Source organism: Novosphingobium sp., assembly GCF_027486195.1.
GTDB lineage: Bacteria > Pseudomonadota > Alphaproteobacteria > Sphingomonadales > Sphingomonadaceae > Novosphingobium.
In genome coordinates this window covers 170,340-228,010 of record NZ_JAIXPP010000020.1, presented here as the reverse complement: position 1 = coordinate 228,010, position 57,671 = coordinate 170,340, and the positions used below count along the sequence as shown (strand labels likewise).

The following is a 57,671-nucleotide window of genomic DNA, read 5'->3' as shown; positions in this document are numbered from 1 at the left end:
ACCGAAAGCAGCGCGCCGGGCACGCCCCAGATCCACGAAAAATAGCTGATCGCGACGAGGATCGAGACCGGACTGACCGTGAGGCGGGCGCCGAGGATCGCCGGTGTCACGAAGTTTGCCTCAACCGCGTGGAGGGCGAGGAAGGCCAGCACAGGGACCACGCCGACCGCGACCGAGCTGGCCGTGCCGAGCCCGACGAGAGCCAGCAGCGCCATCATGGCGAGCGGGCCGAGGTAGGGCAGGAAATTGAACACGAAGGCAAGGCCGCCCCACATGATCGGCGCGCTGAGGCCGAAGGCCCAGGCTCCGCCCGCGACGATCACGCCGACACCGAGGTTGATCAGCGCGACCGTGAGCAGATAGCCCGCCACGCGGTCCTGCACATCGCGCATCACCCGGGCGATGCGCACCGAAGCATTGGCGCTGTGGCTGCTCTGCGCGAGGCGGCGTTGCACGCGCAGGCGCGTCTCGATCATGAAGAAGGTCATCAGCAGCGTGACGAGGATTTCCAGCACGACGCTGGGGGTGGCAAAGGCGACCTGTTCGATCACCGAAGGGCTGGCGAGCACGACTTCGCGCGGGCTGTGGCCCATCAGCCGGGCAAGCTGGCGGTTGAAATCGTTGATCCAGGCAAGGTTGCCGCGCAGTTCGGCAAAGCGCCGGCTGACGACGGCGAGCATGTCCGGCACCTGATCGACCATCGCGAAGGCCGGCTGGAGGATCAGGCCGAGCGCGGCGACGATCACGCCGGCCATGGTCAGGATTGCCAGAAGCGAAGCGAGCATCCCCGGCAGACCGATCCGGCTCAGCCGATCGGCCAAAGGAGCCAGGACGATGGTGATGACAAGCGCGGTGACCGGCGGCAGGAACACCACCGCACCGATCGATAGCACGAAGGGCAGCGCAAGGAACAGGCCGACCATCAGGAGCAGCACGATCGCCGATTGCAGCCGCGCGCGCGCATCACCCGCCCATTCGTCGGGCAGGCCGTGCACAGCAGTGCCAGCTTCAAGTTCGGGATCGGGCATGTCGGCCATTGCGGGCTATAATCTGGACCGCGCATGTGGCGGGATCAAGGCCGGAACAGAGGATTGCCAGTTGTTCTGGCGCGCCTGTGCGCCGTCTTATCCCGCCAATTCCTTGCCGTAGATCACGTATTCCTTGTTGACCTTGCTGTCGATCGCATCGGCGATGGCGACCATTCCCTGATTGTCATCGAGGATCCAGCCGATCTCCCCGCGCGTGGAGCCATAGCGCGTCACCGAATTGCGGCGGATATACTCGATCATCATGAAGGCGAGCTGGCTGGCGAGGCGCGAGGCCTGCAGCTTCTTGCGCACGCCCATCAAGGGCACGCGCATGGTGCGCACGCGCGGATTGCGCAGCCACAGCAGCAGCTTGGCCCAGTTGAACGGAAACAGCGAACCGCCCATGGGTTTGAGCACTTCGTTGAGATCGGGCAGCGTCATCATGAAGGCCACCGGCTCGCCGTCGTACTCAGCGACCATGATCAGGTCCTCGCGCACGATCGGTTTGAACTTCTTGCCGGCGTAGGCGATCTCGGTGTCGGTGAAGGGAACGAAGCCCCAGTTGTCCGACCAGGCATCGTTGAGGATGTCGAGGATCAGCTTGGCTTCGGCATCGAACTTGCTCTTGTCCACCCCGCGGATGCGGATGCGCGGGTTCTTCTCGCCCGAGGCGACGATACGCTGGATCAGCGGGGGGAATTCTTTCGTGATATCGAGCTCGTAGGTGAGCAGCGACTTGGCCGGGGTGTAGCCCAGTGCCTCGATATAGGGCGGATAGCGCTTGCTCTGGTGGCCCATCATCACCGTGGGCGATTGCTCGAACCCGCGCACGAGCTGGCCCGGCTCCTCCCAGATCGACATCGAGATCGGGGCGAGCACGCGGTTCATGCCCTTCTCGCGCAGCCAGTCCTCGGCGCGGGTGATCAGCGCGCGGGCCACCGCTTCATCTTCCGCCTCGAGCAGGCCCCAGTTGCCGGTGCCCGGACCCATGCCCTGCACCGGGTCCATCGCAACAGCGAGATGATCGATATGCGCCGAGATGCGCCCGACGACGCTTCCGCCGCGGCGGGCGAGGAACAGCTGGACATCGGCATGTTCGAAGAACGGGTTCTTGCCCGGCGTCACGAGTTCCACCGCTTCCATGCGCAGTGGCGGGACCCAGGCGGGATCACTGGCGTTGATGCGGTAGGCCACGTCCACAAAGGCAGTGCGGTCGGCCTTGCCGGAAACCGGGGTGATGCTTACTTCGCCTTTGGTGTCTGGGGTACCGGCCACGATATTGCCTTTGTTTGTAGGTATCGGAAAATACGAAGGGCTTGCCTGCGTTGGCCCGGGCCGGATTGTCAAGCCGGACGCAGCGCTGGCAGGGCCCCGGATGAACGCATCGGGTCAATCAGGAATCATCGCATGCTTGCCTCTCCGTCTCTCGATACGCCGCCGATGCTGGAGCCCCAGCCCGCCGGTGCCGCGCCCCGAGAGGCCGCGATCCTCGCCCGCACGCCGGACGACAAGGCGATGCTGCGCGCGGCGGTCGAGCTGACGCGTGATCTGGGCGAAGCGAAGCCGGCGGTGTTCTGGCCCGATATGCTGGCCTCGGCGCTGACGGGTTATGCGGCGCTGGCGGGCGCGATCCTCGCCGGAAACGTGTGGGTCGCCGCCGCTTGCGGGGTGCTTTCGGCGCTGGCGTTCTACCGCGCGCTGCTGTTCATCCACGAGCTTTCGCACATCCACCGCAATGCGCTGCCGGGCTTCCGCTTCGCGTGGAACCTCATCGTCGGCATCCCGATGCTCACGCCTTCGTTCATGTATGAAGGCGTGCACCCGCTGCACCATGCCCGCACCCGCTATGGCACGGCAGAGGATCCGGAATACCTGCCGCTCGCGCTGATGAAGCCGTGGTCGCTGCCGGTGTTCCTGCTCACCGCCATTCTGCTGCCGGTGGCGCTGCTGGTTCGTTCGGCGGTGCTGGTGCCGTTGGGTGTGGTCATTCCGCCGCTGCGCCGGCTGGTCTGGGCGCGCGCCTCGGCGCTCGCGATCAACCCGGCCTTCCGCCGCCGCCCGCCCGAGGGCGACTTTGCGCGGATGGTGTTCTGGCAGGAACTCGGCGCCTCGGTCTGGGCATGGTTCCTGCTCGGCTGGTCGGCCACGCATGGCTGGCGGCCGCTGCTGATCGGCATTGCGGTGATCGCGCTCGGCGCCGTGCTCAATCAGGCGCGCACGCTGGTCGCACACCTCTGGGAGAACGAGGGCGAGACGATGACGGTGACGGGGCAGTACCTCGATTCGGTCAACGTGCCGCCGCCGGGCTGGGCCACCGCGCTGTGGGCGCCGGTCGGCCTGCGCTATCACGCGCTGCACCACCTGCTGCCGAGCGTGCCCTATCACGCCTTGGGGGAGGCGCATCGCCGCCTGACGGCCGAACTGGGTCTGGCGTCGACCTATACCCGTTCGAGCTACTCCGGGCTGTTCCCGCTGCTCGGCCGGCTGGTGCGCAGCACGATGGCGGCGCGCTAGCTCAGCGCGACATAGGCGCCGACTGCGATCACCAGCGCGGCAAAGCCCTTTTCGACCATGCCGCGATGGCTGGCGAGCGCCGCGGTGCCCTTGATGCCGAGGGCAGCACCGGCGGCACCGCCAATGGCCAGAACGCCCACGAGCGGCCAGTCGACATAGCCTGAGAGCGCGTAGGACGTGGCGGTCGTCGCGCCCAGCGCCGCGACGATGACCAGCGAAGTGCCCGAGGCAAAGCGCATCGGCATCGCGGTCGCTGCAATCAGCCCCGGCACGATCAGGAAGCCGCCGCCGATCCCGAAGAAGCCCGCCAGCAGACCCGTACCCAGCCCGATGGGGAGCAAGCGCGGCAGGAGCTGGCTTGCGCTCGTCATGGTGAGCCGCACGTCGGCGCGTTCCTCGCTGCGGCGCGGGCGGAGCATGGCAAGGCCAACACCGATCATCAGCAGGCCGAACAACATGAGCAGCCGCTTGCCATCCAGCGCCTTGCCCAGCTCCGCGCCAAGGCCCGCCCCGATGACGCCCGCTGCCGCAAACACTCCGGCGCAGCGCCATTTGACCGTGCCCGCGCGGGCATGTCCGGCCAGCCCGACCAGTGCGTTGAGCGTAACGGCGACAGCACTCGTGCCCACCGCGGCGTGCGCGGACGAAACGCCCACGGCATAGACCAGCAGCGGCGTCATCAGGATCGATCCACCCGCACCGAGCCCGGCGAGGATCAGGCCGATCGCTGCGCCCGAACCCAATGCGGCAAGGATCATCGCCAGTGGCATGGCATCAGGCCGCCGCGCGCCGGTTCCACGGCATCGCCGCGAGGAGCTTGGCCATACCGCACCAGCCTGTCGTGCCGGCAAACATGAGGCCCGCGCCGACAAAGGCGGAGAGGCCGAGGAAGATCGGGCTGAACAGGCAGCCCAGCACCACGCCGAGCACGACCAGCGCGCCTGCGGTGATCTGCACCTGCCGCATGATCTCGAGCGGAGCCTTGCGGTTTTCCGCCACCGGCAGCCCGGCCGTGCGCCAGGCGTCGAGTCCGCCTTCGAGCAGGTAGGCCGGGCAATCGCTGGCCGCCGCGAGCAGCTCCGCGTTGGCGGCGGTGCGCATGCCGCTGCGGCAGTGATAGACCACGGCCGGCGCATCTCCGACGCGGCCGATCGCGTCGATCGGGCGGTTCTCGGAGCCGGGAATGCGCGCGCGGGCAAATTCGTCCGGCGAGCGGATATCGATCAGGCGCGCACCGCTGGCCATCAACCGGCGGGTTTCGGTGGGGGTGATCCGGGGCAAGGTCATTGTGTCAGTCCTCAGCGCAATAGAGTTGGTAGAGCGTGGCGAGCAGCGCCTCGACCCGTGCATCGGCGATCCGGTAGCGCAGCACCTGCGCCTCGCGCGTGAAGGCCACGAGACCCACTTCGCGGAGACGCGCGAGGTGCTGCGAAAGCGCGGACTGCGAGAGCCCGACGCGCTCGGCAATATCGCCCACCTTCATCTCACCCGCTTCGGCCAGCGAGCAGAGCACCATCAGTCGGTGCGGATTGGCGAGTTCGCGCAGAATGCCCGCGACCATCGTGGCGTTGGCTTCGAACGTCGCTGTATCGAGGGGAGGGTGGATCGTCATGGAGCCTATATATAAGAACTTGCTAATTTAGCAAGAACTAATATAGAGAGGTCTCGAAAGGACCCTGCCATGGACGTTGCGCCTGCGATTCTCGCCTTTTTCGACGAGCCGACCTTCACCGTGACCTATCTCGTCGCCGATCCTGCCACGGGCACAGCGGCGGTGATCGATCCGGTGCTCGATTTCGATCAGGCCGCCGCGCGGATCGGCTCGGCTTCGGTCGAGGCCGTGCTGGCAGCTGCCTCGGCGCGGGGCTGGCGGATCGAGATGGTGCTCGAAACCCACGCCCACGCCGATCACCTGAGCGGGGCGAAGCTGATTGCCGCACGCACCGGGGCATGGATCGGCATCGGCGCGCATATCACGCAGGTGCAGGCCACCTTTGCGCCGATGTTCGGTGCGGATGATCTGCTGCCCGAAGGCCGCGATTTCGACTGGCTGCTCCATGATGGCGAGACGGTCCCCCTCGGCAATCTGGCCTTCACCGTGATGCACACGCCGGGGCATACCGCCGCCTGCATCAGCTTTCGCATCGATGACGCGGTCTTCGTCGGCGATACGCTGTTCATGCCCGACTACGGCACCGCGCGGTGCGATTTTCCGGGCGGTGATGCCCATGCGCTCTATGCTTCGATCCGCCGACTGCTGGCGCTGCCGGACGAGACCCGGATGTTCCTCTGCCACGATTACAAGGGGCCTGAGCGCACCGGGTTTGCATGGGAAACCACGGTTGGCGAGCAGCGGCGGGCCAACGTGCAAGCGCATGACGGTATCGACGAGGCTGCGTTTGTCGCGCTGCGGCAGGCGCGCGATGCAACGCTGGCACCGCCGCGCCTGCTGCTGCCTTCGATCCAGGTCAACATTCGCGCCGGGCGATTGCCGCCCGCCGATGCGCAAGGGGTGCAGGCGCTGCGCTTGCCGCTGCGCGCGGGCGATGCGGTGGCGGCTACTCTTCTGTCCTGATCAGCACGGTTTCGCCGATCAGCAGGAACAGGAAGAACGGCGCCCAGGCGGCAAGGAGCGGCGGATAGCCCCCGAAATTGCCCATCGCGAGCGCGGCGTTATCGACCACGAAGTAGGCGAAGCCCAAGGCCATGCCGATCACCGCACGCACGAACAGCATGCCCGAGCGCGCGAGCCCGAACGCAGCCACCGCGCCAAGCAGAGGCATCAGCAAGGCTGAAAGCGGGCCAGAAAGCTTGTGCCACCATTTGCCCTCGAGCTCGCTGGTGCGATAGCCGGCACTGCGGATCGCATCGATCGATTGCGAGAGCTGATCGATCGATTCGCCATCGGCATCGGCCTTGCGGATGACCACCTGCGCCGGGTCGACGCTTTTCGCGAAGACTTGACCCGAAGGATAAGTGATGCGGCGCGCGCTCTGCACGTCAAAGCCGGTGGGACGGCTCAAATGCCAGCCGGGCCCGGCATAAGTCGCTTCGGGCGAGCGCACGATCTCGGTCACCATTCCGGCCGGATCGCGGCGATACCAGCTCACGTCGGTCATGCGGGTCTGCTTGCCGATGCCAGTGACCGCGCGGGCGAACAGCAGGTTGACCCCATCCTGCAGCCACACGTTGGATTTGACCGCACTGTCACGCGGGATCGGGCCGTAATCGACCGCCTGCCAGGCCTTGAGCGTGGCGGAAGAGCGCACGACCACCCGCTCGTTGAAGCCCAGGGTAACCAAGGATGTCAGCGCCGCGACGAGGAACAGCGGCGCGAGCACCTGATGGGCGGACAGGCCGGCTGCCTTGAGCGCGATTACCTCGCTGTTCTGGTTGAGCGTCATCAGCGTGATGATCGTGGCGAGCAGCACCGAATAAGGCAGGAACCGGCTGATCAACTGCGGGACGCGCAAGCCAACATACGTCAGCAGTTCGCCTTGCCCGTTGCCGGGCGCAGCCAGGATCCGGCCGCTCTCGCTCAGCAGGTCGAGCATCTGCAGCACCAGCACGAGCATCAGCAGCACGGCGATGATGCGCACCGCGAACAGGCGGCCGATGTAGAGCGTGATCGTGCGCGAAGGGAAAAACTCAAGATGCATCGACAGCTCCCGATGCAACAGCCCGATCAGGCTTGCGCGCGGCGAACAGCTTTACCACCGAGCTTGAGATCTTGGCAAAGCCGGTTTCAAGCCCACCGATCGGCTGGCCGCCGGGCACATAGGCAAGGCGCCAGTACATCGAGACGATGAGCGCCGCGAAGAGCACGAACGGCCCCCACAGCGCCAGCGTCGGGTCGATCCGGCCGAGGCTTGCCACGTCCTGCCCGTATTCATTCACCTTGTGGTACGCGACTACCATCACGATCGAGACGAACACGCCCAGCGCCGAGCTCGACCGCTTGGGCGGCACCGCCAGCGAGACTGCCAGCAGCGGCAGCAGGAACATCATCGCCACCTCGACAAGCCGGTAGTTGAGGCTCGCGATGCTCTGGTAGCGCGCGGCCTGGCTTGAATCCTTGCTCCAGCCGATGCGCAGCAGTTCGGGCAGGAAATACTCGCGGTCGCGCTCACCGCGGCTGCGGAATTGTTCGATCTTGGGAAGGTCGATCGGCAGATCATGCGTCGCGAACGTGAGCACGCGCGGAGAGGTGATGCCCGGCCCGTCCTGCACGATCTGGCCTTCGGACAGGCGTAGGATCACCGTGTCCGGGTTTTCCTTGTTGGCGAAGAACTGGCCCTCGCGCGCGGAGATCACGAGGACCTGCCCATCCTTGGTGGCAATCCGCGCGAAGATTCCGCGCAGGTCGCGTCCCTCGTCGCGGCTGGAATCGACGCGCAGCGCGGTGCGGTCCTGCAGCGTGTTGAACTCGCCCACCTTGATCGAGGCGCCAAGCGCGCCGGAGCGCAGATCGAATTGCAGCTGTTCGTAGTAGTAGCGCGAAAGCGGCTGGAGATAGCCCACGATCAGCAGATTGAGCGCGGCGAGTACCACGGTGAAAAGATAGGGCACCCGCAGCAGCCGCGTGTACGACAATCCGACCGCACGCATCACGTCGAGCTCCGACGAGGTGGCAAGGCGGCGGAACGCCAAGAGGATGCCGAGCATCAGGCCGAGCGGAATCGCAAGGCTCGCGTATTCGGGCAGCAGGTTGGCCAGCATCTTGAACACGACGCTGACCGGCCCGCCTTCCGTCGCCACGAAGTCGAACAGCTTGAGCATTTTGTCGAGCACGAGCAGCGACGCCGCGATCACGAAAACCGCGCACATCGGCACGAAGACGAGCCGGGCGATGTATCGGTCAGTGGCGGTAAGCAAAGGCAAGGGCGGGGCAGCTCGCTGGACCGGGTGAACGGTTCCGGTTAGCCGGGTTCAGAGGCCGGCGGAAGGCGAAAATGCTGGGAGCGCCAAGCGTCCTGTCGACCGTGGCGGTCAGTCAGGCGCGAATCACGCCTTCTCGAGCGTGCACTGCAGCGGGTGCTGGTTCTGCCGGGCGAAATCCATCACCTGATTCACCTTGGTTTCAGCGATCTCGTAAGGGAAGATCCCGCAGACGCCGACGCCCTTCTGGTGAACATGAAGCATGACCCGCGTCGCCTGTTCGAGGTCCATGTTGAAGAAGCGCTTGAGGCACATCACGACGAATTCCATCGGCGTGTAATCGTCGTTCAGCATCAGCACCTTGAACATGCTGGGCTTCTTGGGCCGCGTGCGCGTCTTGGTGGCGATGCCGATCTGATCATCACCGCCGCCGTTGTCGGAGCCACCGGGGCCCTTGGGTTCGTCATCGGCCGCGCGCAAGGGCATGCACACCGCATATGCGGCAGAGCCTTCGGGGGCGCCGGGATGGGATGTCATGCTCATAGCGTAGGGGGAATATCGCATTGCAGGCCCCCGCGTACAAGAGGCGGGTGAACACTTGGCCTTAAAGTCCAGCATCTGGGCCACATTTTCCGCCAGCAAACGAAAACGGGCCGGAGGGAAATCCCGTCCGGCCCGCTTCGTGGTCAAAGCCCGCCTGCGCCGCAGCGCAGGCGTAGCGCACCGATCAGGCGGCGTGCTTGATCTTCTCGACCGCGAGGCTGACGCGGTTCGAGATCGGCTGGAAAGCCTCGCTGGCGAGCTTGAGCATCGCTTCGCTGTTCTTCGAGGTCGCGGCCATCGCGGCATCGAACTGCTTGCGGAGCATCGCGTTCTGCTTCTCGAAGAATTCGGCCGGCGACTTCACGGCGGCGAGTTCCTTCATTTCGGCCTGCATCGTCTCGACCACGGTCTTGGTCTCGGCGGCGTAGCTCTTGCCCATTTCCTGCAGACCCGAAGCGAGGATCTTGGTGGATTCGACGACCGCTTCGACGTTGCCCTTGGTGAAGGTGCCCATGTCGCCCAGCGCGGCCTGGCTCTTTTCGAGCGCGGCCTTTGCCTTGTCGGCGGCTTCCTTCATCGCGGTCTGGATGGTCGCGGTCATTTCGGTGGGGATGGCGTTCATGATGGTAAAGTCCTTCTGCTTGGTAGCCGCGCTCTTCATGGAGACGGCTTCTTTCTTGTTGGTCTTGACGAGGTTCGTGCTGATTTTCGCGGCAGGCTTCGGTTCGGGCTTTGCAGCCTTGGCCTTGACCGTCCGGACCGGCTTCACAGCCGGCGCCACCGGCGCTTCGACAACCTTTGCGGGGGCAGACACGGCGACCTTGCGGGGACGACCGGGCTTGCCCTTGGGCTTGGGAGCCTGCTTGGCAGCGACCACCGGGGCGGCCTCCGCTGCAAGCACTTCCGGCTGTACGAGCGGCTGGGCCGGGGCGATTTCGGCCTCGGCACTCGGCGCGGCAATTGCTGCGCTTGCGATGTCCTTGACGTCGTCTTCCATGACCTGACTGCTCCTGCGCCGCACACGCCCCATCGGCAAAATCCAAGATGTTGGATCAGCAGCGGACCGTGTTGCAGTGCACAAAATAGGGAGTCGGCAGGGTCAGGTCAAGTACTATTGTGCACTGCACCATTGCTGGAAGCGCCCAGAATGGCAGGAGCTTTGCCCGCCGCCGGCAATCCTCAGCGGGTCTTCACATAGCGGCCGGGTGCGTCCTCGATCACCGGGTCGCCGCGCCCACCCGGCACGCGCTTGCCCTTGGCGGGTACGGTGGCCGCATCCGACTCGCGGATCCATTCGATCCAGTCGGGCCACCAGCTGCCCTTGGTCTCGCGCGCTCCGCCGACAAACTCCGCGAGCGTCGTCGGCGCGCCGTCGTTGCGCCAATACTGGTACTTGCCCGCATCGGGCGGATTGACCACCCCGGCGATATGGCCCGAGCCCGCCAGCAGGAAGCGCCACGGCCCTGAAAGCAGGCGGGTCAGCTTCCACACGCTTTCCGGCGGCGCGATGTGATCTTCGCGCCCAGCCTGGATGTAGCACGGCGTGGCGATCAGCCTCAGGTCGATCGGCGTGCCGTCAATCTCCAGCGAATCGGGCATGACCAGTCGGTTGTCGCGGTAGAGGTCCTCAAGATAGGCCTTGTGCCACTTGGCCGGCAGGTTGGTCGTGTCCCCGTTCCAGTGCAGCAGGTCGAACGCCGGATAGTCCTCGCCCAGCAGGTAATTGCTGACGACGTAGTTCCAGATGAGGTCGGTGCCGCGCAGCAGATTGAACGTGGCAGCCATGTAGCGCCCGTCGAGGTAGCCATCGGTCGAAAGGCTCTCCAGCAGCTTGATCTGCTTGTCGTCGATGAACGACTTGAGGTCGCCCGCCTTCTCGAAATCGACTTGCGCAGTGAAGAAGGTGGCGGAGCGGACCTTGTCCGCCTCACCCCGCCGCGCGAGCATTGCCAGCGTCGCCGCCAGCGTGGTGCCCGCGACGCAATAACCGATGGCGTGGACCTGCGGCACGCCAAGCCGTTCGCGCACCACGTCGATCGCCTCGACCTGCGCCATGACGTAGTCGTCCCAAACCACGTCTGCCATCGCGGCATCGGCCGATTTCCACGAGACGACGAACACCGTCAGCCCCTGCTCCACTGCCCAGCGGATGAAGCTCTTCTTGGGATTGAGATCGAGGATGTAGAAGCGGTTGATCCACGGCGGGAAGATCAGCAGCGGCACCGCAAGCACGGTTTCGGTCGCGGGGCTGTACTGGATCAGCTGGAAGAGCGGCGTCTCGTAGACCACCTTGCCCGGCGTGACCGCGATGTTGCGGCCAAGTTCGAAAGCCTGCGGATCGGTGTGGGTGAGCTGGCCCTTGCGCACGTCGGCCAGCATGTGCTCGACGCCCTTGACCAGGTTCTCGCCGTGCGTTTCCATCGTGCGCTCGATCACGATGGGATTGGTCATCGGGAAGTTGGCTGGGCTCAGCGCATCGATCACCAGCTTGGTGAAGAACTGCACCTGATGCTGCCGCTCGGGCGGCAGTCCCTTCACGTCCGAAGCCATGGCGGTGAGCTTTTCGGCGAGCAGCAGATAGGTCTGGTGAAGCAGTGCGAACCACGGCTGATCCGCCCAGCGCGGATCGGCAAAGCGGCGGTCCTTGCGCGGCAACGCTGCCGGCTCTTCCTTGCCGGCGGCTGGCCCGATGCCATAGCGGCCCAGCACATTGGTCCACAGCTCCAGCCCGTCTTCCCACAGCTTGGCCTGCGTTTCGGCCTGCGACAGCGGCAGCGCGGCGTACCAGTCAGTGAACAGCGAGGTCCAGCGCCCCGGGTCCGCCATGCGCGCCATCGCCGGCTCGATCTGCCCCGCTTGCTCGGCGCCGAAATCGAGCCACATCTTCTGCAGCTTCGCGGCCGACATCGCCCAGTGCTGCATCGCTGCCGGATCGGACGCCAGATTGGGCAGGGGAGTCGAAGTCGTGGGCAGGAACGGCGCGAACAGCGCCTGCACCGCCTCACCCTGCTGGCGCATGAGATCCTCGATCACTGCCGTATCGAGCGGGTTTTCCGGCGGCGTGGCGGCGTCGGCCATGTGTGATCCCAATCCCTGTTGCGCTGATGCAGCCTTATAGCGCCGATTGGGGCGCTTGTGATCCCTTCCGGTTTCCACAGGCCGACGATTGTCGTAAGGGGCCTGATGGCGCGGCGCTTTTGCTGCGCCAAAGGAGTGAGTAAACCCGTCGTGACCGAAGAATTCTACCGCATGAAGCGCCTGCCGCCCTACGTCATCGCCGAAGTGAACGCGATGCGGGCCGCCGCTCGCGCCCGCGGGCAGGACATCATCGATCTCGGCATGGGCAACCCCGATCTCCCGCCGCCGCCGCATGTCATCGAGAAGCTGTGCGAAGTGGCGATGAAGCCCGATGCGCACGGTTATTCCGCGTCGAAGGGCATCCCCGGCGTGCGCAAGGCGCAGGCCAACTACTACGCCCGCCGCTTCAATGTGGAGCTCGATCCCGAGAACGAGGTCGTGATGACCATGGGATCGAAGGAAGGTCTCGCCAGCCTCGCCACCGCGATCACCGCGCCGGGCGATGTCGTGCTCGCGCCTAATCCAAGCTACCCGATCCACACGTTCGGCTTCATCATCGCGGGGGCAACGATCCGCTCGGTGCCGACCACGCCCGATGAACGCTACTGGGAAGCGCTTGACCGGGCGATGCGCTACAGCGTGCCGCGCCCCTCGGTGGTAATCGTCAACTACCCGTCGAACCCGACGGCGGAGACGGTGGATCTTGCGTTCTACGAACGCCTCGTGGCGTGGGCGAAGGAGAACAAGGTGTGGGTCCTCTCCGACCTCGCCTATTCCGAGCTCTATTTCGACGGCAACCCGACGCGCTCCATCCTTGAAGTGCCGGGTGCGAAGGATGTCGCGGTCGAGTTCACCTCGATGTCGAAGACGTTCTCGATGGCCGGTTGGCGCGTGGGCTTCGCGGTGGGCAACAAGCAATTGATCGCCGCGCTGACCCGCGTGAAATCGTATCTCGATTACGGCGCCTTCACGCCGATCCAGGCCGCGACCTGCGCCGCGCTCAATGGACCGCAGGACATCGTCGAAACCAACCGCCTGCTCTACCAGAAGCGCCGCGACGTGATGGTCGAAGCCTTCGGCCGCGCCGGGTGGGAAATCCCTTCCCCGCGCGCCTCGATGTTCGCATGGGCGCCGCTGCCGCCAGCGCTGCGCGAGATGGGCAGCCTCGAGTTTTCCAAGCAGCTGCTCACTCACGCCGAAGTCGCGGTCGCGCCCGGCGTGGGCTATGGCGAGGACGGCGAGGGCTATGTCCGCATCGCCATGGTGGAGAACGAGCAGCGCCTGCGCCAGGCCGCGCGCAACATCCGCCGCTACCTTTCCAGCATGGGCGTCAACGCCAGCGCCGCCTGAAACAATACCGGGAGCACGTCCAAGCCATGAATTTCCATGATCGCGTCAGCGTCACCATCGAAGATCACGTCGCCCATGTCCTGCTCGACCGGGCGGACAAGATGAATGCGCTCGACGATGCCATGTTCGACGCGATCATTGCGGCCGGGAGCCATCTGCACAGCGCCAAGGGCGTGCGCAGCGTGGTCCTCTCGGGCGCGGGGCGCTCGTTCTGCGCGGGGCTCGATCTTTCGAGCATGGGCAACCCCGATCGCTGGGGGAGTGGCGGAAACCTGACCGACCGCACCCATGGCAACGCCAACCGCGCGCAATATGCCGCCATGGTCTGGCGGGGCCTGCCGGTCCCGGTGATCGCGGCGGTCCACGGCGTCTGCTTCGGCGGGGGCCTGCAGGTGGCGAGCGGTGCGGATATCCGGATCGTGGCCCCCGATGCGCGTCTGGCGGTGATGGAAGTGAAGTGGGGCCTTGTGCCCGACATGGCCGGCTATGTGCTGTGGCGCGGCAATGTGCGCGACGATGTGCTGCGCGAACTGACCTATACCCACCGCGAGTTCAACGGCACCGAGGCGGCCGCCTTCGGCTTTGCCACCCATGCCGATCCCGATCCACTGGGCCGCGCGATGGCTCTTGCGCGCGAGATCGCGAGCAAGAGCCCCACCGCCGTGCGCGGAGCCAAGCTGCTGACCGGTCGCACCGCTTATCTGAACGAGGACGAGATCCTCATGGCGGAAAGCGTGGCGCAGCACGAGCTCATGTATTCGCGCAACCAGATCGAGGCTGTGAAGGCCGGTATGGAGAAGCGCGCGGGCGATTTCGTCGATCCTTGAGGCGAAGGACGGCTTGCCTCAAAGAATCCCGTTGCGGGCACGGCAACGCTCGGCTAACCGCGCCGTTCCACGCTGATGCGCATCGGGGCCCGATGGCGGAGTGGTTACGTAGCGGACTGCAAATCCGTGCACGCCGGTTCGATTCCGGCTCGGGCCTCCATTTCACCGTTTAAAGACGTCCTGGCTCAGGACAAGGCCCGCTCGGCGTCCATCATGCGCTGCAGAATCCGGCGGCCCTCGACGGCCGTCCCGTCGCTCTTGAGCATGAGTTCGGGGAGCAGCGTCTCGCAGCGGGTGAGAATCTTTTCGATTTCCACGGTCGCGAAAGCGTCTTCATCGAGCACGGGCGGCAGCGCGATTTTCAGGGCCTCAACCTGCGCTTCGCTCGTGCCGCCGAGCGCGAAGAAATAGTTGGTTTCATGGCGCGTGGCCGGGGTGACCGCGTGGAAGACCTTCACGCTCTGCAAGCATTCGCCGCCGCGCTCGGGATCACCGGCCACAACGTAGGTATCATCGAGGCCGGCATGGAAGCCGGGAGCAAAGAAGGTCATCCCGGCCAGCCGATCGATCGGGCCAGCGTAGCCTGTATTCTGCGCCATGAGCGGCGGGCAGGCCGCACCGCGCAGCCAGCGGCGGCTGACAACCTTGCGCTCGCCGACTTGCCGTTCCTCGGGGGCACTGGCGTTCTCCTCGCTGCCGATGCTGCTGGCATGGAGGAAGCCGAGGTGGGTCAGATCGAGCAGATTATCATTGAGCAGCTGGTATCGCCCTTCAACATGCAACGTGCTGAAGGGTTTGTAGATATAGCCATCGAGGCCGAAACCCATGTCCGCCGCGGAGGGGATCAGAGCTTCGTCGGCCAGTTCAGGATCACCCATCCAGATGAACGCCCAGAGCCCGCGCTCGACGAGGGGATAGGACGGGATCTTGTAGACACCGGGAACCGTGTCCTGGCTCGGCACGCGGGTGCAGCGGCCGTCCGCGCCGAAGGTGATGCCGTGATAGCCGCACTGGATGGCATCGCCGACCCGCAGCGATTCCCCGAGCGGATAGTACCGATGGGGGCAGCGCCCGCCCACGGCCACCGCGGTGCCATCCGCCTTGCGATAGAGCACCACCGGCTGGCCAAGGATCCAGCGGGAGAGCAGCGCTTCGCCGATGTCTTCACAGAATGCGGCAACATACCAACCGTTGCGCGGCGCAAAATCGCCTTCCTTGAAAGGGTACATGGGGTAACTCCCTGAGCGCTGGCGTGCATGTGGATCGAAGGGCGCGGGCGCCGCGCGGCTGTTTGTCAGGCGATCCCCTGTTTCCCCGGCGCGATGATGTGGTTGGGATCGAGCGCCTGCTTGAGCCGTGCATTCACCTCGCGATTGGTCTGGCCATATTGCTGAGCAACCAGATCCATGGTCGAAACCGCCGAGCGATAGGCGCACCAGCCCTTTTCGCCGAAGCGGGTGATCATTTCGGCCATGCAGGCATCGGCGCGCTTTTCCTGCTCCGGGTCCGACTTGTCGAACATCAGGAAGATGATGTGATGCAGCTCGCGCCCGCCCACGGCGTAGGCCGGGGCATAGTCGAAATTGTATTTGCCCATGATCTCCTTGGCGAGCGCGGTCTGGCCCTTGGGTTCCTCGCCCTTGGCCGGCGCCACGGGGGCGAAGGCAACCATCCCGCCGCCATTCCCGCGCCACCGCACGATGCCGATTTCCTCAAGCGTCATGCCGCCGCGCATCAGGGTCTGGTGGTGTTCGAACCAGGGGTTACCGGTCATCTCGGCGGCAGTCATCACCTCGCCGCCAGATGCCTCGAACGCCCGGCGCACGATCGGCTCGATCGCGCCGATGATCTCGTCGGTGCCATAGAGCGCGAAGTAGGTGTTCCACATGCCAAGCCCGCGCTTGGCCGCCTCGCGCTTGACCACTTCGTCGGGGATCGATCCGGGCTCTTTCCAGAACTCGTCGCGGCGGTGGAACATGGCGAGCTGATAGGCCGCGCCCATGATCAGCACGCCGTTGGGGATGAGGTTGCTCATGCGGAACGGGCGGATCGTATCGGTGATCGCGGCGATGTCTTCCGGATTGGGATGCCGCACCATGAACGCCTTGTAGGCGGGCGGTTTTGGCATCAGCCACATGCCCAGCTTGGTGACGACGCCGAAGTTGGACTGGGTGAACAGCCCGTCGAGATAAGGACCGTAGCCCCACTTGAACGCCTGCCAGGTGGTTGAATCCTTGACCGAGCCCATGCCCGTCTTGAGAATCGAGCCATCGGCCAGCACCACTTCCATGCCGCACTGGAAGAAGAAGTGATCGCCATAGGGCGTATAGCCAACCCCGCGTTCGAGCGTGTTGCCGAGCATCGAGACGATCGGGCCGACGGTGGGCACATCGAGCCAGTAGGGCAGGTTATGTGCCTCAAGGTAGTCGTGCATGTCCTGATAAGTCACGCCCGGCTCGACCAGCGCGGTGCCGAGTTCGGCGTCGACGTGGATGATCTTGTTCATCCGCTTGAGGTCGAGGATCATCTGCCCCGAACTGGCCGGGGTGGCCATGCCGTAGCCCATGTTCTTGCCGGTGGAGACGGGCCAGAGCGGCAGCTTGTAGCGGTTGGCCACCTTGAGGATGGCCTGCACTTCCTCGACCGACGCCGGTGCGACTGCGCCCGAGGGGATGTGCTGGCCGAGCGGATCGGGAATGAAGCTCTTCTTGTAGCTGGCGGTGCTGGTCTCGTCCGCAAACACCCAGTCCACGCCGACGATGGCGCGCAGATCCTTGAGCGCGGCGGCGAACACATCGCGGTCCATCGAAGCGGGCATCATGCGTGGGCCGCCCAGCGGCGAGGCGATGGCCTGCCCCGCAAGCAGCGCCGAACCGACCGCGCCTGCGCGCAGGATCTCTCGTCTTGAAATGCCGCTCATTGGCCGTGCTCCTTGCTGTCGGCCTTCGATGCCGCAATCCATTTGGCCAGCGCGGAGAGTTCCGCCGGGCTGATCTCCGTGGGCTTGAACGCGGGCATTGCGCCCTGACCATGTCGGACGATCATTTCGATCGCCTCGGCCGGCAGGGCCCGGCCGCGGATGACCGGGCCGACATTGTGGCCGTGGCAATAGCCGCAGGTCTTGGCGTAGATCGTATCGGGCGCACGCGGGGGCGCCGCGTCGCTGGCTTGCGCCGCACGGAGGGCCGTCATTGAAAGCATGGCCGCGAGACCCAAGGCGATTGCGGCCGGTAACACTCGCCTTGGTGCGACCTTCATTCCGCAATCTCCATAGCCGCAATGGTCTTGGTTTCGGCATCACGCTCGACCGGATCCTTGTCCTGCGCGCGCATGAGCCGGGTAAAAAGCGTGATCGCCTTGTCTGCAGTCGTCGGGACGGGCCGGCGCGAAGGATCGGCGCTGATCACGCGCTGCTGCGCTTCGATCATCACCTTGTCCTCATTGAAGGCCATCGTCGCGATATCGATCATCAGCTGAGCCATGGCTTCATCGCCGTGCTGCGCGGCGGGACCCCACGAATAGTAGTAGGTCGTCGTCGTCCCGCTGGTGGGAGTGACCGCCTGGCTGGTGAAGTTCGAATGGAGCGATGGCAAGTCATCGCTGGGCGGAAGGCCGCCGCAGGCTGCTGCCGTCCCGGCCGGGAAGAGCGCCGTGTAAAGCAGGAAGACGCCGGGCAGGACGAAGTCATACGTCGTCCAGATATCGACGGTCGTGTGTTCAGCGGCCTTGCCGAGTGGCGGGATCGGCGGAGAGCCGACTAGCCACCGCGAGGACCGGACGCCTTCCGGGATCGCTTCTACTTTCGCGCGGGTGTTCGACCACGAAAGATCGGCACCGAAGCTGGCGGCATGGACATAAGAGAGGTGCGTCAGGTCGAGCAGGTTGTCGTTGATCAGCTCGTAGTGCGCCTCATAATGGAGCTGACCGGTTTTCAGCACCCAAGCGGGATCGGTGAGCGCCTTAGACGGGGCAACGCGCGACGGATCGGCCCGGTCGATGTCGCCCATCCAGACCCAGATCCAATCGTTCTGCTCGACGACCGGATAAGTCCGAACACAGGCATTGGGCGGGATCATGTCCTGCCCCGGAATTTCGGCGCAACGACCGCCCGCCTCGAACCGCATGCCATGGTAGAGGCAGCGGATGCTGTCGCCCTCGATGCGCCCGTGGGAAAGCGGGGCGAGGCGGTGAACGCAGCGGTCCTCCATCGCCACCACGGTGCCATCGGACCTGCGCCAAAGCACCACCGGTTCGCCCAGCAGCATCCGCTGCAAGGGCTTGCCCGCTTCGAGTTCGTAGCTCCACCCTGCAACGTACCAGCAATTGCGGATCAACATGGCTGCCCCTTTCAAGGAAAGAAAAGACCCCGCCCGGCAGGAGGGTGTTTTGGCGCCGGGCGGGGGGACGATTGCTCGCCTCAGAACTTGACGCCGACCCTGGCGTACCATTCGGCTGGGCGGCTCCACGTGCCGTAGATCTGGCCGCCCGCGATCTGCGCCTGACCGGTGACGATGTAGCGCGTATTGGTGATGTTGGTGCCGCCCAGCGTGAGGTTCCAGTGATCCGAAGGGGACTCGTACGAGATGCTCGCGTTGAGCATGTCGAGGCTCGGACGGCGCAGCAGGAAGGTCCGCTCGGTGTCGTTCCACATGCTGGAGGTGCGGGTGTAGTCCGCCAGCAGCACGACCGCGCCCTTGTCGCCAAGACTGACCTTGTAGCGCGGTGTGACGTTGAACTTCCACTTGGGCGTCTTGGGCAGATCCGCGCCCAGAACGGTACCGGCCTGGAACGGATTGGCCGCTACCACAGCCTGCGGCAGCAGGCTGGTGTAGTAGGCATCGGTGTAGCCGACCGATGCGTTGATGGTGAGGCCCCTAACCGGCGCGATGACCGCTTCAGCTTCGAAGCCTTTGATCCGGGCGTTGCCGGCATTTTGGACCGTCGGGCTGACGCCTTGCTGGAAGTTCAGCTGGATGCCATCGTATTTGGTGGTGAAGGCGGCAAAATTGAGCTGGAGACGGCGGTCGAACAGCGTCGACTTGACGCCCAATTCAAAGCTCTCGGCCTTCTCTTCGTCAAAGTCCGGCGCGGTCGGCAGCGGATTGGACAGACGGGTGGTCCACCCGCCGGTCTTGTACCCGCGCGACCACGAACCATAGACCATCACATTGTCGTTCGGATGCAGCTGAAGGCCGACCTTGGGCGCGAAGTTGTTGAACTTCTTCTGCTGCGTGCCGCCCACATAGTAGCGCAGCGGCTCGCCAGGGACCGGGAAACCGAGGATGGACTGGCACGGATCGCCATAGATCGGGCAGTTGAACAGCTTGTAGTTGAAGCCGTTGTTGTCCCTCTGCCGCCCTATGAAGGTCTTGTCCTCATGGGTGTACCGGCCGCCGACAGTGATCCCGATGAGGTCGTTGATCCGCCAGTCGATCTGGCCGAACGCGGCATAGTTCTTCGTCTTGAGATCGTTGGGTCCGACGATCTGCAACAGGCCCTCGGCGAAGGTCACGTAGTCCAGCATCTTGCCTTCCTCGCGGAAGTAGTAGCCGCCGAGGACGAAGTTGAGCTTCTTGTCGAGCGCGGAGCCGATAAGCTGGACTTCCTGGCTGAACTGGTTCTGCGTGAGCGAGAATGACGGTTCGAGGATCGCAGCAGGCGAGTTGTCGAGATCGACGCCTGCCGCCCATTTGATATTGCGATAACCGGTGATCGATTTCACCGCGATGGTATCGGTGATGTCGTAGTCCAGCACCCCGGTGAAGCCGTAGACCTTCATGTTCGAGAAGCTGTTGCCTGTGGCAAAGCTCTTGTCCTTGTCGGCCGAGACCCAGCGGTTGTCATAGGGCAGCCGGTCGTTGCCGGGATTGCCATCGACGTTGACGCTGGCGAGCGGCGGCAGGTTCGCTCCCGGATTGAGCGGAGTTCCGCGCACGCCGCACAGCGCGCCCGCATTGCGCGCCGCGATCTGATCCGGCGTGGCGCCGATGCAGAAGTTGTAGAGACCGGCAAACAGGAACCCGGACGATCCGGTCACCACATCGAGCGCAGTGCCCGGAATGTTGTTGGCCGCAAGGCCGGCAAACGGCCCCGGCACGCCCGATGTCACCGCCAGCACCGAGTTCGGCGTCGCCGACTGGTCGATCTTGAGATAATCGCCGCCGAGCGTGACCTTCAGCTTGTCGCTCGCCTGCCACTGCAGCTTGCCGCGAATGGTCCATTCGTGCTGTCCCCCTTCGCGGTCCGACGTCCGGTAGCCCGAAGCCGGCAAGGCGCCCACGCGGTCGGTCGAATAGGGCGTGGCCGAGGTATAGGGCACGCGAACCTGATAGCCGTCGCGGTTCTTGGTCGAGAAGGTAAGCGAGCTGCGCAGCGTGTCGCTGAGCGGCAGATCGATATAACCGCGCGCGTCGATCCGGTTGTAGCGGCCGGTCGTGATGTCCGCCTGGACGGCGGGCTTGTCACCCGGCGTGCGCGTCACCACGCTGATCGCGCCGCCGATCGTGTTGCGGCCAAACAGGGTGCCTTGCGGCCCCTTGAGCACTTCGATGCGCTCCACGTCGGGCAGATCGAGGTTCGCACCCACCGTGCGGGCGAGGTAGACACCGTCGAGATAGATGCCGACACCGGGATCGATGTTCATGGCAAAATCATTCGCGCCGATGCCGCGAATGAACGCCGAAAGCACTGCGGTGGAGCCCGAAAACGGCGTCCCGCCATCGAGCGTGACGTTCGGCGCGGCATTGGAAAGCTGCGCGACATCCGACACCGCACGTTCGCGCAGTGCATCACCGGCGAAGGCCGAGATCGCGATCGGCACGTTCTGGACGTTCTCGGCACGCTTCTGCGCTGTCACCACGATTTCCGCGATGCCGCCCTCGGCCTGCGCTTCCTGCGCATGCGCGGCGATGGGTGCGCAGAGCGCAAGGATGCTCGCAAACGTCTTGAATCTGGCCATGCGCATTCTCCCCCTCGCGCCCTGTCTGGGCGTCGTGTCGTCATTTCTGGGGAAGAGTTATGGCAGGTGCAGCGCGGCCTGATATGGCGCATTGCGCACAATGAACCGGGTCAAAAGTGCGCTCCGTCCGTCCGGCTTTGCCACGGATCATCTCACATGGTAGTTTTCGCAGCGGGAGAACACGGGATATCGGAATGCAGGAACTCTTGCGAGTCTCGACTGCGGATGCGCCGATCGGGCAGAAGCATGCCTATTGGACGCGGCAGGTTGCGACCCATGTGAGCCGGCTTGAAATCGATGTGCGCAAGAAGCTCGATTTCGTCGGCGCGTTCTCGGTCCGCACGCTCGGCCCCGCCCGTCTTCTGCTTATCGACGCCGAGTTCCAGAGCGCCGTCCATCGCGGTGACAGCGCCGAAGATCAGGTCAGGATCATCTACATCGATCAGGGCCACATGGACATTCGGCGGTTTCATCGCCGCATGCCGGTTGCCCAAGGCGAATGGTGCATCCTCGACGACCGCGAGGACTATGCCTTCACCACATCGGAAAACTGCTCCGCCATCGTGCTGCAATTCCCCGGCCCATGGGCCCGGCGCTTCGTGCCGGAGCTGTCGGAAGAAATCATTTCCAGCACCTCCTGCCTGCCCAACTGGGAGCGGGCGCTCGCTTTCGCGATGAAGGCGATTGGCTGCTGGGAAGTCTTCGAGGCGGCGCTCGACGATGTTCAAGTGGTGGAGCATGTCGGCGGACTGCTGACGCTGGCGCTGGGCCGGAGCGCTCCGCTGGTGACCCGGCACAAGTCCACGATCATGCGCGGCGTGCGCAAGTCCATGCTGGAACGCTATATCGACCCCAAGCTCAGCGTGGCAGACATTGCGCAGGACAACCGCATTTCACGCCGCTATCTGCACCAGCTCTTCGCCGAAAATGGCGAAAGCTTCGGGAAGCAACTGCTCAAGCTGCGGCTGCAGCGGGCCGAGCAGATATTGGGCGATTATCGCTTCAGGAAGCTGACGATCGCCGAGATCGCCCAGTCCGTCGGCATATCCGACCCGGCCCTGTTCTCGCGTCATTTTCGCAACCACTATGCTTGCACCCCCACGATGTTCCGGGGATCACGCTTCGCCCGGCTTGCCGGGGAAGCAAAGGCCTAGGTCCCGACTCTAGAACGTATGGCCGGGCAGATAGGCGAAGCGCGCCGGCACGATCAGGCGGATCTCCGTTCCGAACCCTTCGGCGCTCTCTATGCGCAGTCTGGCCTTCATGGCCCGGGCGCGTTCATACATGCCGAGGAGGCCGAAGTGCCCGGGTCGCCCGCGCGGCGAAACGAAGTCGCGGCGGATCCCCTTGCCGTTGTCGCGCACGAAGGCGCTGAAATGGAGCCGGCTGAAGACCACGCCGATATCGACGCGCGTGGCTTCGGAATGGCAGGCGGCGTTGTTGAGCGCTTCGCCGAGGACGGCGAGCACTTCATCGACCAGTTCGGGCAGCAGACGGCGCGGCTTGCCCTGAACCTGCAGCGGCCCGATCAGCCCGGCCGGGTAGATTTCCTGCGCGGCAATCCGGGTGAGCTCGGTCAGGATGTTGCGTTCGTCCATCCGGCGAAGCCCGGTCACGCGGTCGCGGCCCTCCACCAGCATTTCCTCGGCACGGTCCAGCGCGGGGACGAGAATCGCCTGCGCATCGGCATCGTGTGCGAAGCGGTCCGCCACAGCCTGAAAGCGCAGGATCAGGCCCTGCACGCCCTGGATCATCGTATCGTGGAGTTCGCGCGCGATCCGCTCGCGCTCGCGGTTGCGCTCCAGCATGCGGTCCCGGATCTGGCCGCTCACCTGGCTGAGGCGCAAGCTGAACGTGGCGTAGAGCCCGCCGCAGATGGCGAGGACGGCAAGGACCGTGAACCACCAGGTTTGGTGCCAGGCGCGGGCGATGGTGAAGGAGACGCGCAAGGGGGTGGGGCTCCACACTCCGTCCTCGTTGGCCGCGAGCACTTCGAAGGTGTAGTCGCCGGGACGAAGATCGGCGAACACGGCTTCGCGCACGTTGCGCACGCTGGTCCATGCCGCATCCGCGCCAAGCAGCCGGTAGCGGAACCGGACCCGCTGGGGCACCGCAAGGCTGGTTGCGGTATAGCCGATCTCGATCCGCGTCGTGCCGGCCGGAAGCACCATTCCGCCGGTCGCAGCGAAGCGTAGCCCCTTGGCCATGATATCGCGCACCAGGACGGTCGGAGGCAGGGGATTGGCGGAGATGGCAGCGGGATCGATGAAGAGGATGTTGCGCCGGGTGGCGAACCACACCCGCCCGTCGCCGCCGATCACGACCTGATCGCCGCCGCCTTTCTGGACGAAGCTGTTGAGCCCATCGCGGAAATCGAACACGCGCGCGGAAACCGGGGCGCCGGGCCGGGCGAGGGCATGCGCAAGATCGGCGGTGCGCAGACGCACGATGCCCATATCGCCGATGCCCCAGCTTTCGCCGCCGTGCCCTTGCGCAAGCCCGTTGAGCGAAGCCGCCCAGGGATAGCGCTGCTTGTCCAGCAGCGGCGGGCCGGGCAGGAACGGCGCGGACAGGCCTGCAGAGCCGCTGACGAGCAGCGTGCCCTGCGCCCGCAGCAGACCCTCGATGCCGCCGCTCGCCACCGCGCGATTGTCGAGCGCGAGGAACGGCGTGGGGCCGCGCGGCGCCCCGGCGCGGAACTGGATCACCGCGCGTCCATCCGGCAGCAGCGCGGCATTGCTGGGAACGCCGGTGTTGGGACCAAGCCCGGGCCAGACGCGCCAGCGCCCTGCTTCGAGCACGAAGAGACCGTGATCGAGCGCCGGCAACCACAACCGGCCAGCGGCATCTTCGGCGCAGGCCTGCGCGGTGAACGTCGCACGCTTGGCCCTGCGCGCGCCGCTGCCTTCCTTGGCATCCAGCCGAACGACCTTGTCTGCGAGCACGGCCCAGATACCACCGGCCCGCGCGGGACAAAGCGCTTCGACCGCGTCCTGGGTGGCAAGGATCCGGACGGGATCCGCTCCTGGCGCGATCCGGTAGATTCCGCTGCCTTCGGCGGCATAGACCACTCCGGCCTGGTCCACAGTGAGCCGGTACGTGTTGGCCGAATTGATCGGAATGCCCGGCGCAACCGTGATCGGCACCCGCCGCAGCATGTTCAGCCCCAGTTCGGTGCCGATCCAGATATTGCCTTCCCGGTCCTGAAAGATCGCGCGGGTCTGGTTTGAGAGCAGGCCGGTCGTCATATCGAGCCGGGTCACTTCTGTGCGACCAGCCGGACTGAGCGGTGCCACGACGCGCACGACGCCGCTGCTCCATGTCGCCTCCCACAGATCGCCGCGCCGGTCGAACAGGGTGCGTGTGCCCCCCGCAGGATCGGCATGGCTGTGCTGCGGTCCGGTTCTGATAGGTTCCGACCCACCTTGCGCGATCTGCTGCGTGCCCGTCCGGTCGGAAAGCCAGATGCCGCCTTTCGCATCCTGCGCCAGGCTAGCGCGCGGGGGCACGATCAAGCCGGTCGGCTCGAACGTCTGCCTGCCGGGAAGGCGGCGGTAGATGGTGCGTTCCAGCACGACCCAGAGCGTGCCGCCGCGCGCGAAGAGCAAGTTCCAGATCGGCTGTTCGGGCAAGCCCGAGGCGCTGTCGAACTCCTCCCAGCGGCCGCCGGAAAACCGCGCCAGCGAGCGAACGGTGCGCCCGCCGCGAGCGACCCAGATCGCCCCATCGGGGCCTTCCACGATATCGTTCACCTCGCGCGAGGGATTGGGCATGCCTGAAGGTCGGAGCCGGCCCTGTCGCCAGACGAGCAGGCCCTGTCCGCGCGCCAGCCCGATCCAGACATCGCCATTGCGCGCGGCCAGGACCTGCGAGACCACCAGCCGCTGCCCATCCTCGACTTGCTCGAACGTGACGCCGTCAAACCGGAACAGGCCGTCAACGCCGCCGATCCAGAGCATGCCGTCAACCGACTGGGTGATCGAATTGATCCGGCTTGGGGCACCTTCTTCCAGCGACCAATGCGTGATCCGGAAACCCTGCAAGGCATCCTGGTCATTCGCAGATGCACGCTCGCCGATCAGGAGGATCAGGGCCGCGAGGCACTGAACCACCAACCTGCAGGCCATCGCCCCCCGGCGCGGCAGGCAACTGCTAAAGCTCAATGATGCCCCGGCGCGCGGCGGTGGTCACCGCATGGGTGCGATCGCTGACATTGAGCTTGGAAAAGATGCTCTTGATGTTCGACTTGACCGTTTCCTCGGCGACGCCAAGCCGCCAGGCAACCTGCTTGTTGGACTGGCCGCCCGCGATCATCTGCAGGATCTCGACCTCGCGCGCGCTCAGCGCATCCTGGATGGCGTGGAGCGCGATCTCGTGCGCCACATCGGGGTGCAGATGGCGCTGGCCCTTGTGAACCGTGCGGATCGCGCTGAGCAGTTCGCGGCGCAGGCTGCTCTTGAGGAGGAAGCCCGATGCGCCCGCACGCATTGCTTCCAGCGCCTTGGCATCGCCCGAATAGGTCGTCAGCACGATGATCCGTGCATCGGGTGCTTCGGCGCGGATCGCCCCGATCGCCTCGACACCGCCCATCTCGGGCATGCGCAGGTCCATCAGCACGATATCGGGCTTCAGCTCGCGGAACAGCCGCACCGCGTCCACGCCGGTCTCCGCCTCGCCGGCGATCACCATGTCATCCTGCAGCGCGATCACCGAGCCCACGCCCTCGCGCAGGATGGGGTGATCGTCGGCGATCAGGATGCGGATCGGCATGGCAGGCGCGGCAGGCATGTCGGGCTCCGGAAAGGACTGGGCCGAGTGCGAAAGCCGTTCGCTCGCATTCGGTCCTGCTGAAATATCATGCCGCGCAAGGGCTTGAAACCCACTCGAAAGTGGGCGGCACGTGCCCCCGTCCGGGTGTTCCCGACCGGACACGGGAAGCGCACTCTCGCAGCGGATTTGAGCAGGGGAGAACACGCCGTGACCGATCAACAGGCACCAGCCGCAGGCCCCGCGCTTCGCCGCCGGGATTTCATGGCGGCCACGTCGGCGGGAGCGATCCTTGCGACCCTTCCCGGCCCTGCGCTGGCCGCCGCTACCACCACACCCCCCACATCAGGAGACCGCACCATGGGTACCGTGACCACGAAGGACGGCACGTCCATCTTCTATAAGGACTGGGGCCCCCGCGATGCGCAGCCCATTGTGTTCCACCACGGCTGGCCGCTGAGCGCGGACGACTGGGACAACCAGATGATGTTCTTCCTGCTCCATGGCTACCGCGTGATCGCGCACGACCGGCGCGGGCATGGCCGCTCGACCCAGACCGATACCGGCAACGAGATGGACACTTACGCCGCCGATGTCGCGGCGCTGACCGATCATCTCGATCTCAGAAATGCGATCCATGTCGGCCATTCGACCGGTGGCGGTGAAGTGGCGCATTATGTCGCGCGGGCGAGAGCCGGGCGCGTTGCCAAGGCGGTACTGATCGGCGCTGTCCCGCCGATCATGCTCAAGACCGCTGCCAACCCCGGCGGCCTGCCGATGGAGGTGTTCGACGGCTTCCGCGCGGCGCTTGTCGCCAATCGCGCGCAGTTCTTCCGCGATGTGCCGACAGGGCCGTTCTACGGCTTCAACCGGCCGGGCGCGAAGGTGAGCGAAGGGCTGATCGACAACTGGTGGCGGCAGGGCATGATGGGCGGTGCCAAGGCGCACTACGATTGCATCAAGGCCTTCTCGGAAACCGATTTCACCGAGGATCTCAAGGCGATCCAGGTGCCAGTGCTGATCATGCACGGCGAGGATGACCAGATCGTGCCGATTGCCGATTCCGCGCAGCTTGCGATCAAGCTTGTGAAGAAGGGCACGCTCAAGACCTATCCGGGGCTGCCACATGGCATGGCGTCCACGCATCCGGACGTGATCAATGCCGATCTCCTTGCGTTCTTCAAGGCGTGAGGCGGACATGAGCTACATCAGCCGCCTCGACCTCTCCGAGCATGTCCGCAAGCAGGCCTGCGGGCTGCTGCAGGCCCGCCTGTCCGATGCGCTCGATCTCGAAGCGCAGGCCAAGCAGGCGCACTGGAACGTGAAGGGCCCGCACTTCCTCCAGCTCCACGAACTGTTCGACCGCCTCCACGGCGAGATCGAGGACTTCGTGGACATGCTGGCAGAGCGCATCACCACGCTCGGCCACGTGGCGGATGGCCGCATCGCGACGACCGCCGCCAATTCCACGCTTTATGGCTATCCGCTCGAGGCGAGTGGCGGCGAGGCGCACCTCAAGGCGCTTTCCGCCAGCCTCGGTGCCTTCGGCAAGGCGGCGCGTGATGCCATCGATCAGGCCAGCCTCGCGGGCGATGCCGATACCGCAGACCTGTTCACCCAGATCTCGCGCGAGACCGACAAGCAGCTCTGGTTCCTCGAAGCGCATCTCCAGGCGCACTGAACCGGACCAACCCTCTCCCGAAAGGAGCATCCCATGTCCTTCCGATCCCAGAAATTGATCAACGCCGACGACACGCTGTTCATCTTCATCGATCACCAGCCGCAGATGGCCTTCGGCGTCACCAGCATCGACCGCCAGCTGCTCAAGAACAACACGGTCGCGCTCGCCAAGGCAGCCAAGCTGTTCGGCGTGCCGATCATCCTCACCGCGGTCGAAACCGAGGCCTTTTCGGGCTACATCTGGCCCGAACTGCTCGACGTGGTGCGGCAGAAGCCGATCGAGCGGACCTCGATGAACTCGTGGGATTCCGATGAACTCGTTGCGCAAGTTAAGGCCAGCGGGCGCAAGAAGCTGGTCATCGCCGCGCTGTGGACCGAGGCCTGCCTGCTCTACCCCACGCTCTCCGCGATCGAGGAAGGCTTCGAGATCTACTTCGTGACCGATGCCTCCGGCGGCACTTCGCTCGAAGCCCATGACGCCGCGATCCGCCGCATGGAGCAGGCGGGCGCGCACCCGCTGACGACGATCAACGCGCTGCTCGAACTCCAGCGCGATTGGGCGCACCGTGAGACCTACGACGGCGTGATGGACATCGTGCGCGAGCACTTCGGTGCCTACGGCATGGGCGTCGATTACGCCTACACCATGATCCACAAGGCCCCCCAGCGCGGGACATTCCCGCATGAGGCGCCCCACCCGGCAGGGCACTGAACCCGCCCGCAGGCCTGACCGGGAGACCTCCTGCCCATGAAACCCTACCTTGTCGCTCTAGGCATCGGGCTGCTTGTCGGCGCGATCTACAGCCTGCTCGGTACGCGATCGCCTGCCCCTCCCGCGATCGCGCTGCTCGGATTGCTCGGCATGTTGCTGGGCGAACAGGCTGTGCCGCTGGCGATACGGGTATGGCATGGGCAGGAGGTCGCTTCTTTCTGGAGGACCAACTGCGCCGCGCGGGTGACGGGATTGCCACCTGCTGCGGCGCCTTCTTCCTCCGCCGAACCGCACCAGCCATGAGCGCCACCCGGCGCGGCACGCTTTCGGGGCTCGCCGGCACGGCGGCTCTCTCGCTCTTGCCCGCACACTTGCGCGCCGCGTCCCCAAGGAACGCACCGATGACCGACGATCTCATCATCCACAACGCGCTCATCAGCACGCTCGATCGCGCCAATCCGCGTGCCGAGGCCGTGGCGATCCGCGATGGACGCATCCTCGCCGTGGGCAGCGAGGCCGAAGTCCGCGCCGCCGCGCCCGATGCGACCCTGATCGACGCGGGCGGACGGCGTCTGATCCCGGGCCTCATCGACAGCCACATGCACATCATTCGCGGCGGGCTGAACTTCAACATGGAGCTGCGCTGGGACGGCGTGCCAACGCTGGCGGACGCGATGGCCATGCTGAAGGCGCAAGTCGACCGCACGCCCGCCCCGCAATGGGTGCGCGTGGTGGGCGGCTTCACCGAGCATCAGTTCGCCGAAAAGCGCCTGCCCACCCTCGCCGAGCTCAATGCGGTCGCCCCCGATACGCCGGTGTTCATCCTCCACCTCTACGACCGCGCGCTGCTCAATGCTGCGGCGCTGCGCGTGGTCGGCTATGGCAAGGATACGCCGAACCCGCCGGGCGGCGAGATCGTGCGCGACGCCGCTGGCAATCCCACCGGGCTGCTGCTGGCCCAGCCCAACGCGACGATCCTCTATTCAACGCTCGCCAAGGGGCCGAAGCTGCCCGAGGACTACCAGATCAATTCCACCCGCCATTTCATGCGCGAGGTCAATTCGCTCGGTGTCACCAGCGTGATCGATGCGGGCGGCGGCTTCCAGAACTACCCGGACGACTACCGCGTGATCGAGAGGCTCCATGCGGACGGGCTGATGACCGTGCGGATCAGCTACAACCTATTCACGCAGAAGCCGAAGGAGGAGCTGGCGGACTTTGCCGGCTGGGTGAAACAGGTCAGCCCGGGGCAGGGCGACGATACCTATCGCCACAACGGCGCGGGCGAGATGCTCGTGTACTCCGCCGCCGATTTCGAGGACTTCCGCGTCGAGCGGCCTGACATGCCGCCCCATATGGAGGGCGATCTCGAACCGGTGATCCGCCTGCTGGCTGAGCACCGCTGGCCCTGGCGGCTCCACGCGACCTACGACGAGACGATCGGCCGCGCGCTCGATGTCTACGAGAAGGTCAACCGCGACATTCCGCTTGAGGGGATCAACTGGTTCTTCGACCATGCGGAGACGATCAGCGACCGCAACATCGACCGCATTGCCGCGCTGGGCGGAGGGATCGCGGTGCAGCACCGCATGGCCTTTCAGGGCGAATACTTCGTCGAGCGCTATGGCCGCCGCGCTGCCGAGCGCACCCCGCCGATTGCGCGGATGATCGCGGCAGGCCTCCCAGTCGGCGCGGGCACCGATGCGACGCGGGTGGCAAGCTACAATCCCTGGGTCTCGCTCTCGTGGCTCGTTACCGGGCGGACGGTGGGCGGCCTCTCGCTCTATCCCGGCGCCAACCGCGTGAGCCGCGAAAAGGCGCTGGCAATGTGGACGCACGAGAACGCCTGGTTTTCCAGCGAAACGGGCAAGAAGGGTCAGATCAAGGCCGGTCAGCTCGCCGATCTCGTCCTGCTTTCGGCCGATTACTTTGCCGTGCCCGAGCATGAGATCGCGCACATCCGTTCGGTGCTGACGCTGCTGGGCGGCCGGGTGGTGCATGGTGAGGGCAGTTTCACCGGGCTTGCCCCTGCGCTGCCGCCGCCGATGCCGGACTGGTCGCCGGTGCGGACTGTCGGCGGCTATCACCGCGAACCGGAAACCGCTGCCAAGCTGGCGGCGGCCTGCGGCTGCGCCTCGGCCTGCCAAGTCCACGGTCACGATCATGCCCGCGCACTGGGTGCAGCAGCGCCGGCAGCCGATGTGCAGGGTTTCTGGGGCGCGTTCGGCTGCGGGTGCTGGGCAGTCTGAGATGATGGATCCCGAACCGCGCGCGGTCCACGCGCTACTCGATTGGCCGCCGGTGTGGTTTGTCTCCCGGCTGCTGCTGGTGGGTGCCTACGCGGTGGGCGCTGTTGCCAAACTGACCGACTGGCCGGGCGCCGTAGCCGAGCAGGCGCATTTCGGGATGAGCCCGCCTGCGCTCTGGGCCGGACTGACCATTGCGGTCGAGATCGTGGGGCCGCTGCTGATCCTCACCGGGCGGCTGGTCTGGCTGGGGGCGGGTATGCTCGGCGTGTTCACGCTGCTCGCCGCGATCAAGGCCAATGCCTTCTGGACCATGGCCGGCCTGGCCCGCTTCGCCGCGACCAACGCCTTCTTCGAGCATCTTGGCCTGATCGGCGGCTTCATCCTCGCGGCACTGGTGGCCGAACATGCCCGGCGTGAGGGGCGGCTCTAGCACCATGGCCAGCCAGCCCACCGTCTCACTCAAGACCCCCGCCCCGCTGCTGCGATTGCTGCTCCTGCTCTCTGCAACGACCGGCATGCTCGATGCGGCGAGTATCCTGTGCCTCGGCAAGGTGTTCACCGCGAACATGACCGGCAACGTGGTGTTCCTGGCCTTTGCAGTGGCCGGCGCTCCGGGCTTCTCGCCGCTGCCGTTCATCGTGGCGCTGGCCGCGTTCATTGGCGGCGCGATGGTGGCGGGGCGCATCTGGCGCACTCGCGGTTCGCACTTGCTGCGCGATTGGCTGGTGGTCGCTGCTGGCATCGAAACCGTGCTGCTCCTCCTCGCCGCGCTGGTCGCCACCCGGTTCGACATCGCCCGCGGCGAGCCGCTGTGGAAGCTGGCAACGATCCTTGCGCTCGTGTCCGCCGCAATGGGCTTTCGCAACGCGGTGGTGCGCCAGCTGAAGGTGCCCGATCTCACGACGACGGTGCTCACGCTGACGATCACCGGCATCGCTTCGGATTCGCGGCTGGCGGCGGGGCCGTCGCCGAACCTGCCCGCGCGCCTCGGTGCCGTCTTGGCGATCTTCGCCGGTGCCGTGGCGGGCGCGCTGCTGGTCCTTCATGCCGGTCTCGCGGTCACTCTGGCGCTGACGGCGGCGCTGGTGCTGGTCGGCACGCTGGTATTCGCGCGTCACCCGTTGATGGCAGACCTCAAACGGTGAGCCTGCGGCTGGTCCTGCGTGCGGCGGTCGGATCGGCGGCGCTGCTGGCAGGTACGCCCGCCGACGCCGAGCCGCCCCAGCGCACCAACTTGCGCTATGACGAGGATTGGTCGGCCAATGCGGGCAAGCCCGGCATCGAGGGGCTCAAATACCTGAAGCTCGACGATGCGGGTCCAGCTCATGCCACCTTCGGGCTGGAACTGCGCGCGCGCTACGAAGGCTTCGACAACCCGCTGTGGGGGGATGATCCGGATACGGGCTACCTCTGGCTGCGCGCGATGCCCTATGTTGATCTGCATGCCGGGCCGGTGCGGGCCTTTGTCCAGCCGATCGCCGGCTATGTCCGGGGCCTTTCCGGACGCAAGGGGCAGGCGGACGAGACGGGCGTCGATCTGCTGCAGGGCTTTGCCGATCTGCGCCTTGCCCTGCCGGGGGAGGGATCGATCACCCTGCGCGGGGGGCGCGGCCTGATCGGGCTCGGCTCCGAACGGCTGGTCGGGCTGCGCTATGGGCCCAATATCCCCCAGGCCTTCGATGGCGTGCGCGTGATTGCCAGCCGGGGCCGCTTCCGGCTCGATGCCTTCCACGTGCGCCCGGTGCAGGTGGGTCTGGGCGATTTCGATGATCGCACCTCCGACACGCGGCGGCTCGACGGCGTTTATGCGACGGCGGTGCTGGGAGGCGGAGCCAGCGCCGATCTCTACTGGCTGGGCTATCGCAACCACGCCGCGCGCTTCGGCGGGGTGACGGGCGCCGAGACGCGCGACACCTTCGGCCTGCGCCTTTTCGGCAAGCGCGGGCAACTTTCGTGGAACTGGGAGATGATGATCCAGCGTGGCAGCTTTGCCGGCAAGCGCATCCGCGCCTGGTCGCAGGCGACCGAGACCGCGATCAGCTTCCCGCACTTGCGGCTTCAGCCGCGCCTGCGCCTGCGCGCCAATGTGGCGAGCGGTGACCGCGATCCGCAGGATGGCACGCTCGGCACCTTCAACGCCCTGTTTCCCAAGGGCCGTTATTTCGGCGAACTCACGCCGATCGGGCCGCGCAACATTATCAACCTGCACCCCAGCATCGACGTGAATCTGGGTCGCAGGATCAGCCTCGAACTCTCCGGCGCGGCCTTCTGGCGCGAGACAACGGGCGACGGGATCTATGACATACCGGGCCAGCTGATCCGCGCCTCCAGCGGCAGCAAGGCGCGGCATATCGGCAATCAGGTTGAGCTCGTCGCGAGCTGGCAGGTCAGCCCCATGCTGTCCTGCAGCGCCTCGCTCTCGCTGTTCGCGCCGGGTGCCTTCCTGCGCGATACGGGTCCTTCGCGGACCATCGGCATGGCCGGTCTCGAAACCGCCTTCAAGTTCTGACCGCTCAATAGCGCGCGCCGAAACCGAGCATATATTGCGGCCCAGGATAATAGACCGCGAACGCCGCGTTGGCGTAGCCCAGCGTGGTGCGCAGCGGTGTGTTGGTGATGTTGATCGCGCTGGCGGTGAACTGGAAACGCCCGGCGCTTTTCGGCACGCGGTAGATCAGCGAAAGATCGAGCTGTCCGCGCGGATCGGCGTATTGCGCAAGGTCGAGCCCGTTGAGCGGGCCATTGGCGGCGATGAACCGCCCGGCCCAGTCGTAGCGCGCGCTCGCCGAGACCGGGCCGCGTTCGTAAAACACTTCGCCCGAAGCCGACCAGCGCGGCACGCCCGGCGCGACAAGGCTTGTGGCCGATCGCTGGTCGAGCCAGCTTGCCGTGACAGTCAGGCCCGCGCCTGCCAGCAGCCGATCCAGCGGCTGGGTCCAGGCGAAATCGAGCCCCCAGATCAGCAGGCTCTCCAGATTGACCGGGCGGGTGAGCGAGACCGGCAATTGTGCCACCGGCACACCCGTCTGGAACGAGCGGTCACTCAGCACATTCTGCTGGGTCGATGAAAGCGCGGTGAAAGGGATGCCGAGCGAGGCGAAAGCAACCTGCTCCGATTGCACCACCGTAAACCCGTCGATGCTGCGCGAGAACGCGGCGAGGCGGACCGAGCCGATGCCGCCGGTCGCCCATTCCAGCCCCAGATCGAAGTTGCTCGAGGTATAGGGCCGGAGGCCGGGATTGCCTGCCGCCGCAATCTGGGCGGAGGAATCGGTGAAGACCGTGCTCGGCAGCAGCAGCGCGGGATCGGGCCGGGTCAGCGTCCGCGCGAAGGCAAATCGCAGCGTCAGGCGCCGGGTCAGCGCGGCGCGGATATTTGCGGAGGGGAGCCAGTTCCCGTAGCGCCGCTGCGCCGGAATCTCGACCACCTTGCCGTCCAGCAGCGCCACGCCCGTCACGGTCTGCCGCGTATCGACACCGCGCAGCCCGAGATTCAACGCCACCTCGCGCCCCAGCACCGTGAACCGGCCATTGGCCTCGCCATAGGCGGCAAGGACGCGCTCGCCGATATCGCCCGGCGGATTGCCGCCGACCTGTGTCGTCGCGAGCGGTGCGGCAGCGCTGAAGGCCTGATAGCCGGTCGCCTGCTTCAGCGCGGCGAAATCGGGCGCAATGAAACTGGTGTATCCCACCGGGCCTTTGGCGAGGCGGGCGAAATCGCTGATCGGCGCGCGCCGCAGAAGGCCTTCGAGTGCGGCATTGGGCACGCTGCCGTCCTTCCCGGCACAGTTCACGCCGCAGACCGCAAGCTGATACGCCGCGCTGTTGTCAAAGGAGCGGATCCTGCGCCGCGCGAGATCGTAGGTGCCTCCGATCTTCAGGTTCAGCCCTTCGCCTCCCAGCACCATGTCGAGCCGCGCGCTGTCAGTCTGTGTCTCGCGCGCGATGTTCTGGATGTTGAGCCGCGACCACTGCCAGCCGAGCCCCGGATCGCCGAGATCGCGGTTGGTGGTGATCACCGGCTGGCGCGGATTGCTCCGGTTGTCGAAGCGCACGTCGATCCCCGATTGCATCGGCGTCTGGAACAGGAAGGTCGGCTGCTCGCGCCCGAAGGTGCTGCGGTTGAGGCGGGCTTGCGCCTCGATCCGCAGATGCTTTGCCGCCTGCCACGAAAGCGCCCCGCCCAGCGCGTGGAAGCGGGTGTCCTGATCGGTCAGCGTCTCCTCGGCAAGGAAAGCGGAATTGGCGAAGAGCCCCGAGGTGACCACATTGTTGGCATCGACCGTGAGCCCGATGGGCACCATGCCACCGGTCGATTGCGGTGTCTTGCCCGGCCCGGAATTGCGGACATACCACTGCATGCCCAGCCGCTCATACCGCCGCGCCGCGTGGGCATAGAGCCCATCAAGCACGAGATGGATGCGGTCCGCCGGTTGCCATTCGATGGAAGCCATGGCCGCCGTTCGCCGCCGCTTGCCGCTTAGCGCAAGCTGGCGCGCGAGACGCGGGAGCAGGGCCGCGCTGATCTGTGGGAGCGACAGGCCGGACGTCGCGACGAGGTCGACCTGATCGCCGGGGTTGAGGCCGTGGCCTGCATTGGCCGGCACGACCGAGGCATAGCTGAAGCCGTTGCCGCTATCGCCGGGGAGCCGGCAGTCTGGTCCGCAGGCCGGCACATTGGCATCGGTCCAGCCGATCGTCTCGAACCCGTCGAGCCGCTGGCTTGCTTCCAGCATCGAAACGCCTGCCAGCATGCCGATCCGCCTGCCCGCCCAGCTGGCGATCGCCGTGCCGCGCGGCGAAGTTTTCCGGTTCGCGGCGCTGTATTGCGCCTGCCCGCTCAGCGTGATGGTCAGGCCCGGTCGGTCGGAAGGCCGCAGGGTCCGCAAGTCCAGCGTTCCGTTGATTCCGCCTTCGGGCATCCCCGCCGAAGCCGCCAGCAGCACATCGCCCCGGGCAAAGAATTCCGAGGGCAGGATATCGAGATCGACCCCGCGTCCGCGCGATCCGCCATTGGTGCCGCCATCGGAGGCCACCTGCAGCGGCGCGCCATTGAGCAGGACCCGCGCGAACTCCGATCCCAGCCCCCGGATCGAAAGCTGCACGCCTTCGCCGGTGATATCACGGCCCAGCCGCACGCCGGGCAGGCGGTCCAGCGTCTCGGCGATGTTCGCGCCGGATGTCCTCGCAATGTCATCCAGTGCCAGTGTCTCGATCAACTCCGGCGACCGGCGCCGGCGCTCCAGCGCTTCGAGCAGGGTGGAGCGCAGCCCCGTGACGAGGATCGGCGTGTCCGGCTGTTCATCGGCGGCCGCTGCAAGGCCTGGCTCGCTTTCGGCACCAACGGGCTGCGCCGAGGCCCCGCCCGGGCTGGCGATCAATGCACCCGAAACCGCTGCCACAAGGCGCTTGTACCCTCGCGCGTGAACAGCAACGCCAAGCACAACAGCGCTCCTCCCCCCATGATCGGAACAATACATCCATTTTGGCCAGGAGTCGTATGTCTATTTGGTCGCATGGTAAGTCCTCAAGCAGCGATCGGGCTGGCAAACAGTGGCTGAGAGCCGGCAATCAATACTTCCGGGGTGAGGCCTGCGAACCCGGCAGTGAATGCGAATTGTCGTGCGCATTCCAATTGTCTGGTGAAGCGTCTTTGATGCAGCCCCGGCCCCATCGAACGCGCGGGCGGCCTCGTCGCGGGGCGAGAGCTACCACCCCATTTACCATCGATCCTGCGGCATCAGCGCTTCCTGCGTAGTCTTCCCGTGGCAAATTTTTCCGCAAATTTACGATTTGGAAGGCGATTTGCCTGCATGGACGGAGCTTGGGTCATTCTCGTGCACGCGATCCGCCATTTGCGGCGGCGTTGCGTCCTATCGCGAAAGACCCCCGGGCTCCGGGCTCGGCCAGTCTGTTGGAGGAATGTCGCCACATGCCGCGTCGGTCGAAAGCAACGGGAGGCCAGTTCCGCGCCTCGATGCGATCACTGATCGGGAGCCTGCTGCGCGATACGGCAGGCAACACGCTGGGCATTGTCCTCGCCACGATCATTCTCCTTGTCAGCCTCGCAGGCAGCGGCACCGATATGGCGCGCGCCTACATGACCAAGACCAGCCTGCAGAATGCTTGCGATGCGGGCGTGCTGGCAGGCCGCAAGGCCATGGCGACCACGGGCACTTACGGGACCACGGAGACGGCGAAGGCGAACAAGATGTTCAACTTCAACTTCAACCCGTCCGCCACCAATTCCCAGAGCGTAGCCTTCACCACAGCTTCGTCCGGCACCGGTGCGGTAAGCGGGACGGCGTCGACGGTCATGCCCACGGTGATCATGGGCATCTTCGGCTTCAAGTCGATTACGCTGACAGTTGCGTGCAGCGCCGAACTGCAGATGGCGAGCGCAGACGTAATGTTCGTGCTCGATACCACCGGCTCGATGGCCTGCGACCCCAACGGCACCGATTGCGACAGTGACTCGACCTCGAAGATCATGGGCCTGCGCCAGGCGATCCGCGATTTCTACAAGACCGTGGCCGCCGCTGTGGTCGACAAGACCAATACGCGCATCCGCTTCGGGTTCGTGCCCTATACGGCGACGGTGAACATGGGCGGCATCGTCGCCGCCGGGCAGATGCCGACGAGCTATTTCGCCGACACCCAGCCGTTCCAGACGGCGCTTGCGAACTTCAAGACCAAGGTCTTTGTCCCCACGGCAGGCTCGCCTGTGGCGACCACCGAAACGTTCGGCTCCAGCATTACGCAGACGGATTGCAACAACTACGGCGTCAATGCCTATCCCAGCGCGGGCGGCAACCCCGTGGACACCGGCGGTCCAGCCCCTGCAAATACCGTCCGGACGACTTATTCATACAGGTCGTGGACCAAGGACAGCGGCAAAAATGCCACGACAGGTACCTGCGTGCGCAACAAGTCGGTGACGACGACGACCTATGCCACGCGCTATCAGTTCACCAACTGGACCTTCGACGCCGCGACGATCAACATGAGCGCTTTCAAGGGCATGGGCAACGTGCCCGTGGTCACCAACATCTCGGCGACCGCGACGGTGCCCAACGAAGGCACTTACGACATGCCCTCGCTGGCAGCACTCAACGGGACCACCGGCGTGACCGGGCTTACCACCACCAACACCAAGTGGGACGGCTGCATCGAAGAGCGCAAGACGGTCCAGAACCTCGCGATGAACCCGGTACCGAGCGGGGCGACCGACCTCGACATCGATTCCGTGCCGACGGACGATGACACCCGCTGGAAGATCTACGAGAACGATCTGCTGTGGTATCGTGGAACCAACACCGGCCCGCGCACCGAAACCTCGCTTTCGGGCACAGGCATCGTGCGCGAAAGTTCGCAGTGCCCGCCGCGTGCGATGCTCTTCACCGATGTCGACACCTCGGCTCCGACGGTCGTGCCGACCTGGCTCGACAACTACGTCAACACGCTGGTGGCATCGGGCAGCACCTATCATGATATCGGCATGATCTGGGGCGCGCGTCTGGCGAGCCCGACCGGGCTCTTCCAGTCCAATGTCAACGCCGATCCGGTCAAGTTTCCCTCGGTCAGCCGCCACATCATCTTCATGACCGACGGTGAAATGGCGCCGACGATCGACAGTTACAGCGCCTATGGCGAGGAAATGTACGACAACCGCGTGGCGCCATCTGGAACCACGAGCAGCACGCTGAAGAACTATCACAACAACCGCTTCCTTGCGGCCTGCACCAAGGCCAAGAACCTTGGCTATACCGTCTGGCTGATCGGCTTCGGCACCTCGCTCACCACGCAGATGACCAGCTGCGCGACCGCTGGCCGTGCCTACTACGCCAGCGATACGACCGCGCTCAACAACACCTTCAAGTTCATCGCCGGCCAGGTGGCCGACCTGCGGATCAACAAGTGATGGCTCGGCGCGCCATGCACCACTTCTTCCGCCGGCTGCGCGAGCACGCGTTGCTGCGTGACCGGCGCGGTGTCAGCGCTGTCGAATTCGGCTTGACAGCGCCGATCCTGTTTCTGGTGGTGTTCGGCACGTTGCAGATCGCACAGGGCTACTACGTCCGCACGGTGCTTACGGGGTCGATCAATGCGGCGGCGCGCAAATCGTCGCTGCAGAGCGGCCAGACCAACTCGACGACGCTCGACACGCTGGTTTCGAACAGCATCAAGTATGTCATGCCCACGGCGAGCGTCACGTTCACGCGGAAAAACTATGCCGAATTCTCCGCGGTCGGCATGCCGGAGGATTTTACCGATACCAACAAGAACGGCACGTACGACTCGACCGAATGCTTTGTCGATATGAACGGCAATGGTGTCTGGGATGCCGATATGGGCAAGACCGGCCTTGGCGGCGCGAACGATGTCGTCGTCTATACGGTGACCGTTTCCTACAAGCAGTGGTTCGGGTTCGCCAAGATGTTCGGCCTGCCCGAATACCAGACCGTTCCGCAGACGACGATCCTCAAGAACCAGCCCTTCGCGACCCAGTCCACCCGCACGGGGACATCGAAATGCCCATGACCGTTTCGCAACGGCCCACCGATCGCCATGCTGCAATGCCGCTGCGGCGGTTATTCATGCGCCTTGCGCGCAGCACCAGTGCTGTAAGCGCGGTCGAACTCGGCCTCGCCATGCCGTTCCTCATGGGCCTGTCACTGACGGGGGTCGAAGTGGTCAACCTCGCGCTGATCCACGTGCGTTTGAACCAGTTGGCAATTACCATTGCGGATAACGCCAGCCGCGCGAAGCAGACCCAGGTCAATGGCGCGCCGCAGTTCCGCGAATACGACATGAACCAGGTGTTTCGTGCCGCCGCGCTTCAGGCCGAGGACCTGCAGATCCCGACGCGCGGCCGGGTGATCGTCTCCAGCTTGCAAGTCAACAGTTCGGGCGGCCAGTGGATTGCCTGGCAGCGCTGCTGGGGCAAGAATACATGGGCCTCGCGCTATGGAACGCAGGGTACCGGCGCCACGGGCACCTCGTTCGCAGGCATGGGCTATACCACCTCGAAGATGACCGCCGATTCCGGGACCGCGATCATGTTCGTCGAAATCGCCTATGATTACAAACCGTTCTTCCTCGGCAGTGTGCTTCCCTCAAAGCTGATCCGCAAGGAAGCCGCGCTCTATGTGCGTGACGACCGCGATCTGACGAAGATCTACAATCCGTCACCCGTACAGACCGTCGCCACCTGCTAGGCAGGCGCGGCCGCTGGTGCAGGCACGAACCGGCTGATCACCCAGGCTACGAAACCGAACCACACGGCGCCCAGCGCAATCGCCACAATGACCTGGCGGAAGTTCTCGCCAGCCTGAATCACAGGCGCATTGAGCACGGTGATGAACAACATCGTGCTCTGGTTGCAGAAGAGCGCAGCGCGGCCGGCCACGACCAGAAAAACCGCGACGATCATCAGCAGCAGCGCCAGTATGATCAGCTGCGGGCTGCCCATTGCGGCGCCCGTTTGCAGCATGAAGCTGAGGCTCGCCCCCGTAAGCGCGCCGATCAGCGCGCCGGGCAGCGCCTTGAGCGAGAGTTCGTGCAGCGCCGACCAGGCCCACAGCAGCAGGAACCCCGCATAGAGCGGCGTGACATGCAGCCACGCGCCCAGCGCGACGAAACCGGCGATCACGACGATCACGCCCAGCGTGATGATCGCGGCTTGGCCCAAAGGCATCTGATGCGGCGGTGCCGCCCCGGCTGGTGTCGACATGATCTGGCTCTCCCACGGTGCCCGGTGCGGCTCTCCCGCCCGGATCTGCCGCGAAGGCTCGCCCGCGCGCCGGTCCTTGTCAACTGCCGGACCTTTGCGCCGCTTTGGGCGTGGTGCTAGGTGAGCCTCCATGACCGCTCTGCTCGATCCGTTTCACGCCATCACGATCTCCGCCATTGCCCAGCGCCTCATGGCCGAGGGCCGCTCGGTTATCCGCATGGAGTATGGCCAGCCCTCAACCGGCGCGCCGGCCGCAGCGCTCGCCCGTGCCCGCGCCGTGCTGGACGAGGAAGACAAGGGCTACTGGGAAAGCACCGAACTGCTGGCCCGGCTCGCACGATACGTGGAGGAGACCACCGGGGTTGCGGTCTCGCCATCCCAAATCGTGCTCACCTGCGGAGCCTCGCCCGCGCTGGTCATCGCGCTTTCGCTGCGCTTCGGCCCCGGCGCGCGCGTCGCCATCGCGCGGCCGGGCTATGTCGCTTATCGCAACACGCTGCGCGCGCTGCATATCGAGCCGGTCGAGCTGCCGTGCGGACCGGAAGTCGGCTACCAGATCACCGCCGCCGCGCTCGAAGCGCTCGATCCCGCGCCCGATGGCGTGATCATCGCCAGCCCTGCCAACCCGACCGGCACCGTGATCGCGCCCGAGGAAATGGCTGCGATTGCAGAGGTGTGCCGCGCGCGCGGGATCCGCATTGTCTCGGACGAGATCTATCAGGGCATCACTTATGGCGCGCCGGCCAGCTCGATGCTGCCGTCCGACCGCGAGGCGATCGTGGTGAACAGCTTCTCCAAGTATTTCAGCATGCCGGGCTGGCGGCTGGGCTGGCTGGTCGTGCCGCCGGATCTGGTCGATCAGGCGCGCGCGCGGATGGGCAATCTGTTCCTCACCCCGCCCTCGCTCAGCCAGCACGCGGGCCTTGCGGCGCTCGATTGCGGCGCGGAACTCGATGGCCATGTCCGCACCTATGCGCGCAATCGCGATCTGCTGCTGGCAGCGCTTCCGGCCTTGGGGCTCGCGCGGATCGCCCCGCCAGACGGAGCATTCTACGTCTACGCCGATATCGGCCACCTCACGCAGGATTCGATGGCCTTCTGCATCCGCCTGCTGGAGGAAACCGGTGTCGCAACTGCGCCGGGGATCGATTTCGACCCGGTCGATGGGCACCGCTTCGTGCGTTTCAGCTTTGCGGTTTCAACCCCGCTGGTGGAGGAAGCCATCGCGCGGATGGTGCCGTGGTTTCAGGCGCAAAATGCGCTGATTCAGGCCTGATCCTGCAACAAAAAAGGGGGCAGTCCAGAGACCACCCCCTCATTCTTTCCGGATCGAACGATCAGAGCGCGATGGCGAGCGAAGCGCGGGCCGAATAGCCGGTGCCGCCGCCTTCCAGCTTTTCGTAGCCGCCGCTGATCTTCCACGTGTAGTCGAGCCCGCCCTGAATCAGGCTGACTTCACCGGTCCAGGCCGAAGGCATTTGCTGGCCTGTGAGCGTGAAAGTATCGCCGCCGCTGGTCGCGCCGCGATTGAACGTCGCAATGGTGTTGCCCACCTCGCCCGAGATACGGCTGCGGCGGCCGCCTTCGACCTCGACGGTGAAGGGGCGGTTTTCGTAGTCCCCCGGCGCCGTGCTCCAGCTCGCCACCAGCGTGGTCGTGCCGTTCACCACCTGGCTGGTGCGGCCCGCCACTGTCAGCGCCAGCGGGGCGCTGCCGGTTTCGGTGTAGCCGTTTTCCTTGAGGCGGAAGTATTCGATCGTCGCGCGCGGCTTGATCTTGAAATGATCGCCGATCGGAACGGCATAGGAAATGCCGCCCGCGCCGGAAATCATCGTACCCTTCCACTTGCCGCCCGCGCTATAGCTGAACGCCTGGCTATCGACCGTTCCGGCAAAGGTGCGCGTCGAAGTGAAGGAGGGACGGCCATAGCCGATGCGCGCGTAGGCATAGAGCGGCCCCGAGGCGAGGCGCCAGAACGCCGCCAGCTCGATGTCGCTAACCTTGACCTTCTGCGTGGCATCAGTGGTCGAATTGCCCGTGAAGTAGGTGAACGAGCCGCCGACGTGGCCGAAGCCCAGCGCCTTCTCGAAGCCGAGCGAGAGACCGCCGCCGCTGTTGCTGTAACCCTGCGTGGTGCCGGCCGTCTTCTTGCCCTTGAAGTAGATCGGTTCGACCCACGCACCGGCATTGCTGATGGTGAACCAGCTCGAATCGTCATCGATCCGGCGTGCCGCGAGGCGCGTGCCGCGCGTGAGCAGATCGAGCGAACCGCCCGCATAATCAGGCAGCATCTGGTTGAACTGGGTCTGCAGCGTGGCGGTATCGGCTGCCTGCAGCAGGCTCGATTGCAGCAGCGTGTCCTTCGCGGCGTTGGCGAGGATCGCATTGTAGGCCTGCGACTGCGGGACATTGAGCCCGATCTCGCTGGCAGACTTGCGCGCGATCGTCAGCGTCACGTCGTTGCCTGCCGCCGCCACGGTGCCCTTGAACAGCACCGGCAGGTTGAGCGCCGAACTGGCGACGTTGGCGCCGCCCGTCAGCGTACCGGCGCTGAGCACGGTGTAGGTGCCTTCCGCCTTGGCGAGCGAGGTGACCCGGGCCGAGATCTTCGCGCCGCTGGCGAAGTTCGCCGTGTTCGCCACGAGCTTTGAGGCCGTCCCCGTCGCGCCGTCGACATAGACGCCCAGCGTGCCGGTCGCGCCGACATCGAGCGACTTGATCGTGGTCGTGGTCGCCGAATTGGCCCCGAACGTGCCGCCGTTCACGGCGACTGCCAGCTGCGAACCGCCGGTCACCGTGCCGCGATAGATTGCCTTGTCGGCAAGGGTCAGCGTGCCGACCTGATCGTTCAGGATCAGCGTGCCGGTGAAGCGCGAGTTGCCGGCCATCGCCAGCGAGCCCGTGCCGGTGCCGAAATCGATGTTGCCGGTGTACTTGGCATCGTCAGCCAGTTTCACCGTGTCGTTGCCGGCACCCAGGAAGCTGTTGCCGGTGACCGTGCCCGAACCGATGTCGAGCGTATCGTTGCCGCTGCCGGTGTAGATGTTGCCCTTGATCGAGGTGTAGACCTTGGCGGTATCGGGATCGTAGCCGGTGGCCGCCTTGTCGGCGGTCTGCGAGGTTGCATCGGTGCTGTTGAGGTACTGCTTGATCGTCACGCCCGAGGTGTTGGCCGAGACGTCGATCGCGGCCAGCTGGTCCTCGCTCGAACCGGTGACCGAGATGGTCTTGTTGTTGTTGATCGTGGTGAGCGTGCCCGAAAGGTCCTTGATCGCCGCCGAAGAGCCGATGCCCGGCTGGCTGATCACGGCGCTGATCGTGCCGTTATTGTAGAGCGTACCGACAGTCGAGCCCGAGTTGATCAGGATGCCGACTGCGCCCGCGTCGACCGTGGTGGCGGTCACGCTGCCGTTCACGGCGATGCCCTTGGTCAGCGTGACGTTGCCGCCCTTGCCGCCGATCACGACCGCCGAGGCGTTGGTCGAGCTGAACGTGGACGTTGCCGCCACGCTGCCGTCGATGCCGAGCGAATAGGTACCATTGGTGGTGGTGCCGCCGCCGATGGTGATATCGCGGGTGCCGCCGATCTGGAGCGCCGGGGCGTTGCCCACGGACTGGATCGAGCCGGTGGTCTCCGCCGTGGTGCCGCTGCCCGAAGCGGTTGTCACGATCACGCCGCCAGCCACGTTGCCGTTGATTTCGACAGCAGCCTTTCCGGTGGAAAGCGCGCTGCGCGGCAGGGTCTGCGTTGCCCCGCTATCTGCCGTATAGCTTGCCGACTGCGAGAGCGAGCCGTTGATCTTGACGAGGCCGCCGACATCGCCGTCCACCACCAGCGCCTGCGTGCCGCTGCCGACCACGCCGATAGTGCCGCCCGCCGCAACGTTGCCCGAAACCGCGCCGGTGCGGATGCCGACCGAATTGTCGCCCTTGATCTTGATCGTGCCGGTGTTGGTGACCGAGCCGGTCAGTGCCGAATCCACCGCGATACCAGCCGAGTTGAGGCCATCGACGGTGATCGTGCCGGTGTTCGAGATCGTGCCGGTGGCCGTGCCGCCGGGGGCGACGCGGATGCCGTAGCGACCAGTCGCCTGCGCGATCGGCCCTTCGGGGATGCCGTTGCCGTCAGTATCGGGCGGGGTGAAGCTTTCCAGCACCTGGATCGTGCCGGCGTTCGAGACGTTCGAAGTGGTGCCGCTCTGGACCACGACGCCCGCAGCGCCGTTGCCCGCACCCATGTCGAGCGTGCCGCCGGACTGGACCGTCACGTCCTTCGATGCATCGACCGTCACGGCCGTGCCGGTGTCGAGCTTGATCGTGCCGCCGCTGGCGACGGTCACCGCGCCGGCGGTCGAGGTTACCAGCGGGGTGGTCGTCGCAGTGCTGACGGTGGTGTCGGCAAATGCGGGGCTCACGCCTGCCATGAGGGCAGCCGGTGTGGCCGTGGCGAGGAGGTTCGCCACATTCTTGGCCGCGTGCTTAACGGTGCGGGCGATCGGGGTTGAGCTGTCCATCGGTATCTCGTCATCCGGCATGGGGTGCATCGCCAAAACGGCAGACTGCGCCCGTGTGGTACTCCGTCCGGTGTGCCGCGTGTTCGCGGGCCGGCATTGATCAGTGCAAAATCGCCGCGCACACTCCCTTTCCGGCAGGTTGCCTCGTGCGATTTGCGCGCGTCTTAACGCGATTCTTCGTCATGCCTTAGCGGAAAATTTCAGCAACAATTTGTAGCGGTAAAGCCCGCGTTCAGGTCAGGCCTGTGGTGAGCGGGGAGGAGGGCTTCGGCGCGCGCGGGAAAGCACTTGCGGCGCGATGCCGGGGTGTCCATTGTGCGCGGCCAAGTCTTCGTTTTTGTTGCAACATGGAAATGGCCCAGTGGCAGGACGCATTCTGCTCGTCGAGGATGATCCCCAGATCGCGGACTACATCATGTCCGGGCTTGCCGAGGAAGGTTTTACCCTCGATCGCGCCGATAATGGCCGTGACGGGCTGTTTCTGGCGACGGACAGCCAGTTCGATCTCGTCGTGCTCGACCGGATGCTGCCGGGGATGGACGGCCTGGCGCTGCTCAAGGCCATGCGCGCGGCCGAATTGGCGACGCCGGTGATCATGCTTTCCGCGCTGGCCAGCACCGATGACCGGATTGCCGGCCTGACTGCCGGAGCAGATGACTATCTCGGCAAGCCGTTTTCGTTCGGCGAGCTGCTCGCCCGCATACAGGCGCTGCTGCGCCGCGCGGCGGGCGGGGTCAGGCAAGCGCAGGAGACCACGCTCCGCTGCGCCGATCTCGAGCTTGATCGGCTGACCCGGCAGGTGCGCCGCGGCACCCGCAAGATCGCGCTGCAGCCGCGCGAGTTCCGCTTGCTCGAATACATGCTGATGCACGCGGGCGAAGTCGTGACCCGCACGATGCTGCTCGAGGCGGTGTGGGACTACCACTTCGATCCCGGCACGAACGTGATCGATGTCCACATCAGCCGCCTGCGCCGCAAGATCGATGATGGCGAGGAGCAGACGCTGTTCCACACCGTGCGCGGGGCGGGTTACCGGCTCGCCGCCGATTGAGCGGAGCGATGGCGCTGCGTCCATTCCGCCGGACCGCCCGCCGCGGCCTCTCGCCGACGATGTTGCGGCTGGTGACCGCGATTTTCGTGCTGCAGATCCTCTCCAGCGCGCTGGTGATCCTGTTTCTGCGCGGGCAGATGCTCGATGTGGTGCGGCTCGATCGCGAACGCCAGGTCACCGACGTGCGCGACGACCTGCTGGCGGCTTATTACGACGGCGGACGGGAGGAGCTGGCGGAATTCATCACCGCCCGCCGTGGCAGTGCTGCCGATCCCGCCGTGTTCATTGCGCTGATCGGCAAGGGCCCGCCGGTGCTCAGCAATCTGGTGCGGGTGCCCGAAATGCAGGCGGCAGCACGGCCGCAGCCCGTCGTCGTGCGGCGCGGGCCGGATCAACCGCCGAGCGAGGGGCTGGCGCTCGTCGGCCTGCTGCCCGATGGCGAGCGGCTGATCGTCGGGGTGGTCAGCCTGACCGAGCGGCGCATCGATGTCGCCTTTGCTTCCACTGCGGAACTGACCATCGCGGTTGCCGTCCTCATGGCGCTGCTCAGCGCGGTGGTCGCGGGGTTTGTCATCAGCCGCCGCACCCACCTCATCGCCGAAACTGCGGCCGAGCTCGCTTCGGGCAATTTCGGCGCGCGCGTGCCCATCGAAGGAACAGGGGACGGCTTCGATCACCTTCGCCAGCAGATGAACCTCATGGCCGAGCGGATCGGCGAACTTGTCGGGCAGCTCAGTGCCGTGTCCGGCGCGCTGGCGCATGATTTGCGCTCGCCTGTCACGCGGCTTTCGGCGGCCATCGATCTTGCGCTGGCGCGAGTGGAGGAGCCACGCGCGCTGGAGGCGCTGCAGGCCGCGCGCGCCGATGCGGATGCCCTGCGTGCCATGCTGGAGACGTCGCTGGAGATCAGCCTGATCGAAGGCGGCGCGGTCGAAGACCGGCGGCGCCCGCTCGATCTTGCCGCAGTGGCGGAGGATCTGGTCGAGCTCTATGACCCGCTGGCCGAACAATCGGGCGTGTCGCTCGAAGCGCGGCTTGACCCCGTAACCGCACCAGCGGACCGCGAACTCGTCTCGCGCGCACTGGCCAACCTCATCGACAATGCGCTCAAGTATGGCGGCAAGGCGATTGTCGTGACCACTCGCGCCGTGCTGGATGCGGACGGCACCAGCTGGGCAGAGATCGCCGTGGAAGACAACGGCCCCGGCATTTCCCCGGTCGACCGGGCCCGCGTGGTCGAGCGGTTTGTCCGGCTCGACAACGCGCGGACGCGGCCAGGTGGGGGGCTGGGCCTTGCCATGGTCGCGGCGGTGGCGCGGCTCCATGGCGGGATGTTCGCGCTCGGCGATCCGGCGTCCGGCGGGGCTTCAGGCGGGAAGGGCCTTGTCGCCACCTTGCGGCTTCCCGCCTGAGGTTGGCCCGCCTGAGGCCTGCCCACCTGAGTTTGGCCCAGCTGATACCCGGCCGGTCCGTTCCAGCTTGCCCCAGCCGATCCCCAACCCCTGCAGCGCCGCACCCACCGCGCGGATCACCACGCCGTACATCAACTGGCGATAGACGAAGCGCTGGCTGAGCAGCAGGATCGGCGGGAAGCGCCGCTCGCGCACGTCGAGCCGGAAGGCGACCCAGCCGCACAGGAGGTCGATCACGGTGAAAACGGCCCAGTATAGCGCCATGCGCAGCACATCGGTCTGCGTCTGCGCCCAGCCATGCTGCATGACCCTCACAGCCGTGCCAAAGATCGAGACACCCAGCGCGAGATCGATCAGCGGCGAGATCAGCGCGAAGAGGATCTGGAACAGCCACGCCTGCGGCATGCCGACGAAGGCGAGGCCGGCGGGCTGGCGCTGCCACAACACCGAGCGATGCTTCCACAGGCACTGCAGCGTGCCGAAGGCCCAGCGGAAGCGCTGCTTCGAAAGGCTCCCGAGCGTTTCGGGGGCTTCGGTCCAGGCGACCGCATCCTCGTCGTAGCAGACCTTCCAGCCCTTGCGCTGGATCGCGATGGTGAGGTCCTGATCCTCGGCCAGCGTGTCTTCCGGGTAGCCGCCGACGTCGGTGAGCGCACTGCGCCGCCACGCACCGACTGCCCCCGGCACGACCATGATCGCCCCGAAGCGGGTGAGCGCGCGGCGTTCGATGTTCTGCGCGGTGGTGTATTCGACTGCCTGCCAGCGGGTGACGAGATTGACCCGGTTGCCGACCTTGGCATTGCCCGCGACCGCGCCGACGCGCTCGTTCTCGAACCAGCGCACCAGCCGCGCGATGGTCTGCGGCTCGAACTGGGTATCGGCATCGAGCGCGACAACGATCTCTCCGCTCGCCACAGCCAGCGCGCGGTTGAGGGCGGAGGCCTTGCCGCCATTCGCCAGGGTCATCAGCCGTACGCGAGGATTATCGCCGAACGCTGCTGCCACGATCTCACTGGTGCGGTCCTTCGAGCCATCATCGGCGACGATCACTTCCATGTGCGGATAATTGCTCGCCAGAATGCGGTGGATCGAGCTCTCGATCACGCGCTCCTCGTTGTAGGCGGGGATGATGACGCTCACCAGCGGCTGGAAGCCGTTGTCCGTCGCGGGCAGGTCTGACGGCCTTGGACGCCGGTCGGGTATGAGCGCGAGGCCTGTCAGCCCCAGCGCGCGGATCACGCCGAGCGCGATCGCGAAGAAGAAGCTCCAGTTGAGCCCGGCCAGCAGCACCGCGAGCACGGAGAAGATCGCCACGTCGACGCGCACTGCGGCAAGATCCCAGCCCTTCACCTGCGGCATCACGTCATCGCGTTTGAGGCCTGCCAGCGTGGAGGCGGGCACCAGCCGGTAGCCGTCTGCCTCGAGCCGTTCGATGATGCGCGGCAATGCCAGCACGGTCTGCTGGCGGTCGCCGCCGCCGTCGTGCAGCAGGATGACATTGGCGCTGCGGTCGGGCGTCGCATGCTCGACCGCGTCCACCGTGCGATTCACGATGTCGTCGGCACTGCGCTTCATCCAGTCGCCCGGATCGGCATGGAGCCCGACGACGGTGTAGCCTTCCTGCTGCGCGATCAGCGCCGGCCAGAGCTCGTCCGACGTGGTGGGTTCGGCGTCGCCGAAATAGGGCGCACGGAACAGGCGGGTGGAGCGGCCGGTATAGGCCTCGATCAGGCGCTGGGTTGCATTGAGTTCCAGCTTCACGCCGGTCGCCGAATCCTCCGCCATGTTGGGATGGGTGTAGCTGTGGTTGCCGATCTCGTCCCCATCGGCGACCATGCGCTGGAGCAGGCTGCGCCCGGCCACGCCGTTTTCGCCGATGATGAAGAAGGTCGCTGGCACGTGGTAGCGTTCGAGCACCGAAAGCACTTCGGGCGTATACTTGGGATCCGGGCCATCGTCGAAGGTGAGCGCGACCAGCTTAGGACGGTCGCCCGTGCGGCGCACGACATAGGGCGTCGGCAGGTTACCGTACTGCTCGTCGTCGATCAGGCTGGGCCGGCCCGGCTGGGCGGCGATATAGTGGATCTGGCGGGTGCCTTCCTCCGGCGTCGCGTCGATGCGCAGGATTTCGCCGTTGCCTTCGACATCGACGTTGTTGGCCTCCTTGATCCGGCCCAAGTTCGGAGCAAGGCCGTGCGGATTGCGCCATGCCTTGAGGACATCCCAGAAGCCCGGATCCTCCGACCCCAATCGCCACAGCGCGACCGAGCCGACGCCGAGGCGCGAGAGCATCTGCATCTGATTCCAGCTTGAGGCAGCATCGAGCATCCACACCTGATGCCGCTCGGGCGCGGTCGCCGCGTTGCTGTCCTCGTCATCGAGGTAGCCGAAGCCGGTGTTGCCGCTGGCCTTGTCCCATGTCGGCGTGGTCCCGCTGTCGTGCGCGGAAAGCCAGGCCTCTTCCACCGTCTGCACGTCGGCATGACCGCGATACCAGTCGTAACCATAGTTGCCGAGCGCGACGATGACCTTGTTCGCGGCCAGGCCCTTGAGCTGGTCTGCCAGATGGCCGGCAAACCAGCCGTTCGAGGCAATCGGGCCGGGCTCGCCGCCCTGCCAATGCTCGTCGTAGGCCATCAGCACGACCTTGTCGGCCACCTCGGCGAGGTGCTTGGCCGACCAGTCGGCGTCGTCGATCGGCATCGTCACCGCCACAACGCGGTGCTTGGGGGCGAGCCGCGCATGAAGATCGGCAACGAAGCCGCGCAGCGCGGCGATGCCGGGCTTCGGCAGGTTTTCGAAGTCGATCATCACGCCGCCATCGCCGGACTTGTCGAGCGCGGCATCGATCTGGCTGACGAGCGCCGCGCGGCGGGCGGGGCTTTCCATCACGGCGGTCGCGCCTGCGCCGTCCCACTTCGCGTTGGCGGCGTTCTGCAGCACGGGGACTACCAGCGGGCGGCGCAGCGCCGAGGTCAGCACGCGGCGCATCGGCGCATCGTCGGTAACGACCAGATTGCCGTTCTGTCCCAGCGAGAAAAGCGTCGGCGCGACCCAATCGAGCTGGCCGATATGGCGCCGCAAGGTCTGCGCGCTGCCGTCGGTCCATGAAGTGTAGAAGCCTACGCTGAGCTGCTGGCCGCCGCCAAGCGCGGCCGGTGCGGTGTGGCGGCCGAACAGCTGGCCCAGCTGCTGCGAGATCCGATGCGAGATGCGGCTGACCTGCGTTTTCAGCGGGAACGGCGCCTGCCGCTCGAAGCCGAGCCTGAGCGGCGCGGCAGGGGGCGGAACCGCCACCACGGTCGTCGCGAAGATCACTGCGGCCAAGAGCAGCACGACAAGCCCGATGAACGCACCGCGCCGGGTCAGGCGGCGGCGGCGACCGGTGGGATCGAAGAAGATCGGACGAGACACGTGACAATTCCCCATTGCAGTCGCCGGAGACGACAAGGCGCGCGCTGGAGTCATGGCTCTCGCGCGGGCTGGGTTTGCGGCAGCCGGCTGGGTGACGATGGATGCCGGACCGGCAATCGGAACAGGGGACCGTCACGTCACGATTCCCGTGACAGGCACCCATCGTCGAAAGCCGTTCTAGGGGGGCACGCCCGTCCGAGGTGTGAGCAGAACATTACGCTTTGGCCATTTTCGCATTTTCTGCCGCTGCAGCGGCTTGCCCGCATGACCATCTGGGCCGGAGCGGCATGCAGGGCCAAGGACCTGGGCCATGTTGCCCGCCCCGACCCGACGCGCTGCCCTCGATCACTTGCGCCAGTTCGTGCCGCGCGCGGGCGCGTCCTACGCCGCCGGCCGCAATGTCGATCCGGGGCCGGGGCGGCCTGCTGCAGTATCGCGGCTTTCGCCGGCAGTGCGCTACCGGCTGGTGACCGAGCAGGATGTCGTCGCCGAAGTGCTGGCGCGCCACAGCTTCAATGCAGCGGGAAAATTCATTCAGGAAGTCTGCTGGCGCACGTACTGGAAGGGCTGGCTCGAACTGCGGCGTGCGGTCTGGCAGCGGTTCCTCGCCGAACGCGATACGGCGCGAGAGGCCATGGCGGGCAGCGCCGATCTGGAGGCGGCGGAGGAAGGACGCACCGGGATCGATTGCTTCGATGCCTGGGCGCGCGAGCTGGTCGAAACCGGGTATCTCCACAATCACGCGCGCATGTGGTTTGCCTCGATCTGGATTTTCACGCTGCGGTTGCCGTGGACGCTGGGCGCGGATTTCTTCCTGCGGCACCTGATCGATGCCGATGCCGCCAGCAACACGCTCTCATGGCGCTGGGTGGCGGGGCTGCAGACCGCCGGAAAGACCTACCTCGCCCGCGCCGACAATATCGCGCGCTACACCGAGGGCCGCTTTGCGCCGCGCGGCCTTGCGCAGGAAGCCGAAGCGCTCGCCGAAGCGCCGGTCGGGCCCGCAGCCACACTGGCACCGCTCGCCGCTTTCGATCCCGCCGCGCCGAGCCTGCTGCTGGTGCACCATGAGGATCTCAACGCGGAAGCGCTGCTGCCCGCCGATGCGCCGGTGCTGGGCGTGCTGGCGGTCTGCGATCCCGCGCTGCTCTGGGGCGATGCGGCGCGGCGCTATGCCGGGGCCGCTGTGGCTGATGCGGCAGCGCGCGTCGCAGCGCATTGCCGCTGCGGTTCGACGCTGGCGGATACGCTCGATGCCGAAAACCTGATCGCCGCAGCACGGGCCGCCGGCGCGCGGCAAGTGCTGACACCCTATGCCCCAGTCGGGCCGGTAGCCGATGCCCTCGCTGCGATGGAGTCTGTGCTCGCTGCGCAGGGCATTGTGCTGCGCCCGGTGCGACGCCGCTGGGATTCCGGCCTCTGGCCCCATGCGCGGCGCGGCTTCTTCGCCTTCGATGCCGAGATCGAAGGGCATCTACGCGCCGAGGGGATGCTGTGAAGCGGCCGCTGCAGGTCGTGTGGTTCAAGCGCGACTTGCGACTTGCCGATCATCGCCCGCTGGCGCTCGCAGCGGAGCAGGGGCCGGTGCTGCCGCTCTATATCGCCGAGCCGGACCTGTGGGCGCAGGACGATGCTTCGGCCCGGCAATGGGCCTTTGCCGCCGAAAGCCTCGCCGAACTGCAGGCTGCGCTGGGCGCGCTCGGCCAGCCGCTTTGCGTGGTGCGCGGGGATGCCGTCGCGGTCCTCAGCCGCATTCACGAACGCCATGGCATCGCCTCGCTGTGGAGCCATGAGGAGACCGGAGGCGGCTGGACTTATGCGCGCGACAAGGCGGTGGCGGCATGGGCGCGCGCAGCCAGCGTTCCGTGGCAGGAACTGCCGCAGACCGGCGTGATCCGCCGCCTCAAGACCCGCCACGGCTGGGCGCGCGCGTGGGATCGCCGCATGGCCGAACCGGTAGCCGCCCCGCCCGCCGCGCTCGAACCGCTGGGCAGCGATTGGCCCGCGCGCATTCCGGGCGCGCGCGATCTGGGCCTTGCGCCCGATCCCTGCCCGGAGCGCCAGACGGGCGGGCGCGCGGCAGGCCTTGCCACGCTGGCCAGCTTTCTGGAGCGGCGCGGGCGCGATTATCGCTGGCAGATGTCGAGCCCGGTCACCGCGTTCGATGCCAGTTCGCGCCTTTCGCCGCATCTCACCTGGGGCACGCTCAGCTTGCGCGAAGTGGCGCAGGCGAGCCAGACGCGCCTCAAGGGCCTGCGCGGCGATGAAAGCGCAGCCGCGCGCAGCTGGCGCGCCTCGATGATCTCGTTCACCGGGCGGCAGCACTGGCACTGCCATTTCATGCAGAAGCTGGAGGACGAGCCGCGCATCGAGTTCGAGAACCTCCATCCCGCCTACAACGGCCTGCGCCCCGATGTGCCCGATGCCGAACGGCTGGCGGCTTGGGTAGCGGGGCGTACGGGCTTTCCCTTCGTCGATGCCTGCATGCGCGCGCTGGCGGCCCACGGCTGGCTCAATTTCCGCATGCGCGCGATGCTGGTTTCCTTCGCCAGCTATCAGCTCTGGCTGCCGTGGCGGGCCACCGGACTGCACTTGGCGCGGCAATTTGTCGATTATGAGCCGGGCATTCACTGGAGCCAGGTGCAGATGCAATCGGGCACAACGGGGATCAACACGATGCGCGTCTACAATCCGGTCAAACAGGGCCACGATCAGGACGCTGAGGGCGCGTTCGTGCGCCGATGGATGCCCGAGGTGGCCGATGTGCCCACGCCGCTGATTCACGAGCCATGGCGCTGGGAGGGTGCGGCTAGCCTCGCCTATCCGCCGCCCATCGTCGATCATGCCAAGGCCGCCGCGGCCGCGCGCGAGGCGCTGCACGCCGTGCGCAAGGGATCGGGGCATCGCACCACCGCGAGCCGGATTGCCGAGAGACACGGCAGTCGCAAGGCGGGCATGCCGATGACGGGCCAGAAATCGCGCAAGCATGCGCCCATCGCGCAACTGGCGCTGGATCTGTGAACCGCCTCGTCCTCGTGCTGGGCGATCAGCTCAGCCCGGCGCTGTCCTCGCTCATGGCGGGGGACAAGGCGCGCGACCGTGTGCTGATGGTCGAAGTCAGCGAGGAGGCGACCTACGTGCGCCACCACAAGAAGAAGATCGCTTTCCTGTTCAGCGCCATGCGCCACTTTGCCGAGGAACTGCGCGGGGCTGGCTGGACGGTTGACTACGTGAAGCTCGATGATCCGGGCAACACCGGCAGCTTCACCGGCGAAGTCGCCCGCACGGTTGCAATGCACCGGCCTGCCAGCATCCTCGTCACGGAGGCGGGCGAATGGCGCGTCGCGCAGATGTTCGCGGGCTGGGAGGCAGCGCTGGGTCTTCCCGTCGAAGTCCTCCCCGATACGCGCTTTGTCTGCCCGCTGCCGGTGTTCCGCGCCTGGGCCGAGGGGCGCAAGGCGCTGCGCATGGAGTACTTCTACCGGGAGATGCGCCGCCGCACCGGCCTGCTGATGGAGGGCGACAAGCCCGCTGGGGGCGAGTGGAACTACGACGCAGAAAACCGCAAGGCCGCCGCGCCTGATCTCTTCATGCCGCGCCCGCCGATATTTGCGCCCGATGCGATCACGCAGGAGGTCATGGCGCTGGTTGCAGCGCGTTTCGGCAATCACTTCGGCGATCTCGAACCCTTCCGGTTCGCCGTCACCCGCGCCGATGCCGAAGCCGCGTTCGGCGCCTTTGTGCAGCGCGCCTTGCCGCGCTTCGGCGACTATCAGGATGCGATGCTGGAGGGTGAACCGTTCCTCTATCACGCGGTGATCGCGCAATATCTCAATTGCGGCCTGCTCGATCCGCTTGAGGTCTGCCGCGCGGTGGAAGCAGAATGGCGCGCGGGCCGCGTGCCCCTGAATGCGGCGGAAGGCTTCATCCGCCAGATCATCGGCTGGCGCGAATATGTGCGCGGGATCTACTGGCTGACGATGCCGGGCTACGAACGGCGCAACTTCCTTGGCCACACGCGCCCGCTGCCCGAATTCTACTGGACCGCACAGACGGACATGGCCTGCGTGCGCGCTGCCGTCATCCAGACCCGCCAGCACGCCTACGCGCACCATATCCAGCGCCTGATGGTTACGGGCACCTTCGCGCTGCTGGCCGGGATCGATCCGCACGCGCTCCACGAATGGTATCTCAGCGTCTACGCCGATGCCTATGAATGGGTGGAGCTGCCCAACACCGTGGGCATGAGCCAGTTTGCGGACGGCGGAATGCTCGCCTCCAAGCCCTATGCGGCGAGTGGGGCCTATATCAACCGCATGTCGAACCACTGCGGCACCTGCCGCTATGACGTGAAGCAGCGGACAGGGCCCAATGCCTGCCCGTTCAATCCGCTCTATTGGGATTTCATCGCCCGCCACCGCAGCAAGATCGGCGGCAATCCGCGCATGGCGCAGATGGTGCGGACCTACGACAAGTTCGCCGATGCGGAGAAGGCGCGGATTGCGGAAAGCGCGGCGGCGGTGTTGGCGAGGCTTTGATTGTTCCATTCTTTCGAACGGTCGGCCGGAAAACTTGCATCTGTTGCGCTTGTCCAAGCCCGCCTAAATGGAGAGCATGAAACAGCCCGTGTTCTTCCTCTCGCATGGCGGCGGCCCCTGGCCCTGGCTCGATGGTCCGTTTCGCGACGGTTTCGCCTGGTTGGAGGCCTCGCTGAAGGCGCTGCTCGCGCAGCTGCCCGAAGCACCCCGCGCGGTGCTCGCGGTGTCCGGACACTGGGAGGAGCCCGAGTTTACCGTATCCAGCGCCGCGCAGCCGGGCATGGTCTATGACTACTACGGCTTTCCCGAACACACCTACCACATCAGCTACCCTGCACCGGGCGATCCAGCGCTGGCGGCGCGGGTGCGCGAACTGGCGGCAGCGGCAGGGATCACGGTCGGCGATGATCCCGCGCGCGGGTTCGATCACGGCACGTTCTCGATGATGCAGCCGATCCGCCCTGAGGCGGACCTGCCCGTCGTCAGCCTCTCGATGAAGCTCGGCTACGATCCCGCCGCGCATCTGGCGCTCGGCCGTGCGCTTGCGCCGCTGCGCGATGAAGGCGTGGTGATCATGGGCTCAGGCCTGTCCTACCACAACTTGCGCATGTTCGATGCGCGCGCGGCCGAGCCCTCGCGGCAATTCGACGGCTGGTTGCGCCACAGCCTGCTCGATCCGGACCCCGCCGCCCGCGCCGCCGCGCTGCTCCGCTGGGATCAGGCCCCAGCCGCCCGCGTGGCTCATCCGCGCGAGGATCACCTGATCCCGCTGATGGTCGCGGTCGGTGCGGCGGGCGCAGACCCGGGTGTGTGCATCTATTCGGAGAACGACCTGCGCGGGGGCATCACCGCCTCGGCCTATCGCTTCGGCGAGGACGTGACGCCGACCGGGTTCGACAAGCTCGCCGCCTAAGGCCTGACCCTAAGGTCTAACCCTAGGGATTGCATTCCTCGCAGTGCATCGGATCTGCGCTCGCTTTGGCCACTGGGCGTTCTTCGCGGTGGCCGCAGCCCTCGCAGGTCCAGATTTCGGCGCGGGTGAGATGCGTGGGGCTCGCGCACCACGCGCAAGGCAGACCGTGAATTCGCCCGGTCTTCGCAAAGCCGGGCCGCGTGCAGGCGGGGCAGCGGCTGCGCGCGCGGCGGACAAGGTCGATCATGGCCCGCTCGATTGCGCGCATGCGGCGTGGATTGCGGTGGGCACGCATGTCGGTCTCGATATGCGCGGCGCCGGTCAGAGCGATGGTCCGGTCAATCACCGCAATCAGCTCTGCCTCGGAATCGATCCCCTTGAACAGAGCGAGGTGCGGCGCGGGCTGGCCGTCCAGCACCCCCATCACGATCACGCCGTGCGCGGGAAAGCCCGCTTTTGCAGCAAAGTCGATGCCTGCCGAAGGGTTCGTCACCACCGCATGCGCGAAATTGGTGTCCATCGCCGCATGGTGGCCGACCAGTTCCAGCCCGGTCTCCCGGTCTACCAACAGGACAAGTTCGCGGTTCAGCGCGCAGAACGGCACGCTGGGATGCGGACCGAAGCTGCCCTCGCTGGCCAGCCCGATGCGCGCATCAGGCGCCAGCGCGAAGGCCGCGGCGATCTTTGCCTGCGCAGCCTTGCGCGGGGTGCCAACGCGGCCAATCTCGCGGCTGAAAGTGCCGAAAGCATCAGTGTCCAGACCTTCGGCCACACGCAGGTCCAGACCCAGGAAACGCGCGGCAAGGGGGGCAATCGCCCGCTCCTTGCCGTGCATCGTCGCCAGCACGGCCCGCGCCCCGTTGCAATCTGCGCCCCGGGGCGGCGGCGTGTCAGCCATGGCTCAGATCGCCATTTCCGTGGCTGCCGGAGCAGGGAATGCCTCCAGCGTGGGCTCCCAGCGGAGATCGCCGGCATAGCGCCAGGCCATCCGCCCCTCATCGTCGATCGCGAAGAGGTGCAGCCACTTGTTGTCGAACAGCGCGCGCACCCCGGCGTGTTTTTCGAGCACTGCGGTCATCGCCTCGCGCGGGGCCTCGATGCAGACCGAGAGGCGCAGCGGCTCGTGCATCAGCTTGTGCCCATCATGCACCGATTGCCATGGCAGACCGGCGCGCAGCGGCCCGCCGTTGCCCTCGATCACGCCGATCCCGCCGACCACGTTGTGGAGCAGCTTGTTGCCGCCCCCGAACAACTGTGGCGCCACGCTCGAGCCATAGTACTGAAGGCTGATCCAGCTCGCGACGACGACCGGCGCGGTCATGATCAGTTCCAGCACGCCGAAGCCTTCGTCTCGCCGCCAGACGTAGTCATGCAGGAACGCGCGGCCTTCGAGGCTGCGGCCCGCTGTGCGTGCGCGCGGTGCGGCGATGAAGGCCTTGCAGCCAGCGAGCGCCCATTCGGCCCGCGTTTCCGACCAGTCGCGGCTGCGCTTGATCACGCTGGCATCGCCGG

Annotated in this window: 46 protein-coding genes and 1 tRNA gene (2 of these 47 cut by a window edge); 24 read left to right on the top strand and 23 right to left on the bottom strand. The window is 66.0% G+C overall.

Going from position 1 to position 57,671, the window contains the following annotated elements:
* On the bottom strand, window positions 1–1,028 hold the 5' portion of the coding sequence (locus tag Q0071_RS05220) for an AI-2E family transporter (RefSeq protein WP_298166033.1). It extends 112 nt beyond the left edge of the window; the window shows 1,028 of its 1,140 coding nt (coding positions 1–1,028); its start codon is at window positions 1,026–1,028; its stop codon lies off the left edge, out of view.
* A 96-nt stretch (window positions 1,029–1,124) separates the two neighbouring features.
* The gene (locus Q0071_RS05215; RefSeq protein WP_298166031.1) at window positions 1,125–2,303 is read right to left on the bottom strand and encodes an N-acetyltransferase; all 1,179 of its coding nucleotides are present in this window, start codon (window positions 2,301–2,303) and stop codon (window positions 1,125–1,127) included.
* Between the two features lie 165 nt (window positions 2,304–2,468).
* Between Q0071_RS05215 and Q0071_RS05210 the strand changes: the two genes are divergently transcribed.
* The gene (locus Q0071_RS05210; protein ID WP_298166077.1) at window positions 2,469–3,542 is read left to right on the top strand and encodes a fatty acid desaturase; all 1,074 of its coding nucleotides are present in this window, start codon (window positions 2,469–2,471) and stop codon (window positions 3,540–3,542) included.
* On the opposite strand, the gene Q0071_RS05205 is transcribed toward Q0071_RS05210, so the two are convergent.
* The 3 genes from Q0071_RS05205 to Q0071_RS05195 are packed head-to-tail and all read right to left on the bottom strand — an operon-like array spanning window position 3,539 to window position 5,154.
* Window positions 3,539–4,312, bottom strand: coding sequence for a sulfite exporter TauE/SafE family protein (locus Q0071_RS05205; protein WP_298166029.1), 774 nt, complete (start codon window positions 4,310–4,312; stop codon window positions 3,539–3,541). The genes Q0071_RS05210 and Q0071_RS05205 overlap by 4 nt on opposite strands.
* 4 nt (window positions 4,313–4,316) lie before the next feature.
* Window positions 4,317–4,829, bottom strand: coding sequence for a rhodanese family protein (locus tag Q0071_RS05200; protein ID WP_298166027.1), 513 nt, complete (start codon window positions 4,827–4,829; stop codon window positions 4,317–4,319).
* A gap of 4 nt (window positions 4,830–4,833) precedes the next feature.
* Window positions 4,834–5,154: a metalloregulator ArsR/SmtB family transcription factor gene (locus Q0071_RS05195; RefSeq protein ID WP_298166025.1), complete on the bottom strand. Its 321-nt coding sequence runs from the start codon at window positions 5,152–5,154 to the stop codon at window positions 4,834–4,836.
* A 69-nt stretch (window positions 5,155–5,223) separates the two neighbouring features.
* Here Q0071_RS05195 and Q0071_RS05190 point away from each other — a divergent pair, with 69 nt between their 5' ends.
* The gene (locus Q0071_RS05190) at window positions 5,224–6,117 is read left to right on the top strand and encodes an MBL fold metallo-hydrolase (RefSeq protein WP_298166023.1); all 894 of its coding nucleotides are present in this window, start codon (window positions 5,224–5,226) and stop codon (window positions 6,115–6,117) included.
* On the opposite strand, the gene lptG is transcribed toward Q0071_RS05190, so the two are convergent.
* The 5 genes from lptG to phaC form a co-directional block, all read right to left on the bottom strand.
* Window positions 6,101–7,201: an LPS export ABC transporter permease LptG gene (gene lptG, locus Q0071_RS05185; RefSeq protein ID WP_298166021.1), complete on the bottom strand. Its 1,101-nt coding sequence runs from the start codon at window positions 7,199–7,201 to the stop codon at window positions 6,101–6,103. The two genes, Q0071_RS05190 and lptG, sit on opposite strands and share 17 nt — an antisense overlap.
* The gene (gene lptF / locus Q0071_RS05180) at window positions 7,191–8,423 is read right to left on the bottom strand and encodes an LPS export ABC transporter permease LptF (protein WP_298166019.1); all 1,233 of its coding nucleotides are present in this window, start codon (window positions 8,421–8,423) and stop codon (window positions 7,191–7,193) included. Before lptF ends, lptG begins: the two co-directional genes overlap by 11 nt.
* A 123-nt stretch (window positions 8,424–8,546) precedes the next feature.
* Window positions 8,547–8,906 (bottom strand): ATP-dependent Clp protease adapter ClpS, encoded by a 360-nt coding sequence (clpS, locus tag Q0071_RS05175; protein ID WP_298166075.1) that lies wholly within the window; start codon window positions 8,904–8,906, stop codon window positions 8,547–8,549.
* A gap of 241 nt (window positions 8,907–9,147) precedes the next feature.
* Window positions 9,148–9,960 carry a phasin family protein gene (locus Q0071_RS05170; protein ID WP_298166018.1) on the bottom strand — a complete coding sequence of 271 codons (813 nt, stop codon included), beginning with the start codon at window positions 9,958–9,960 and terminating at the stop codon, window positions 9,148–9,150.
* Between the two features lie 182 nt (window positions 9,961–10,142).
* Complete coding sequence (phaC, locus tag Q0071_RS05165; RefSeq protein ID WP_298166016.1) at window positions 10,143–12,041, bottom strand: class I poly(R)-hydroxyalkanoic acid synthase; 1,899 nt, start codon at window positions 12,039–12,041, stop codon at window positions 10,143–10,145.
* Window positions 12,042–12,191: 150 nt separating this feature from the next.
* Here phaC and Q0071_RS05160 point away from each other — a divergent pair, with 150 nt between their 5' ends.
* The 3 genes from Q0071_RS05160 to Q0071_RS05150 all read left to right on the top strand — a co-directional run bounded on the left by Q0071_RS05160 (window position 12,192) and on the right by Q0071_RS05150 (window position 14,378).
* Window positions 12,192–13,391 carry an LL-diaminopimelate aminotransferase gene (locus tag Q0071_RS05160; RefSeq protein WP_298166014.1) on the top strand — a complete coding sequence of 400 codons (1,200 nt, stop codon included), beginning with the start codon at window positions 12,192–12,194 and terminating at the stop codon, window positions 13,389–13,391.
* A 26-nt stretch (window positions 13,392–13,417) separates the two neighbouring features.
* Window positions 13,418–14,218, top strand: coding sequence for a crotonase/enoyl-CoA hydratase family protein (locus Q0071_RS05155; protein ID WP_298166012.1), 801 nt, complete (start codon window positions 13,418–13,420; stop codon window positions 14,216–14,218).
* An 86-nt stretch (window positions 14,219–14,304) separates the two neighbouring features.
* Window positions 14,305–14,378, top strand: a tRNA-Cys gene (locus Q0071_RS05150).
* A gap of 25 nt (window positions 14,379–14,403) precedes the next feature.
* On the opposite strand, the gene Q0071_RS05145 is transcribed toward Q0071_RS05150, so the two are convergent.
* From Q0071_RS05145 to Q0071_RS05125, 5 genes are all read right to left on the bottom strand, one after another.
* Window positions 14,404–15,447, bottom strand: a complete 1,044-nt coding sequence (locus Q0071_RS05145) for an aromatic ring-hydroxylating dioxygenase subunit alpha (RefSeq protein ID WP_298166010.1) — start codon at window positions 15,445–15,447, stop codon at window positions 14,404–14,406.
* A gap of 65 nt (window positions 15,448–15,512) precedes the next feature.
* The gene (locus Q0071_RS05140; protein ID WP_298166006.1) at window positions 15,513–17,138 is read right to left on the bottom strand and encodes an FAD-binding oxidoreductase; all 1,626 of its coding nucleotides are present in this window, start codon (window positions 17,136–17,138) and stop codon (window positions 15,513–15,515) included.
* The gene (locus Q0071_RS05135; protein WP_298166004.1) at window positions 17,135–17,410 is read right to left on the bottom strand and encodes a cytochrome c; all 276 of its coding nucleotides are present in this window, start codon (window positions 17,408–17,410) and stop codon (window positions 17,135–17,137) included. Before Q0071_RS05135 ends, Q0071_RS05140 begins: the two co-directional genes overlap by 4 nt.
* Before the next feature lie 62 nt (window positions 17,411–17,472).
* On the bottom strand, window positions 17,473–18,555 hold the full coding sequence (locus Q0071_RS05130) for an aromatic ring-hydroxylating dioxygenase subunit alpha (RefSeq protein ID WP_298166002.1): 1,083 nt from the start codon (window positions 18,553–18,555) through the stop codon (window positions 17,473–17,475).
* An 80-nt stretch (window positions 18,556–18,635) separates the two neighbouring features.
* Window positions 18,636–21,182, bottom strand: a complete 2,547-nt coding sequence (locus Q0071_RS05125) for a TonB-dependent receptor (protein WP_298166000.1) — start codon at window positions 21,180–21,182, stop codon at window positions 18,636–18,638.
* Between the two features lie 188 nt (window positions 21,183–21,370).
* Between Q0071_RS05125 and Q0071_RS05120 the strand changes: the two genes are divergently transcribed.
* Entirely contained in the window at window positions 21,371–22,330 is a 960-nt protein-coding gene (locus Q0071_RS05120; RefSeq protein ID WP_298165998.1) for an AraC family transcriptional regulator, read from the top strand.
* Window positions 22,331–22,339: 9 nt separating this feature from the next.
* Here Q0071_RS05120 and Q0071_RS05115 read toward each other — a convergent pair whose 3' ends face one another.
* Entirely contained in the window at window positions 22,340–25,303 is a 2,964-nt protein-coding gene (locus tag Q0071_RS05115) for a sensor histidine kinase (protein ID WP_298165996.1), read from the bottom strand.
* A gap of 25 nt (window positions 25,304–25,328) precedes the next feature.
* Window positions 25,329–25,964: a response regulator transcription factor gene (locus Q0071_RS05110; protein WP_298165995.1), complete on the bottom strand. Its 636-nt coding sequence runs from the start codon at window positions 25,962–25,964 to the stop codon at window positions 25,329–25,331.
* A 339-nt stretch (window positions 25,965–26,303) separates the two neighbouring features.
* Between Q0071_RS05110 and Q0071_RS05105 the strand changes: the two genes are divergently transcribed.
* From Q0071_RS05105 to Q0071_RS05070, 8 genes are all read left to right on the top strand, one after another.
* Complete coding sequence (locus Q0071_RS05105) at window positions 26,304–27,134, top strand: alpha/beta hydrolase (RefSeq protein ID WP_298166073.1); 831 nt, start codon at window positions 26,304–26,306, stop codon at window positions 27,132–27,134.
* 7 nt (window positions 27,135–27,141) lie between these two features.
* Complete coding sequence (gene dps / locus Q0071_RS05100) at window positions 27,142–27,624, top strand: DNA starvation/stationary phase protection protein Dps (RefSeq protein ID WP_298165993.1); 483 nt, start codon at window positions 27,142–27,144, stop codon at window positions 27,622–27,624.
* 33 nt (window positions 27,625–27,657) lie between these two features.
* Window positions 27,658–28,335, top strand: coding sequence for a hydrolase (locus tag Q0071_RS05095; protein WP_298165991.1), 678 nt, complete (start codon window positions 27,658–27,660; stop codon window positions 28,333–28,335).
* A 36-nt stretch (window positions 28,336–28,371) separates the two neighbouring features.
* Entirely contained in the window at window positions 28,372–28,638 is a 267-nt protein-coding gene (locus tag Q0071_RS05090; RefSeq protein ID WP_298165989.1) for a DUF1427 family protein, read from the top strand.
* Between the two features lie 98 nt (window positions 28,639–28,736).
* Window positions 28,737–30,584 (top strand): amidohydrolase, encoded by a 1,848-nt coding sequence (locus tag Q0071_RS05085; protein WP_298165987.1) that lies wholly within the window; start codon window positions 28,737–28,739, stop codon window positions 30,582–30,584.
* A gap of 4 nt (window positions 30,585–30,588) precedes the next feature.
* Window positions 30,589–31,014: a DoxX family protein gene (locus Q0071_RS05080; protein WP_298166071.1), complete on the top strand. Its 426-nt coding sequence runs from the start codon at window positions 30,589–30,591 to the stop codon at window positions 31,012–31,014.
* 4 nt (window positions 31,015–31,018) lie between these two features.
* Complete coding sequence (locus Q0071_RS05075; RefSeq protein ID WP_298165985.1) at window positions 31,019–31,729, top strand: YoaK family protein; 711 nt, start codon at window positions 31,019–31,021, stop codon at window positions 31,727–31,729.
* The gene (locus Q0071_RS05070) at window positions 31,726–33,093 is read left to right on the top strand and encodes an alginate export family protein (protein WP_298165983.1); all 1,368 of its coding nucleotides are present in this window, start codon (window positions 31,726–31,728) and stop codon (window positions 33,091–33,093) included. The genes Q0071_RS05075 and Q0071_RS05070 overlap by 4 nt, the downstream gene beginning before the upstream one ends.
* Before the next feature lie 4 nt (window positions 33,094–33,097).
* On the opposite strand, the gene Q0071_RS05065 is transcribed toward Q0071_RS05070, so the two are convergent.
* Window positions 33,098–36,028 (bottom strand): TonB-dependent receptor, encoded by a 2,931-nt coding sequence (locus tag Q0071_RS05065; protein WP_298165981.1) that lies wholly within the window; start codon window positions 36,026–36,028, stop codon window positions 33,098–33,100.
* 488 nt (window positions 36,029–36,516) lie between these two features.
* On the opposite strand from Q0071_RS05065, the gene Q0071_RS05060 reads away from it, so the two are divergent.
* Genes Q0071_RS05060 through Q0071_RS05050 form a run of 3 tightly spaced genes read left to right on the top strand, consistent with a single transcriptional unit; the run spans window position 36,517 to window position 39,802 of the window.
* A complete protein-coding gene (locus Q0071_RS05060; RefSeq protein ID WP_298165979.1) occupies window positions 36,517–38,505 on the top strand; it encodes a Tad domain-containing protein in 1,989 nt (662 codons plus the stop codon).
* The gene (locus Q0071_RS05055) at window positions 38,505–39,125 is read left to right on the top strand and encodes a TadE/TadG family type IV pilus assembly protein (RefSeq protein WP_298165978.1); all 621 of its coding nucleotides are present in this window, start codon (window positions 38,505–38,507) and stop codon (window positions 39,123–39,125) included. Before Q0071_RS05060 ends, Q0071_RS05055 begins: the two co-directional genes overlap by 1 nt.
* The gene (locus Q0071_RS05050; protein WP_298165976.1) at window positions 39,122–39,802 is read left to right on the top strand and encodes a hypothetical protein; all 681 of its coding nucleotides are present in this window, start codon (window positions 39,122–39,124) and stop codon (window positions 39,800–39,802) included. The genes Q0071_RS05055 and Q0071_RS05050 overlap by 4 nt, the downstream gene beginning before the upstream one ends.
* Here Q0071_RS05050 and Q0071_RS05045 read toward each other — a convergent pair.
* Entirely contained in the window at window positions 39,799–40,317 is a 519-nt protein-coding gene (locus Q0071_RS05045) for a hypothetical protein (protein WP_298165974.1), read from the bottom strand. The two genes, Q0071_RS05050 and Q0071_RS05045, sit on opposite strands and share 4 nt — an antisense overlap.
* 130 nt (window positions 40,318–40,447) lie before the next feature.
* Between Q0071_RS05045 and Q0071_RS05040 the strand changes: the two genes are divergently transcribed.
* On the top strand, window positions 40,448–41,593 hold the full coding sequence (locus Q0071_RS05040) for an aminotransferase class I/II-fold pyridoxal phosphate-dependent enzyme (protein WP_298165972.1): 1,146 nt from the start codon (window positions 40,448–40,450) through the stop codon (window positions 41,591–41,593).
* Window positions 41,594–41,654: 61 nt separating this feature from the next.
* Here the strand turns inward: Q0071_RS05040 and Q0071_RS05035 are convergent, their stop codons facing one another.
* The gene (locus Q0071_RS05035; RefSeq protein ID WP_298165970.1) at window positions 41,655–44,831 is read right to left on the bottom strand and encodes an autotransporter domain-containing protein; all 3,177 of its coding nucleotides are present in this window, start codon (window positions 44,829–44,831) and stop codon (window positions 41,655–41,657) included.
* 361 nt (window positions 44,832–45,192) lie between these two features.
* Between Q0071_RS05035 and Q0071_RS05030 the strand changes: the two genes are divergently transcribed.
* Window positions 45,193–45,882 (top strand): response regulator transcription factor, encoded by a 690-nt coding sequence (locus Q0071_RS05030; RefSeq protein ID WP_298165968.1) that lies wholly within the window; start codon window positions 45,193–45,195, stop codon window positions 45,880–45,882.
* Between the two features lie 8 nt (window positions 45,883–45,890).
* Window positions 45,891–47,294 (top strand): ATP-binding protein, encoded by a 1,404-nt coding sequence (locus tag Q0071_RS05025; RefSeq protein WP_298165966.1) that lies wholly within the window; start codon window positions 45,891–45,893, stop codon window positions 47,292–47,294.
* Here Q0071_RS05025 and Q0071_RS05020 read toward each other — a convergent pair.
* Window positions 47,250–50,708, bottom strand: a complete 3,459-nt coding sequence (locus Q0071_RS05020; protein WP_298165964.1) for a glycosyltransferase — start codon at window positions 50,706–50,708, stop codon at window positions 47,250–47,252. The two genes, Q0071_RS05025 and Q0071_RS05020, sit on opposite strands and share 45 nt — an antisense overlap.
* 310 nt (window positions 50,709–51,018) lie before the next feature.
* Here Q0071_RS05020 and Q0071_RS05015 point away from each other — a divergent pair, with 310 nt between their 5' ends.
* From Q0071_RS05015 to Q0071_RS05000, 4 genes are all read left to right on the top strand, one after another.
* Entirely contained in the window at window positions 51,019–52,206 is a 1,188-nt protein-coding gene (locus Q0071_RS05015) for an FAD-binding domain-containing protein (protein ID WP_298165962.1), read from the top strand.
* The gene (locus Q0071_RS05010) at window positions 52,203–53,729 is read left to right on the top strand and encodes an FAD-binding domain-containing protein (RefSeq protein WP_298165960.1); all 1,527 of its coding nucleotides are present in this window, start codon (window positions 52,203–52,205) and stop codon (window positions 53,727–53,729) included. Before Q0071_RS05015 ends, Q0071_RS05010 begins: the two co-directional genes overlap by 4 nt.
* On the top strand, window positions 53,726–55,246 hold the full coding sequence (locus Q0071_RS05005) for a cryptochrome/photolyase family protein (protein ID WP_298165958.1): 1,521 nt from the start codon (window positions 53,726–53,728) through the stop codon (window positions 55,244–55,246). The genes Q0071_RS05010 and Q0071_RS05005 overlap by 4 nt, the downstream gene beginning before the upstream one ends.
* A gap of 76 nt (window positions 55,247–55,322) precedes the next feature.
* A complete protein-coding gene (locus Q0071_RS05000; RefSeq protein WP_298165955.1) occupies window positions 55,323–56,159 on the top strand; it encodes a class III extradiol ring-cleavage dioxygenase in 837 nt (278 codons plus the stop codon).
* 22 nt (window positions 56,160–56,181) lie between these two features.
* Here Q0071_RS05000 and Q0071_RS04995 read toward each other — a convergent pair whose 3' ends face one another.
* A complete protein-coding gene (locus tag Q0071_RS04995; RefSeq protein WP_298165953.1) occupies window positions 56,182–57,057 on the bottom strand; it encodes a DUF6671 family protein in 876 nt (291 codons plus the stop codon).
* Window positions 57,058–57,060: 3 nt separating this feature from the next.
* On the bottom strand, window positions 57,061–57,671 hold the 3' end of the coding sequence (locus Q0071_RS04990; RefSeq protein ID WP_298165951.1) for a YbcC family protein. 1,810 nt of this gene lie beyond the right edge of the window; only the last 611 of its 2,421 coding nucleotides appear in the window; its start codon lies off the right edge, out of view; its stop codon occupies window positions 57,061–57,063.

Bases quoted from the DNA above. Each gene is read 5' to 3' on its own strand.
- Q0071_RS05210 (WP_298166077.1), top strand. From the start codon at position 2,469: ATGCTGGAGCCCCAGCCCGCCGGTGCCGCGCCCCGAGAGGCCGCGATC.
- Q0071_RS05205 (WP_298166029.1), bottom strand. From the start codon at position 4,312: ATGCCACTGGCGATGATCCTTGCCGCATTGGGTTCGGGCGCAGCGATC.
- Q0071_RS05200 (WP_298166027.1), bottom strand. From the start codon at position 4,829: ATGACCTTGCCCCGGATCACCCCCACCGAAACCCGCCGGTTGATGGCC.
- Q0071_RS05195 (WP_298166025.1), bottom strand. From the start codon at position 5,154: ATGACGATCCACCCTCCCCTCGATACAGCGACGTTCGAAGCCAACGCC.
- Q0071_RS05190 (WP_298166023.1), top strand. From the start codon at position 5,224: ATGGACGTTGCGCCTGCGATTCTCGCCTTTTTCGACGAGCCGACCTTC.
- lptG (WP_298166021.1), bottom strand. From the start codon at position 7,201: ATGCATCTTGAGTTTTTCCCTTCGCGCACGATCACGCTCTACATCGGC.
- clpS (WP_298166075.1), bottom strand. From the start codon at position 8,906: ATGCCCTTGCGCGCGGCCGATGACGAACCCAAGGGCCCCGGTGGCTCC.
- Q0071_RS05170 (WP_298166018.1), bottom strand. From the start codon at position 9,960: ATGGAAGACGACGTCAAGGACATCGCAAGCGCAGCAATTGCCGCGCCG.
- phaC (WP_298166016.1), bottom strand. From the start codon at position 12,041: ATGGCCGACGCCGCCACGCCGCCGGAAAACCCGCTCGATACGGCAGTG.
- Q0071_RS05155 (WP_298166012.1), top strand. From the start codon at position 13,418: ATGAATTTCCATGATCGCGTCAGCGTCACCATCGAAGATCACGTCGCC.
- Q0071_RS05145 (WP_298166010.1), bottom strand. From the start codon at position 15,447: ATGTACCCTTTCAAGGAAGGCGATTTTGCGCCGCGCAACGGTTGGTAT.
- Q0071_RS05140 (WP_298166006.1), bottom strand. From the start codon at position 17,138: ATGAGCGGCATTTCAAGACGAGAGATCCTGCGCGCAGGCGCGGTCGGT.
- Q0071_RS05135 (WP_298166004.1), bottom strand. From the start codon at position 17,410: ATGACGGCCCTCCGTGCGGCGCAAGCCAGCGACGCGGCGCCCCCGCGT.
- Q0071_RS05130 (WP_298166002.1), bottom strand. From the start codon at position 18,555: ATGTTGATCCGCAATTGCTGGTACGTTGCAGGGTGGAGCTACGAACTC.
- Q0071_RS05125 (WP_298166000.1), bottom strand. From the start codon at position 21,182: ATGCGCATGGCCAGATTCAAGACGTTTGCGAGCATCCTTGCGCTCTGC.
- Q0071_RS05120 (WP_298165998.1), top strand. From the start codon at position 21,371: ATGCAGGAACTCTTGCGAGTCTCGACTGCGGATGCGCCGATCGGGCAG.
- Q0071_RS05115 (WP_298165996.1), bottom strand. From the start codon at position 25,303: ATGGCCTGCAGGTTGGTGGTTCAGTGCCTCGCGGCCCTGATCCTCCTG.
- Q0071_RS05110 (WP_298165995.1), bottom strand. From the start codon at position 25,964: ATGCCTGCCGCGCCTGCCATGCCGATCCGCATCCTGATCGCCGACGAT.
- Q0071_RS05105 (WP_298166073.1), top strand. From the start codon at position 26,304: ATGGGTACCGTGACCACGAAGGACGGCACGTCCATCTTCTATAAGGAC.
- dps (WP_298165993.1), top strand. From the start codon at position 27,142: ATGAGCTACATCAGCCGCCTCGACCTCTCCGAGCATGTCCGCAAGCAG.
- Q0071_RS05095 (WP_298165991.1), top strand. From the start codon at position 27,658: ATGTCCTTCCGATCCCAGAAATTGATCAACGCCGACGACACGCTGTTC.
- Q0071_RS05090 (WP_298165989.1), top strand. From the start codon at position 28,372: ATGAAACCCTACCTTGTCGCTCTAGGCATCGGGCTGCTTGTCGGCGCG.
- Q0071_RS05085 (WP_298165987.1), top strand. From the start codon at position 28,737: ATGACCGACGATCTCATCATCCACAACGCGCTCATCAGCACGCTCGAT.
- Q0071_RS05080 (WP_298166071.1), top strand. From the start codon at position 30,589: ATGGATCCCGAACCGCGCGCGGTCCACGCGCTACTCGATTGGCCGCCG.
- Q0071_RS05075 (WP_298165985.1), top strand. From the start codon at position 31,019: ATGGCCAGCCAGCCCACCGTCTCACTCAAGACCCCCGCCCCGCTGCTG.
- Q0071_RS05060 (WP_298165979.1), top strand. From the start codon at position 36,517: ATGCCGCGTCGGTCGAAAGCAACGGGAGGCCAGTTCCGCGCCTCGATG.
- Q0071_RS05055 (WP_298165978.1), top strand. From the start codon at position 38,505: ATGGCTCGGCGCGCCATGCACCACTTCTTCCGCCGGCTGCGCGAGCAC.
- Q0071_RS05050 (WP_298165976.1), top strand. From the start codon at position 39,122: ATGACCGTTTCGCAACGGCCCACCGATCGCCATGCTGCAATGCCGCTG.
- Q0071_RS05045 (WP_298165974.1), bottom strand. From the start codon at position 40,317: ATGTCGACACCAGCCGGGGCGGCACCGCCGCATCAGATGCCTTTGGGC.
- Q0071_RS05040 (WP_298165972.1), top strand. From the start codon at position 40,448: ATGACCGCTCTGCTCGATCCGTTTCACGCCATCACGATCTCCGCCATT.
- Q0071_RS05035 (WP_298165970.1), bottom strand. From the start codon at position 44,831: ATGGACAGCTCAACCCCGATCGCCCGCACCGTTAAGCACGCGGCCAAG.
- Q0071_RS05025 (WP_298165966.1), top strand. From the start codon at position 45,891: ATGGCGCTGCGTCCATTCCGCCGGACCGCCCGCCGCGGCCTCTCGCCG.
- Q0071_RS05015 (WP_298165962.1), top strand. From the start codon at position 51,019: ATGTTGCCCGCCCCGACCCGACGCGCTGCCCTCGATCACTTGCGCCAG.
- Q0071_RS05000 (WP_298165955.1), top strand. From the start codon at position 55,323: ATGAAACAGCCCGTGTTCTTCCTCTCGCATGGCGGCGGCCCCTGGCCC.
- Q0071_RS04995 (WP_298165953.1), bottom strand. From the start codon at position 57,057: ATGGCTGACACGCCGCCGCCCCGGGGCGCAGATTGCAACGGGGCGCGG.